58 protein-coding genes, 1 tRNA gene and 1 pseudogene (2 of these 60 cut by a window edge) are annotated in these 55885 nt (G+C 69.6%); 42 read left to right on the top strand and 18 right to left on the bottom strand.

The genetic code is table 11. The features are described 5' to 3' along the window. From scpB to MK786_RS03915, 6 genes are all read left to right on the top strand, one after another. Window positions 1-403: the 3' portion of an SMC-Scp complex subunit ScpB gene (gene scpB, locus MK786_RS03940; RefSeq protein ID WP_241110916.1), read on the top strand. The gene continues 251 nt to the left of window position 1, outside the view; 403 of the gene's 654 nt are visible here — the last part of the coding sequence; the start codon falls outside the window, past its left edge; its stop codon occupies window positions 401-403. Continuing rightward, window positions 400-1221 carry a pseudouridine synthase gene (locus MK786_RS03935; RefSeq protein WP_241110915.1) on the top strand — a complete coding sequence of 274 codons (822 nt, stop codon included), beginning with the start codon at window positions 400-402 and terminating at the stop codon, window positions 1219-1221. The genes scpB and MK786_RS03935 overlap by 4 nt, the downstream gene beginning before the upstream one ends. Beyond that, entirely contained in the window at window positions 1218-2342 is a 1125-nt protein-coding gene (locus tag MK786_RS03930; RefSeq protein WP_241110914.1) for a prephenate dehydrogenase, read from the top strand. The genes MK786_RS03935 and MK786_RS03930 overlap by 4 nt, the downstream gene beginning before the upstream one ends. Further along, entirely contained in the window at window positions 2335-3081 is a 747-nt protein-coding gene (gene cmk / locus MK786_RS03925; protein WP_241110913.1) for a (d)CMP kinase, read from the top strand. The genes MK786_RS03930 and cmk overlap by 8 nt, the downstream gene beginning before the upstream one ends. Continuing rightward, a complete protein-coding gene (gene der, locus MK786_RS03920) occupies window positions 3071-4627 on the top strand; it encodes a ribosome biogenesis GTPase Der (RefSeq protein WP_241110912.1) in 1557 nt (518 codons plus the stop codon). The genes cmk and der overlap by 11 nt, the downstream gene beginning before the upstream one ends. Before the next feature lie 75 nt (window positions 4628-4702). Further along, window positions 4703-5611, top strand: a complete 909-nt coding sequence (locus MK786_RS03915; RefSeq protein ID WP_241110911.1) for an NUDIX domain-containing protein — start codon at window positions 4703-4705, stop codon at window positions 5609-5611. A 29-nt stretch (window positions 5612-5640) separates the two neighbouring features. Here MK786_RS03915 and MK786_RS03910 read toward each other — a convergent pair whose 3' ends face one another. The 3 genes from MK786_RS03910 to MK786_RS03900 form a co-directional block, all read right to left on the bottom strand. After that, window positions 5641-6012: an RNA-binding S4 domain-containing protein gene (locus MK786_RS03910; RefSeq protein ID WP_241110910.1), complete on the bottom strand. Its 372-nt coding sequence runs from the start codon at window positions 6010-6012 to the stop codon at window positions 5641-5643. Then, window positions 6009-6701 (bottom strand): lysoplasmalogenase, encoded by a 693-nt coding sequence (locus MK786_RS03905; RefSeq protein ID WP_241110909.1) that lies wholly within the window; start codon window positions 6699-6701, stop codon window positions 6009-6011. The genes MK786_RS03910 and MK786_RS03905 overlap by 4 nt, the downstream gene beginning before the upstream one ends. 77 nt (window positions 6702-6778) lie before the next feature. Beyond that, the gene (locus MK786_RS03900) at window positions 6779-7363 is read right to left on the bottom strand and encodes a GNAT family N-acetyltransferase (protein ID WP_241110908.1); all 585 of its coding nucleotides are present in this window, start codon (window positions 7361-7363) and stop codon (window positions 6779-6781) included. A gap of 135 nt (window positions 7364-7498) precedes the next feature. Between MK786_RS03900 and MK786_RS03895 the strand changes: the two genes are divergently transcribed. Next, window positions 7499-7572, top strand: a tRNA-Pro gene (locus tag MK786_RS03895). 132 nt (window positions 7573-7704) lie between these two features. Here MK786_RS03895 and MK786_RS03890 read toward each other — a convergent pair. Continuing rightward, complete coding sequence (locus MK786_RS03890) at window positions 7705-7980, bottom strand: hypothetical protein (protein WP_241110907.1); 276 nt, start codon at window positions 7978-7980, stop codon at window positions 7705-7707. A 173-nt stretch (window positions 7981-8153) separates the two neighbouring features. Between MK786_RS03890 and MK786_RS16515 the strand changes: the two are divergent. From MK786_RS16515 to MK786_RS03880, 3 genes and pseudogenes are all read left to right on the top strand, one after another. Further along, window positions 8154-8291, top strand: a pseudogene (locus MK786_RS16515) (hypothetical protein); the annotation flags it as partial. 24 nt (window positions 8292-8315) lie between these two features. Beyond that, window positions 8316-9173, top strand: coding sequence for a DUF308 domain-containing protein (locus MK786_RS03885; RefSeq protein ID WP_374200415.1), 858 nt, complete (start codon window positions 8316-8318; stop codon window positions 9171-9173). Next, window positions 9173-9466 carry a hypothetical protein gene (locus MK786_RS03880; protein ID WP_241110905.1) on the top strand — a complete coding sequence of 98 codons (294 nt, stop codon included), beginning with the start codon at window positions 9173-9175 and terminating at the stop codon, window positions 9464-9466. Before MK786_RS03885 ends, MK786_RS03880 begins: the two co-directional genes overlap by 1 nt. A 464-nt stretch (window positions 9467-9930) precedes the next feature. On the opposite strand, the gene MK786_RS03875 is transcribed toward MK786_RS03880, so the two are convergent. After that, window positions 9931-10827, bottom strand: a complete 897-nt coding sequence (locus tag MK786_RS03875; protein WP_241110904.1) for an SDR family oxidoreductase — start codon at window positions 10825-10827, stop codon at window positions 9931-9933. A gap of 280 nt (window positions 10828-11107) precedes the next feature. On the opposite strand from MK786_RS03875, the gene MK786_RS03870 reads away from it, so the two are divergent. The 4 genes from MK786_RS03870 to MK786_RS03855 all read left to right on the top strand — a co-directional run bounded on the left by MK786_RS03870 (window position 11108) and on the right by MK786_RS03855 (window position 14460). Further along, window positions 11108-11842, top strand: a complete 735-nt coding sequence (locus MK786_RS03870) for an alpha/beta fold hydrolase (protein WP_241110903.1) — start codon at window positions 11108-11110, stop codon at window positions 11840-11842. Window positions 11843-11960: 118 nt separating this feature from the next. Beyond that, window positions 11961-12407, top strand: coding sequence for a DUF2809 domain-containing protein (locus tag MK786_RS03865; protein WP_241110902.1), 447 nt, complete (start codon window positions 11961-11963; stop codon window positions 12405-12407). A gap of 43 nt (window positions 12408-12450) precedes the next feature. Then, window positions 12451-13404, top strand: coding sequence for a L,D-transpeptidase (locus MK786_RS03860; RefSeq protein WP_241110901.1), 954 nt, complete (start codon window positions 12451-12453; stop codon window positions 13402-13404). A 69-nt stretch (window positions 13405-13473) separates the two neighbouring features. Next, complete coding sequence (locus MK786_RS03855) at window positions 13474-14460, top strand: aldo/keto reductase (protein ID WP_241110900.1); 987 nt, start codon at window positions 13474-13476, stop codon at window positions 14458-14460. Window positions 14461-14598: 138 nt separating this feature from the next. On the opposite strand, the gene MK786_RS03850 is transcribed toward MK786_RS03855, so the two are convergent. The 4 genes from MK786_RS03850 to MK786_RS03835 all read right to left on the bottom strand — a co-directional run bounded on the left by MK786_RS03850 (window position 14599) and on the right by MK786_RS03835 (window position 19312). Then, window positions 14599-16479: an adenylyl cyclase gene (locus MK786_RS03850; RefSeq protein WP_241110899.1), complete on the bottom strand. Its 1881-nt coding sequence runs from the start codon at window positions 16477-16479 to the stop codon at window positions 14599-14601. 208 nt (window positions 16480-16687) lie between these two features. Beyond that, entirely contained in the window at window positions 16688-17089 is a 402-nt protein-coding gene (locus MK786_RS03845) for a hypothetical protein (protein WP_241110898.1), read from the bottom strand. Between the two features lie 106 nt (window positions 17090-17195). After that, window positions 17196-17801, bottom strand: coding sequence for a GNAT family N-acetyltransferase (locus MK786_RS03840; protein ID WP_241110897.1), 606 nt, complete (start codon window positions 17799-17801; stop codon window positions 17196-17198). Between the two features lie 47 nt (window positions 17802-17848). After that, window positions 17849-19312, bottom strand: a complete 1464-nt coding sequence (locus MK786_RS03835; protein WP_241110896.1) for an HNH endonuclease signature motif containing protein — start codon at window positions 19310-19312, stop codon at window positions 17849-17851. A 187-nt stretch (window positions 19313-19499) separates the two neighbouring features. Between MK786_RS03835 and MK786_RS03830 the strand changes: the two genes are divergently transcribed. The 5 genes from MK786_RS03830 to MK786_RS03810 all read left to right on the top strand — a co-directional run bounded on the left by MK786_RS03830 (window position 19500) and on the right by MK786_RS03810 (window position 23357). Then, window positions 19500-20312: a glycosyltransferase family 2 protein gene (locus MK786_RS03830; protein WP_241110895.1), complete on the top strand. Its 813-nt coding sequence runs from the start codon at window positions 19500-19502 to the stop codon at window positions 20310-20312. A 169-nt stretch (window positions 20313-20481) separates the two neighbouring features. Continuing rightward, window positions 20482-22167: a PxKF domain-containing protein gene (locus MK786_RS03825; protein ID WP_241110894.1), complete on the top strand. Its 1686-nt coding sequence runs from the start codon at window positions 20482-20484 to the stop codon at window positions 22165-22167. 40 nt (window positions 22168-22207) lie between these two features. Further along, on the top strand, window positions 22208-22633 hold the full coding sequence (locus tag MK786_RS03820; RefSeq protein WP_241110893.1) for an SRPBCC domain-containing protein: 426 nt from the start codon (window positions 22208-22210) through the stop codon (window positions 22631-22633). A 25-nt stretch (window positions 22634-22658) separates the two neighbouring features. Further along, entirely contained in the window at window positions 22659-23048 is a 390-nt protein-coding gene (locus tag MK786_RS03815; protein WP_241110892.1) for a hypothetical protein, read from the top strand. A 9-nt stretch (window positions 23049-23057) separates the two neighbouring features. Further along, on the top strand, window positions 23058-23357 hold the full coding sequence (locus tag MK786_RS03810; protein WP_241110891.1) for a DUF1905 domain-containing protein: 300 nt from the start codon (window positions 23058-23060) through the stop codon (window positions 23355-23357). 66 nt (window positions 23358-23423) lie between these two features. On the opposite strand, the gene MK786_RS03805 is transcribed toward MK786_RS03810, so the two are convergent. Further along, window positions 23424-25091: a GspE/PulE family protein gene (locus MK786_RS03805; protein WP_241110890.1), complete on the bottom strand. Its 1668-nt coding sequence runs from the start codon at window positions 25089-25091 to the stop codon at window positions 23424-23426. Window positions 25092-25352: 261 nt separating this feature from the next. Here MK786_RS03805 and MK786_RS03800 point away from each other — a divergent pair, with 261 nt between their 5' ends. The 13 genes from MK786_RS03800 to MK786_RS03740 all read left to right on the top strand — a co-directional run bounded on the left by MK786_RS03800 (window position 25353) and on the right by MK786_RS03740 (window position 36830). Continuing rightward, window positions 25353-25733: a prepilin-type N-terminal cleavage/methylation domain-containing protein gene (locus MK786_RS03800; RefSeq protein ID WP_241110889.1), complete on the top strand. Its 381-nt coding sequence runs from the start codon at window positions 25353-25355 to the stop codon at window positions 25731-25733. Between the two features lie 70 nt (window positions 25734-25803). Next, a complete protein-coding gene (locus MK786_RS03795; RefSeq protein ID WP_241110888.1) occupies window positions 25804-26211 on the top strand; it encodes a prepilin-type N-terminal cleavage/methylation domain-containing protein in 408 nt (135 codons plus the stop codon). Then, a complete protein-coding gene (locus MK786_RS03790; RefSeq protein WP_241110887.1) occupies window positions 26208-26828 on the top strand; it encodes a hypothetical protein in 621 nt (206 codons plus the stop codon). The genes MK786_RS03795 and MK786_RS03790 overlap by 4 nt, the downstream gene beginning before the upstream one ends. After that, window positions 26825-28384 (top strand): hypothetical protein, encoded by a 1560-nt coding sequence (locus MK786_RS03785; protein WP_241110886.1) that lies wholly within the window; start codon window positions 26825-26827, stop codon window positions 28382-28384. Before MK786_RS03790 ends, MK786_RS03785 begins: the two co-directional genes overlap by 4 nt. Then, window positions 28381-29202 carry an A24 family peptidase gene (locus tag MK786_RS03780; protein ID WP_241110885.1) on the top strand — a complete coding sequence of 274 codons (822 nt, stop codon included), beginning with the start codon at window positions 28381-28383 and terminating at the stop codon, window positions 29200-29202. Before MK786_RS03785 ends, MK786_RS03780 begins: the two co-directional genes overlap by 4 nt. A 31-nt stretch (window positions 29203-29233) precedes the next feature. Next, entirely contained in the window at window positions 29234-30286 is a 1053-nt protein-coding gene (gene pilM / locus MK786_RS03775; RefSeq protein WP_241110884.1) for a type IV pilus biogenesis protein PilM, read from the top strand. Further along, complete coding sequence (locus MK786_RS03770) at window positions 30286-30930, top strand: hypothetical protein (protein WP_241110883.1); 645 nt, start codon at window positions 30286-30288, stop codon at window positions 30928-30930. The genes pilM and MK786_RS03770 overlap by 1 nt, the downstream gene beginning before the upstream one ends. Continuing rightward, entirely contained in the window at window positions 30927-31628 is a 702-nt protein-coding gene (locus MK786_RS03765) for a hypothetical protein (RefSeq protein WP_241110882.1), read from the top strand. Before MK786_RS03770 ends, MK786_RS03765 begins: the two co-directional genes overlap by 4 nt. A 1-nt stretch (window position 31629) precedes the next feature. After that, window positions 31630-32769, top strand: coding sequence for a type IV pilus twitching motility protein PilT (locus MK786_RS03760; protein ID WP_241110881.1), 1140 nt, complete (start codon window positions 31630-31632; stop codon window positions 32767-32769). Continuing rightward, the gene (locus tag MK786_RS03755; protein WP_241110880.1) at window positions 32769-34007 is read left to right on the top strand and encodes a type II secretion system F family protein; all 1239 of its coding nucleotides are present in this window, start codon (window positions 32769-32771) and stop codon (window positions 34005-34007) included. The genes MK786_RS03760 and MK786_RS03755 overlap by 1 nt, the downstream gene beginning before the upstream one ends. A gap of 97 nt (window positions 34008-34104) precedes the next feature. Continuing rightward, window positions 34105-35115 carry a YihY/virulence factor BrkB family protein gene (locus MK786_RS03750; RefSeq protein WP_241110879.1) on the top strand — a complete coding sequence of 337 codons (1011 nt, stop codon included), beginning with the start codon at window positions 34105-34107 and terminating at the stop codon, window positions 35113-35115. Continuing rightward, window positions 35112-35804 carry an NAD(P)H-hydrate epimerase gene (locus tag MK786_RS03745; RefSeq protein WP_241110878.1) on the top strand — a complete coding sequence of 231 codons (693 nt, stop codon included), beginning with the start codon at window positions 35112-35114 and terminating at the stop codon, window positions 35802-35804. Before MK786_RS03750 ends, MK786_RS03745 begins: the two co-directional genes overlap by 4 nt. A 54-nt stretch (window positions 35805-35858) precedes the next feature. Further along, a complete protein-coding gene (locus MK786_RS03740) occupies window positions 35859-36830 on the top strand; it encodes a calcium/sodium antiporter (protein WP_241110877.1) in 972 nt (323 codons plus the stop codon). Window positions 36831-36837: 7 nt separating this feature from the next. Here the strand turns inward: MK786_RS03740 and MK786_RS03735 are convergent, their stop codons facing one another. Continuing rightward, a complete protein-coding gene (locus tag MK786_RS03735) occupies window positions 36838-37569 on the bottom strand; it encodes a glutamine amidotransferase (protein ID WP_241110876.1) in 732 nt (243 codons plus the stop codon). A 166-nt stretch (window positions 37570-37735) separates the two neighbouring features. Then, window positions 37736-40288 carry an alpha-glucan family phosphorylase gene (gene glgP, locus MK786_RS03730; RefSeq protein ID WP_241110875.1) on the bottom strand — a complete coding sequence of 851 codons (2553 nt, stop codon included), beginning with the start codon at window positions 40286-40288 and terminating at the stop codon, window positions 37736-37738. A gap of 117 nt (window positions 40289-40405) precedes the next feature. On the opposite strand from glgP, the gene MK786_RS03725 reads away from it, so the two are divergent. Both MK786_RS03725 and MK786_RS03720 read left to right on the top strand, forming a co-directional pair. Next, a complete protein-coding gene (locus tag MK786_RS03725; RefSeq protein WP_241110874.1) occupies window positions 40406-40639 on the top strand; it encodes a response regulator in 234 nt (77 codons plus the stop codon). Further along, window positions 40626-41273, top strand: coding sequence for a CYTH domain-containing protein (locus tag MK786_RS03720; RefSeq protein ID WP_241110873.1), 648 nt, complete (start codon window positions 40626-40628; stop codon window positions 41271-41273). Before MK786_RS03725 ends, MK786_RS03720 begins: the two co-directional genes overlap by 14 nt. A 100-nt stretch (window positions 41274-41373) precedes the next feature. Here the strand turns inward: MK786_RS03720 and lpdA are convergent, their stop codons facing one another. Then, window positions 41374-42771: a dihydrolipoyl dehydrogenase gene (gene lpdA, locus MK786_RS03715; RefSeq protein ID WP_241110872.1), complete on the bottom strand. Its 1398-nt coding sequence runs from the start codon at window positions 42769-42771 to the stop codon at window positions 41374-41376. 10 nt (window positions 42772-42781) lie between these two features. After that, window positions 42782-43477: a copper resistance CopC family protein gene (locus MK786_RS03710; RefSeq protein ID WP_241110871.1), complete on the bottom strand. Its 696-nt coding sequence runs from the start codon at window positions 43475-43477 to the stop codon at window positions 42782-42784. A gap of 107 nt (window positions 43478-43584) precedes the next feature. On the opposite strand from MK786_RS03710, the gene MK786_RS03705 reads away from it, so the two are divergent. Continuing rightward, the gene (locus MK786_RS03705) at window positions 43585-43986 is read left to right on the top strand and encodes a hypothetical protein (protein WP_241110870.1); all 402 of its coding nucleotides are present in this window, start codon (window positions 43585-43587) and stop codon (window positions 43984-43986) included. Window positions 43987-43995: 9 nt separating this feature from the next. On the opposite strand, the gene MK786_RS03700 is transcribed toward MK786_RS03705, so the two are convergent. Continuing rightward, entirely contained in the window at window positions 43996-44343 is a 348-nt protein-coding gene (locus MK786_RS03700) for a hypothetical protein (protein WP_241110869.1), read from the bottom strand. 168 nt (window positions 44344-44511) lie between these two features. Here MK786_RS03700 and MK786_RS03695 point away from each other — a divergent pair, with 168 nt between their 5' ends. From MK786_RS03695 to MK786_RS03685, 3 genes are all read left to right on the top strand, one after another. After that, complete coding sequence (locus MK786_RS03695; RefSeq protein WP_241110868.1) at window positions 44512-45021, top strand: FHA domain-containing protein; 510 nt, start codon at window positions 44512-44514, stop codon at window positions 45019-45021. Beyond that, window positions 45021-45713, top strand: a complete 693-nt coding sequence (locus tag MK786_RS03690) for a MerR family transcriptional regulator (protein ID WP_241110867.1) — start codon at window positions 45021-45023, stop codon at window positions 45711-45713. The genes MK786_RS03695 and MK786_RS03690 overlap by 1 nt, the downstream gene beginning before the upstream one ends. 113 nt (window positions 45714-45826) lie before the next feature. Next, entirely contained in the window at window positions 45827-46372 is a 546-nt protein-coding gene (locus tag MK786_RS03685; RefSeq protein ID WP_241110866.1) for a MerR family transcriptional regulator, read from the top strand. A gap of 78 nt (window positions 46373-46450) precedes the next feature. On the opposite strand, the gene MK786_RS03680 is transcribed toward MK786_RS03685, so the two are convergent. Continuing rightward, a complete protein-coding gene (locus MK786_RS03680) occupies window positions 46451-47662 on the bottom strand; it encodes a PLP-dependent aspartate aminotransferase family protein (protein ID WP_241110865.1) in 1212 nt (403 codons plus the stop codon). Between the two features lie 102 nt (window positions 47663-47764). Here MK786_RS03680 and MK786_RS03675 point away from each other — a divergent pair, with 102 nt between their 5' ends. Beyond that, the gene (locus tag MK786_RS03675) at window positions 47765-48256 is read left to right on the top strand and encodes an Lrp/AsnC family transcriptional regulator (RefSeq protein WP_241110864.1); all 492 of its coding nucleotides are present in this window, start codon (window positions 47765-47767) and stop codon (window positions 48254-48256) included. 18 nt (window positions 48257-48274) lie between these two features. Here MK786_RS03675 and MK786_RS03670 read toward each other — a convergent pair whose 3' ends face one another. Further along, window positions 48275-49084: a ParA family protein gene (locus tag MK786_RS03670; protein ID WP_056119365.1), complete on the bottom strand. Its 810-nt coding sequence runs from the start codon at window positions 49082-49084 to the stop codon at window positions 48275-48277. A gap of 73 nt (window positions 49085-49157) precedes the next feature. On the opposite strand from MK786_RS03670, the gene MK786_RS03665 reads away from it, so the two are divergent. From MK786_RS03665 to MK786_RS03655, 3 genes are read left to right on the top strand one after another with little or no spacing between them, the layout of a single operon-like run. After that, entirely contained in the window at window positions 49158-52565 is a 3408-nt protein-coding gene (locus MK786_RS03665) for a pyruvate carboxylase (protein ID WP_241110863.1), read from the top strand. A 53-nt stretch (window positions 52566-52618) separates the two neighbouring features. Beyond that, the gene (locus tag MK786_RS03660) at window positions 52619-54157 is read left to right on the top strand and encodes a MinD/ParA family protein (protein ID WP_241110862.1); all 1539 of its coding nucleotides are present in this window, start codon (window positions 52619-52621) and stop codon (window positions 54155-54157) included. An 8-nt stretch (window positions 54158-54165) separates the two neighbouring features. Next, on the top strand, window positions 54166-54657 hold the full coding sequence (locus tag MK786_RS03655; RefSeq protein ID WP_241110861.1) for a peptide deformylase: 492 nt from the start codon (window positions 54166-54168) through the stop codon (window positions 54655-54657). 78 nt (window positions 54658-54735) lie between these two features. Here the strand turns inward: MK786_RS03655 and MK786_RS03650 are convergent, their stop codons facing one another. After that, a protein-coding gene (locus MK786_RS03650; RefSeq protein ID WP_241110860.1) for a long-chain fatty acid--CoA ligase crosses the window boundary here: on the bottom strand, window positions 54736-55885 show its 3' portion. 677 nt of this gene lie beyond the right edge of the window; the window shows 1150 of its 1827 coding nt (coding positions 678-1827); its start codon lies off the right edge, out of view — the gene reads right to left on this strand; it ends in the stop codon at window positions 54736-54738.

Raw genomic sequence — 55885 nt, 5'->3', positions numbered from 1 at the left:
ACCGGTGCGCGGTTTCGAGCTGCGTGAGGTCGGCGGCGGCTGGCGCCTTTACGTGCGCGAGGAGCACGACGACCTGGTGAGCGAGTTCGTCAACGCCCAGGCGCCGTCCCGGCTGTCGCAGGCGGCGCTCGAGACGCTCGCGGTGATCGCGTACAAGCAGCCCGTCACGCGTAGCCAGGTCGCGTCCATCCGCGCGGTGAACGTCGACTCGGTGGTGCGCACGCTGCTGTCGCGCGGCCTCATCACCGAGCTGTTCACGGATGCCGAGACCGGCGCCATCAACTACGGCACGACCGACGCGCTCCTGGTGAACCTCGGGATCAACTCGCTCGACGAGCTGCCGCACATCTCGCCCCTCCTCGACGACGGGGCCGACGGATTCGACGAGGAGGCGCGGCGATGACCGAGCACGATCCCTTCGCATCGCCGGAGGGCGTTCGCCTGCAGAAGGTGCTGGCGAACGCCGGCGTCGCCTCTCGCCGGGTGGCGGAGCAGCTGATCGTCGAAGGCCGGGTGCGCGTGAACGGCACGGTCGTGACCGAGCTCGGGTCACGTATCGACCCCGAGAACGACCTCGTCGACGTCGACGGCACCGCGATCCAGCTCGACCAGTCGAAGCGGTACGTCATGCTCAACAAGCCGACGGGGGTCGTGAGCTCGATGAAGGACGAGCGTGGGCGGCCCGATCTGCGCCGGTTCACCAAGGAGTGGGCGGAGCGGCTGTACAACGTAGGACGATTGGATGCCGAGACCAGCGGCCTGCTCGTTCTGACGAACGACGGCGAACTGGCGCACGTGCTGGCGCATCCCTCGTTCGGTGTGACCAAGGTCTACATCGCGAAGGTCGAGGGACGCGTCACGCCGCAGACGATCCAGCGACTCACGCGCGGGGTCGAGCTCGAGGACGGGCCGATCGCAGCCGACAAGGCGCGGTTGCTGTCGTCGTCGGCCGAAGGCGGCGGCTCGCTCGTCGAGCTCACCCTGCACTCCGGTCGCAATCGCATCGTCCGCCGGATGATGGCCGAGGTCGGGCATCCGGTCGTGGAACTGGTCCGTCGCCAGTTCGGGCCGCTCCACCTGGGAACACTGCCAGCCGGGCGCGCACGCGAGTTGACTAAGGTGGAGCGGGGCGCTCTGCTGACTCTCGCGCGTCGCGCGGCGGGAGACGCCCCCGAGCCCCGCGACAGCTCCGATCCGCGGAGCGACCAGGAGAACCAGTGACCGAGTCCACGCCCTTGTCTGCGCGCGCGCGTGCCCCGCGCGTGCAGGGCACCGTGCGCGTCGTCGGCGCCGGCTTGCTGGGCGCGAGCATCGGCCACGCGCTGAGCGCGCTCGGCATCGATGTCGCCCTGGACGACACGTCGCCGGCGCAGCTGCGTCTGGCCGTCGACTACGGCGCCGGCCGCCGCGCCGCCGCCGACGACGACCCGAAGCTGATCGTCGTGGCGGTGCCGCCCGACGTGACCGCCGATGTCATCGAGCGCGAGCTCACCCGCTACCCGCAGGCGGTGGTGACGGATGTCGCGAGTGTCAAGCTCGAGCCGCTGCACATCCTCCGCGACCGCGGCGTCGATCTGACCCACTACATCGGCTCCCACCCGCTGGCGGGCCGTGAGCGCGGCGGTGCGATCGCCGCCCGCGCCGACATCTTCATCGGCCGCCCGTGGGTCGTGTGCCGCGACGGCGAGACGCCGCCGAGCGACCTCGCCCTCGTCGAAGGGCTGGCGCTCGACCTCGGCGCGATGCCGATCGAGATGAGCCCCGAAGACCACGACCGTGCCGTCGCCCTCGTGTCGCACGTGCCGCAGCTGGTCGCGAGCCTGCTCGCGGGCCGATTCGTCGACGCGCCGGAGGGATCCCTGGGTCTCGCCGGCCAGGGCGTTCGCGACACGACGCGCATCGCGGCATCCGCCCCCGAATTGTGGGTGCAGATCCTCGGCGCGAACGCGACGCCCGTCGTCGATGTGCTCGACGCGCTCTCCGCCGACCTGCGCGACGTGGCCGACGCCCTGCGCGCCCCCGACGCCCCCGGTGCGCGTCGCGCGGTGGCCGACACGATCCGTCGCGGCAACGAGGGCGTCGAGCGGCTACCCGGCAAGCACGGCCAGAATCGGCGCTTCGAGCAGGTCGTGGTGATGGTCGACGACACGCCGGGCCAGCTCGGCCGGCTGTTCGGCGAGCTCGGCGAGCTCGACGTGAACGTGGAAGATCTGCGCCTCGAGCACTCGCCGGGCGCCCAGTTCGGTCTGGCCGAGATCAGCGTCGTGCCCGGCGCCGTCCGACGCGCCGTGGAGGGACTCGAGTCCCGCGGCTGGAAGATTGCGAGCACCACCAATGACTGACCCCGCGACGCACTCCGCCGAGCCGGCGGCCGCGCCCGGTGCCCAGAGCGCGCCCGTCGTGGTGGCGATCGACGGACCGGCCGGCAGCGGCAAGTCCAGCGTGTCGGAGCAGGTCGCTCGCCGCCTCGGCTACGGCTTCCTCGACACCGGCGCCGCCTACCGCGCCCTCGCGTGGCTCGCGCTCGAGCGCGGCACGGACACGTCCGACTCGACGTCCGTCGTCGACGTCATGGGCGACTTCGACTACGCCATCTCGCTCGACCCCGACGAGCACTGGGTGCGCGTCGGCGAGAGCGACGTGACACAGGCGATCCGCGAGCCGCGCGTGTCCGAGGCCGTGAGCGGCGTCGCCCGCGTCCCCGCCGTGCGACAGGCGGTCAACGTGCTGTTCCGTTCGTTGGTGGCGTCGTCGGGACGTCCGGGTGTCGTGGTCGAAGGCCGCGACATCACGACGGTCGTCGCCCCTGATGCGCCGGTGCGCATCCTCCTCACCGCGGCGCCCGAGGTGCGCGCGGCGCGGCGCAGCGCAGAGCTGTCGTCGCAGGATGCTGCGGCCGTCGCCGCCGCCTTGCACAAGCGCGACGCCTCCGACTCGACCGTCGTCGACTTCCTGACTGCCGCACCCGGCGTCGAGGTCGTCGACTCGACCTACCTGGATTTCGACCAGACCGTGGACGCCGTCATCGGCGTCATCCGCACGAATGTGCCTGCACAGACAGGAGCGCACGATGTCCGCTGACAACCGTGAGGCATCCGACGCCCGCGACGCCGAAGAAGAATACGAGGGCGGCGAGGATCACCTCGCCGAGAACCTCGCCGACCTCGACGAGGAGCTCGCCGAGCAGCGGGCGAGCGCGCTGCGCGCCGGACTCGAGGATTACGAGCTCGACGATGAGGACGCGGCGCTGCTCGAGGGGCTCGCGCTGGGCGAGGACGGGATCGAGTACCTTCCGGCGCTGCCCGTCGTGGCGATCGTCGGTCGCCCGAACGTCGGCAAGTCCGCGCTCGTGAACCGCATCCTCGGCCGCCGCGAGGCTGTCGTGGAAGACACGCCCGGTGTCACCCGCGACCGTGTGACGTACAAGGCCGAGTGGATGGATCGCCGGTTCTCGCTCGTCGACACCGGCGGCTGGGAGCCCGACGCCCGCGGCATCGACCGCTCGGTCGCCGCCCAGGCAGAGGTTGCGATCGATCTGTGCGACGTCGTGCTGTTCGTCGTCGACGCGATGGTCGGGGCCACCTCGACGGATGAGCACGTCGTGAAGCTGCTCCGCAAGAGCGGCAAGCCGGTGTTCCTCGTCGCCAACAAGATCGACGACGCCCGCCAGGAGCCCGAGGCCGCCGCGCTGTGGAACCTCGGTCTCGGCGAGCCCTACCCGGTCTCGGCGATCCACGGCCGCGGCGTCGCCGACCTCCTCGACGCGATCATGAAGGTCCTCCCCGAGGTGTCGGCCGTGGCGAAGCATGAGATCGGCGGCCCGCGCCGGGTCGCGATCCTCGGTCGCCCGAACGTCGGCAAGTCGTCGCTGCTGAACAAGGCGGCCGGTGAGGAGCGGGTCGTCGTCAACGACCTCGCGGGCACAACGCGCGATCCGGTGGACGAGGTCGTCGACCTCGGCGGGCGCCTGTGGCGCTTCGTCGACACCGCCGGCATCCGCCGCCGCGTGCACCTGCAGCAGGGCGCGGACTTCTACGCGTCGCTGCGTACGTCGGCCGCCCTCGAGAAGGCGGAGGTCGCGGTCGTCGTCCTCGACGTCAGCGAGCCCATCAGCGAGCAGGACGTGCGCATCATCGACCTCGTGCTGGAGTCGGGTCGTGCCCTCGTCCTCGCGTACAACAAGTGGGATCTGCTCAACACGCCCGCGTTCGAGGACATCGAGCGCCGCCGCTACCTCGAGCGTGAGATCGAGCAGGACCTCGCCCACGTGGCGTGGGCGCCGCGCGTGAACATCTCGGCGCGCACCGGCCGCCACCTCGACAAGCTCGTGCCGGCGCTGGAGACCGCCCTCGAGTCGTGGGATCAGCGCATCCCGACGGGCAAGTTCAACGCGTTCCTGTCGGAGCTCGTCAACGAGCACCCGCACCCGGTGCGCGGCGGCAAGCAGCCCCGCATCCTCTTCGGCACGCAGGCCTCTACGCGTCCGCCGACCTTCGTGCTGTTCACCACCGGCTTCCTCGACCCGGGCTACCGCCGGTTCATTCAGCGTCGCCTGCGTGAGCTGTACGGTTTCGAGGGATCGCCGATCGTCATCAACATGCGGGTGCGCGAGCGCCGCCAGCGCTGAGCGGGAGCGCGCGACGGGGCCGGCGCGGCATCTCATGACCGCGGCGGGCGCGCGCACGTGTGGAAGGGTGGCAGGGTGACGATCGAACCTCCCGCACCCCGTGAGCCGCGGCGCCCGCACGGGCCGCGCGACCCCGGGGACGCGTGGGTGGTCGCCCCGACCGGCGAGCGGTACTGGGGACGCTTCGGCGCTGCCGGCCTGCTCGCCGTCGACGCCGACCGTGGCGTGCTGCTGCAGCACCGGGTGACCTGGAGCCACTTCGGCGACACGTGGGGGCTGCCCGGTGGCGCCCGCCATGACGGCGAATCGGCCGGCGACGGCGCGTTGCGGGAGGCGGCGGAGGAAGCGGGGGTTCCGGATGCCGCGATCCGCCCGCGCCTGCTCTCGGTGCTCGACCTCGGCTATTGGAGTTACACGACGCTGATCGGCGACGTCGTGCGCCCGTTCGAGCCCACCATCAGCGATCCCGAGAGCCATGCACTGGCGTGGGTGGCCATCGACGACGTGTCGCGGCATCCACTCCATCCTGGATTCGCCGCCTCGTGGGACCGCCTGCGTGCCCTCCTCGGTTTGCGCCCCGCGGTGATCGTCGATGCTGCGAACGTGGTCGGCTCTGTGCCAGACGGCTGGTGGCGCGACCGCCCCGGCGCCGCAGGACGACTCGTCGAGCACGTCGCGGGTCTGACGACGACAGGCATCCCGGCGGCATCCCTCGACCTGCCCGAAGACGTCTGGTTCCCTGAATGGGTCATCGTTCTCGAGGGTCACGCCCGGGCTGCGGGTGACGCCCTCGGCGTCGACGTGGTGCGGGCCGAGGCATCCGGTGACGACACGATCGTCGAGGAGACGCGACGGCTGGTCTCGGCAGGGCGCAGGGTCACGGTCGTCACGAGCGATCGCGACCTGGTGACGAGGGTGACGGATGCCGGCGCCGCCGCTCGCGGCGCGCGCTGGCTGCACTCGCTCATCGGCCCGGCTGCCTGACGCTCGGGGCGAATCGGCCGCGGCGGCGGTCAGTCGCGGCCGCGGAGACGGTCGATGTCGCGGCGCTCGCGCTTGGTCGGGCGACCCGCGCCCCGGTCGCGCACCGGCACGAACGCGGTCATCTCGCGCGGCGGGGGAGGAGGCGTGCGATCCTCGACCGCTTCGGTGGCGAGAGCGGCGCCCACGCGTTTGGTGATGGTCTGGCGCACGACCAGGATGCGGTCGAAGCCGCTGATGCGCACACGCAGCTCGTCGCCGGGCCGCACGGGTTGAGCGGCCTTCGCCTTCTCGCCGTTGACCCGCACATGGCCCGCCCGGCATGCGGCGGTCGCGGCAGACCTCGTCTTGTATACACGCACAGCCCACAGCCACGCGTCGACGCGAGCCGAGGCATCCGTCATACGTGCTCTTTCTCGACGACCGCTGCGGCGCCTGCGACAGGTATGCGCAGGCGGCGCGCTGAAACGACCACGCCGGCCGCGATCAGACCCTGGCCGAGGCAGTATGTGGCCATCACCAGTGGGCTCGACCAGTCGGGCAGGACTTCAGGCATGAAGAGGCGGAACGCCAGCACAGAGTCGGAGGCCAGGAAGAACAGGCCGCCCCACGCGATGAGCGGGTGGCAGCGCGCCGCGCCGACCGCCGTCGCCCCGAGGATGAGACCGTAGACGGCAACCGGCACGAGGAGCGCGCCGAGGCTCGGCCACAGCACGGCGAGGAGCGCGACATACCAGACCGCATAGCCGAGCGCCCACAGCGGGACGCGCCGTACCGGGAGCACCCGCCAGAACAGCCAGATGTAGCAGAGGTGGGCGAGGCCGAAGAATAGCAGCATCATCGGCACGGTCGGCAGCCAGTCGAAGAGGGGCCCGGCGCCGTCGCCCAGCCACGACAGCGCGATGGCGGTCACGAGAAGTGCGTGTGCGCGCGTCCACGCCCGGTCCGCGCCCCAGACGACCGCGAGGGCCAGGAACGGCATGAGCATCAGCTTCGTCGGGTCGGCCGCGTCATGTGCGCCGGCGGCGAGGGTGGCCACATGCACCAGCGACATTGCCACGTAGGGGATGAAACCGATCAGCAGCCGCGACATGGTCCTCCTCGTTGAACGTGGCGACGACCATCGTCCCACGTATGAGCGGCCGTCACGCCGCGACCCGGATGGACAGGTCAGGTGCTCAGATCGAGTGCCATGATCGGCCGATCGGGCGATGGCCGGGCCACCTCGCGGAATCCGGCCGACAGGAAAGTCGACACGACGCCGTGGTACAGGTCGTTGGACGACTTCTTGCGGCCGAGAGCAGGGTCGACGGGGTAGGCCTCGACGACTCGGGCGCCGCCGTCGCGGGCGAACGCGAGTGCGGCGTCGAGCAGCCGGGCGTTGAGTCCGACCCCCCGCTGCTCCTTGCGCACGACGAAGCAGGTGACCGCCCACACCGTTTCGTCGTCCCAGGGCTCTTCGGATGCGGCGAACCGCTTCGTGCGTGAGAGTCGGACCTGCGCGGTGCGTGGTCCGACCCTCACCCAGCCTGCGGCCTCGCCGTCGACGTAGGCGATGAGCGCCGGTGGCGGCCCGGACTCGATCTCATCGCGCAGCAGCTCTCGCCGCTCGTCGGTGGACAGGGCGTTGAACTGCGCGTTGGTGATCGTCCACCACTGGCATTGGCAGTGGCGCCCGTCGCCTCCACCGGTGAGGGCGTGCTGGGCATCGTCGAAGCGTGCGGGCGTGGCGGGCTCGATCGTGATCTGTGCCATGCGGCGACGGTACTCCTCGACACGGACACCGGCTGGAGGGATGCGCGAGACGACGCGCCCGGATCGGTGGCTGGTTCGCGACCGGTGCGCGGAGCGGGTAGCATAGGGGAGTTGTCCGCGCTCCGGCTCGGGCATCGGGATGTGGCGCAGCTTGGTAGCGCACTTGACTGGGGGTCAAGGGGTCGCAGGTTCAAATCCTGTCATCCCGACCGGAAAAGGCCCGGAATCACGCGGAAGTCGCGGGTTCCGGGTCTTTGTCGTTTTCAGGCAATCACACGTCTGCCTGAGACTGCGTCGACCAGATGGGTGCGGCTGGGTCGTGCGGCGTTGCCGGCCCGCCGCTAACCCTCGACGAATGTGTTGGGTTCGATCGGAGTGCCCGCCGCCTCGCACGCGCGAGCGGTGCGCTGGTAATGCTGATCGAGCGCGATGCCGCACCACGACGGGACGTCCCGCTGGCAGACGCCGTGCGCCAGGTGAATCGCCGGGTTGCCGCCCTCGATGATCGGCGGCAATGGCTGGTCCGCGGTCTGCTCAGCCGCGGGGCGCGGGTCGCACACGTCGATGCCGTCCGCGGCCCGAGCCTCCTCGAGTGCGTAGGGATTCAGCGTCGTCATCTCGATCACCTCCTCCACCTCTATTGACTCAAATCCCGGTTAGAGGTGCCTGATTGCGGGGAACCGTGGGGCCTTTCCGCTCACTCCGATCGGGGCCTGGCTGAAAACTGAGCCAAAGTCGCGGGTTTGATGAGGGCGTTCTCATAAACTCTCGCTAGCTCGCTCCTTGCTTGGTGAGCACTCGTGTACTGGGGTCACGTCGCTGGACGTGGCCTTTTCCGTGGGAGGGAACAGCTTTGACCGATTCGACCCCTACATCCGCACCCGCAGGATGGTTCCCCGCAGGCGTTGAAGGCCAGGAACGTTACTGGGACGGGACCGCGTGGACCGACCACGTGCGTCCTGTCGGAGGCATCGCCACGGCGACCGACTCCGTGCCTGCCGCCCCACTTTCTCCCGCACCCGAAGAGAAGCCCCGCAATGTTCTGGGCATCGTCGCCCTGGCCATCTCGGCCGTCGGCTTCATCTTCGCCTGCATCCCCGGTGCCCTCATCATCGGCTGGATTCTCCTGCCGATCGGCTTCATCCTCGGCATCGTCGCCCTGTTCATGAAGGACAAGCCGAAGTGGCAGGGTCTGACCGCGATCATCGTCTCGGTGGTCGGCACCATCGTCGGCGTCGCCGTGTTTATCGCCCTCGCCGCCGGTGCCGTCAATGACGCGATCGACGACACCAAGACCGACGTGGGCAACTCGGTCGAGGAGGAGCCCGCCGAAGAGGAGCCCGCCGAGGAGCCCGCCGCCCCCGAGGCCGGATCGCTGGAAAACCCGCACCCGAAGGGCTACGTGGCATCGATCTTCCAGGGCGACGAGGACAATACCCTCGCCGAGGTGTCGGTGGCCATCAAGTCCGCCGACGCCGACGCTGTGATCGCGCAGGCCAACCAGTTCAACGACCCGGCGCAGGAGGGCTACCACTACGTGGCTGTCGACTACACCATCACCGGCGCGAACAAGACTGAGCCCGCCAGCGCGTCGATGCTCCTGTACGACTGGACCCTCGCGCAGGAGGACGGCACCCTCATCGCCGAGAACTCCAGCATGGTGGTCCTGCCCGACGGCTGGAACCAGACCTACGACCTGAACGACCTGTACGAGGGTCAGACGGGCGTGGCCACGGTGATCTACCAGGTGCCCGACTCCTACACCGGCACGCTGTACGCCACCGCGTATGGCTCCTACATCACCCTCTGATGGACCCGCTGAGGCAGGCGCAAGCCAACGCCATCCTACGGATTGACCCGGAGTTCCAGATGCTCTGGCGCCGGTTCAACGCGCTCGGCATCTGGCGGTTCATCGTGTGGGTGATCGCGTTCATCATCGCGATCGTGGCCGGGCTCAACCAGAACTTCGGCCTGGTGATCGTTATCGGCATTGTGGCGTTCGTCGTCTCGATGATCCTGAACTACAACCGGGCGACGACGCGGGCTCGCCAGCAACGGCGGTGCATCGAACTCGGTCTGATCACCGAGGACGACCTGCGCTAACTAACCTCCGTTTGTAGCACGGAGTACGGGCTACACCCCGAGACGGGGAGCGAAACCGACTAGTCACAGTCGCGTCACAGAAGCCCTGGAAAAACATCGGCAACAGCAAGAGATATCCGGCGGAGACCGAGAGAGAACCGGGCCTCTCAGAGAGATTGGAACTACCTGACCGGCCTGGGGGTCAAGGGGTCGCAGGTTCAATTCCTGTCATCCCGACCGGACCGGATCAGATCAGAAAGCAAGTCAGTCGTTTCCGGTCTCGCTGACGGTCGGCTGGCGTCTTCGCATGGTGGAGCAGGGCGATGCGGAATCGACCGGGACGAGGGGAATGTGGAGCGGGGTAGACTCCGCGGCCCGGGTCGCTGCTGTCACCAGACCCTTGGCCAAGGCGAGCCCGCTCCGATAGCGGATCTCCAGCGCGTGATCGGGCGAACCTCCGCTCGTCAGCGTGCGCTGCCCGGAGATCAGGGCACGTTCGCGCCGCCGTTGACGTTGATCACCTCGCCCACCACGAAGCTCGACTCGGGCGAGGCGAGGAACACGTATGCGGGCGCCTGCTCCACCGGCTGGCTCATGCGACCCAGCCACGACGACTCGCCGAATCCGTCGAGCTTCTCGGCGGGCTGCCCGTCGCTCACCTGCAGGGGAGTCCACACCGGTCCCGGCGCGACCGCGTTCACCCGGATGCCGCGCGGCGCCAGGTCGTGCGCGAGCGCCTTCGTGAAGCCGATGATCGCGAACTTCGTCGAGGCGTAGTTGATGATCATGGGCGACGGGTTGTAGCCCTGCACCGAGGTCGAGTTGATGATGGTCGCGCCCGCGGGCAGGTGGGGGAGCGCCTCGCGCGTGATCCAGAACATTGCGTAGATGTTGGTCGTGATGGTGCGGTCGAGATCCGCCTCGTCGAGTTCGTCGAACGTCTGGTGGTACACCTGGTGCGCCGCGTTGTTCACGAGGATGTCGAGTCCGCCGAGTGCCTCGACCGACTGCGCGACGAGGTCGCGGCACCAGCCGCGGTCGCGGATGTCGCCCGGCAGCAGCACGCATGTGCGGCCCTCGGCGCGCACGATCTCGGCGATCGCCTCGGCATCGACCTGTTCCTCGGGCAGGTACGAGAGCGCGACATCCGCGCCCTCTCGCGCGAACGCTATCGCGACGGCGGCCCCGATGCCCGAGTCGCCGCCCGTGATGAGGGCCCTGCGGCCGGGCAGGCGGCCGGTGCCGCGGTAGCTCGTCTCGCCGTGGTCGGCCTTCGGCTCGAGCTTCGCATCGAGGCCGGGCAGCGGCTGCCAGGATGCGAACGGCTTGATGTGGGAATGGCGCTCGACGGGGTTGTCGAAGGTCAGCTGGTTGGTCGTCATCGTCGTCTCCAGCGTATTTGTTGGGCCGCACAACTTTATCGTGCCGACCCCCGGTTTGTCTCAGGGATTCCTCGCTCCCTACGTCGCTCGCACCCACGAGGATGGTTGAGACCGATGTCGAGGAGCCACTCCCGGCGAAGTCGGACTGGGGTCTCATCGTGCGGCGGGGATTGGGGGTCTTCGGCGCGGCCTCTCGGTTTCCGCGGTTCACCGGGTCTTTCCCCGGGACGTATCGGCCCGCTAGGTTGTTCGCCATCGACCCCTCGCCAAGGAGGACCCCGTGACCGAGAGCACGACCGGCGGGGGACTCCCGCCCGCCTCGACGGCCGACAACGTCGTGCTGGTGCACGGCGCGTACGCCGACGGCTCCTCCTGGGCGGGCGTGATCGCGCTCCTGCAACAGGCGGGCATGTCGGTGACCGCGGTGCAGAACCCGCTCACCTCGCTCGACGACGACGCGGCAGCCACGACCCGTGCGCTCGATCTGCAGGGCGGCCCGACCGTGCTCGTCGGACACTCGTGGGCCGGCACGGTGATCAGCCAGACGGGCGGGCATCCGCGCGTTTCGGCACTCGTCTACGTCGCGGCCCGAGCACCGGAAGCGGGCGAAGACTACGGCGCCCTCGCCGCCACGTTCCCGCCGGCGCCCGCCAGCGCCGGGCTCGTCCACTCTCCGGACGGCTTCGCGCAGCTGAGCGAGGAGGCGTTCCTGAGCGACTTCGCCAACGGCGTCGATCCCGGTCAGGCCAAGGTGCTGTACGCCGTGCAGGGGCGGATCTCGGGCACGCTGTTCGCGTCGCGCACCACGGAGGCGGCGTGGCGGACGAAGCCGTGCTGGTACGCCATCTCGCGCGGGGACCGCACGACCGATCCCGACCTCGAGCGCTTCCTGGCGAAGCGGATGAACGCCACGCAGATCGAGCTCGCCAGTGGTCACCTCTCGCTCGTCACCCACCCGCGCGAGATCGCGGACCTCATTCTCGAAGCGGCCGGACGTCTGACCAGACAGCACTGACCGCGGGTTCGCCCTCTCCACGCGGCGCCGCGCGCCGCTCCCGCAGTCCTCCCTTCCGCAGTTGCGACGCCGACTCGTGCATCGCGGTCGGAGCGCGCGATAGGGAAGAATCGACCGGATGGATGCCTCCGCCCCTCGCCGCCCGGGCCGCCGCGTCATTGCGGCTGCGCTCCTCGCCGGCGTCGTCGGCGCCGGCCTCGCTGTCCATGCGCTGCTGCCCGACACGGCGATGACCGACATCGCGGGCGACTCGCTCTATGCCGGCGCGGCCTACCTCGCGGTCGTGATCGTCGCCCCGCGCCTCGCGCCCCTCTCCGTCGGCGCGCTCGCCGCGGCGTGGTGCATCGCGATCGAGCTGTTCCAGCTGACCGGCATTCCGATGCATCTCGGCGCGATCTTCCCTCCGACGATGCTCGTGTTCGGCACGGTCTTCGATGGCCGTGATCTTCTCGTCTACGTTGTGACCCTCGTCGTCCTGGTCGGGGCGGACGCGGTCGTCGCGGTCCTGCGGGGCACTGCGACGACCGGCCAGCGCCGGCCGGAGGAGCCGGCGACACCGCCGTAGCGCTCGGGTTGCGGCATACGTCACCCGCACCGACCATGGAGGCATGGGGGATGCCGCACCACGGGGCGCCGGCCCGGGTGAGCCCGCCGGGCCGACCGCCCGCACGCGCCGCCGGCGCATCGGGTGGCTGCTGCTGGCGGCGATCGTGCTCGTGGCCGCGGGAGTCGTCACGGCCGCGCTGCTGGCGACCCCGGAAGCGCCGTCTGCGGCGGCGCCGTCTCCGACGTCGACTCCGACGGTGACGCCCGCACCGACCCCGACGCCCACCCCGACGCCGACGGGATTCCCCGCGAACACGGCACGGTACGACGTGACGGAACTGCCGCAGGTGAACGTGTTCGCCGTGATCCCGCAGCTTCCGCTCGACGACGATCCGTTCACGCAGGCCACCGGCGAGACCGCGCTCGCCCTCGGGACCGGCGCGCCGGTCTGGGCCGATCCCACTGGGGAGCCGGTGGCCTACGTGCCGCGCGAGTTCCCGTACGACGGCACGACGCTGCCGGTCGTCGAGCGGCAGGACCACTGGGTCAAGGTGCTGCTCACCGGGCGGCAGGCGGTGCCGTCGAAGGGAGACGCCGCCCAGGTGAGCGGCTGGCTGCGGGCACAGGACGTCGAGTTCGGCGCGGCCGACGCCGTGGTCGAGGTGAGCATCGCCGCACGCACCGTCGACATCGTGCGCGACGGCGTGCGCGAGCGCATCGCGGCCGACTTCGGCTGGGGCACCGACATCACGCCGACGCCGCTCGGCCGCACGTTCATCATGACGACCCGCGTCGTACCGGAGCTCTGGTACACGCGCGGGCATCCGATCATCTACCTCGGAGTGCAGTCGCCGACCCTCGACGGATTCGGGGGAGCGGATGCCGCCGTCACGGCCTTCCACTACCACGACGAGCGCTCCGGGCCGATCTCGAACGGGTGCATCAGGCTCGATCCCGACGCGATCGCCCGGCTCGCGGAGCTGCCGCACGGCACTGCGGTCATCATCAACCCCTGACCCTCCGGCAACCTGGCATGCTGGATCGCGGTGCCTCGTCCGAGGAGGCCGTCATCGGAAGGATCCCCCATGAAGCAGCGCCCGCTCGGCCGCACCGCGCGTCAGGTCTCGGCGATCGGCCTCGGCACGTGGCAGCTCGGCGCCGACTGGGGCGCGGTCAGCGAGGAGGACGCGACGGCTGTGCTCGCGGCATCCGCTGATCACGGCGTCACCCTCTTCGACACCGCCGACGTGTACGGCGACGGGCGGAGCGAGTCGATCATCGGGCGCTTCCTCGCAGGGCGCACCGACATCACAGTCGCGACGAAGATGGGCCGGCGGCTCGCACAGGAGCCCGGGAACTACACGCCCGACAACTTCCGTGCGTGGACCGACCGGTCGCGCCGCAACCTCGGCGTCGACACGCTCGACCTGGTGCAGCTGCACTGCCCGCCGTCGGCCGTCATCGAGGACGATGAGACGTACGAGGCACTCGACGCCCTGGTGGCCGACGGCACCATTGCGGCCTACGGCGTCTCGGTCGAGACGTGCGCGCAAGCGCTGGCCGCGATCGCGCGGCCGAATGTGACCAACGTGCAGATCATCTTCAACCCGTTCCGCCTCAAACCACTCGACGAGGTGCTGCCCGCGGCCGAGACGGCCGGCGTCGCGATCTTCGCGCGCGTGCCCCTCGCGTCGGGCCTGCTGTCGGGCAAGTACACCGCGTCGACGACCTTCGCCGAGAACGACCACCGCACCTACAACCGTCACGGCGAGGCGTTCGATCGCGGCGAGACGTTCTCGGGCGTCGACTATCAGGTGGGAGTGGATGCCGCAGCCGAGCTGGCCGTGTCGCTGCCCGAGGGCGTCTCGCTCCCGGCGGCCACCCTGGCGTGGATCGCCTCGCGTCCGGGAGTGACGAGCGTGATCCCCGGTGCGCGCAACGTGCGCCAGGCGACATCGAACGCCGAGGCGGCAGCGCTGCTTGAGGGCGGGTTCGATGTGGAAGCGTTCGATCGGCTCGTGCGCGAGGTCTACGACCGCGACCTCCGCGAGGCCATCCACCCGCTCTGGTAGGTCCATCGAGCGAGGCGATGGAGATGGTCGGTTCTTCCTGATGGCGAACGTGCCGGAGTACCGGCGCGCGGATCGGCGACCGGACATACGGATGCCCCGGCCCCGCGGGGGGAGCCGGGGCCGGGGCATCCGATCCTGCTACGGCGCGGGGTAGTCCACGAGGTACTGCGGCACGCCGGTGTTGGTGTTGTCTGCCTGTCCGCCGACGCCGTCCACGACGTGCTGGATCGTGCCGGCGCTGAGGTTCACCGTCATGATGTGGTGAAGCTGCACGCCGGGCGTCTCCGGCACCGAGAACCCGTTCGCCGTGATGATCGACGGGTTGTTCTGGTTGAAGACGTACACGCCCGCTCCGTCGAGGCGGTGGTGCTTGACCTTCGCGTCGACGACGTAGCCCGGGTAGCCGAGCGTGCCGTCCGGCTGCGTCCAGTCCGCCTGGGTGGGCGGGTCGTACGGCAACTCGTTCTGGTACAGGATCACGCGGCCGCTCTCGCCCTTCCAGAGAGTGTTGTACTTCTGGAAGTGCTCGACGAACAGGCCCGTCGCCGTCACGTTGTCGCCGTTGACGATGACGCCGTTCGTGCCGATGTTGGTGGCCCAGCGCTCGTTGTCGCCGTTGACGCCGTCGGTCGGGTCGAAGCCCTCGATGCCGTGATCGCCGCGCCACACCCAGGTGTGGTCGATGAGCACATTGTCGGAGTTCACCTCGAGCGCGGTCGTCGTCTTGCCGACGTGCGGGCCGCCGACGCGGAAGTACACGTCGCTCAGCGTGATCGGGTTCGCGGCGCCCAGCGGCTTGCCGCCCTTCGCCTTGCCGACGCGGAGCAGTACCGGCGAGAGCTCGGCGCCGGCGTCGATGGTGACTCCGGCGACGACGATGCCCGCGGCATCCTTCACCTCCAGCGGAACCGCACCGCCCACAGCCGTGAGCGTCGCGTGGCCGAGGCCGAGCACCACCGTGTCGGCGCGCTTGACGTCGATCGTCTGGGCGATGTCGTAGACGCCGGGTGTGAGGAGCAGGTGCCGGCCGCGAGCGAGCGCGTTGTTGATGTCCTTCACCGAGTCACCGGGCTTCGCGATGAAGAAGTCGGTGATCGGGATGCTGCGCCCCGCCGTCATGCCGTCGGCCCAGCTCACCCCGCGGGTGTCGGTCTGCGCCTCGGGCACGCGCACGTTGTAGCGACCCTCGTCGTCGACGTAGAGGTACGGCTTCTCGCGGCTGAGCGGTGTCTCGTCGATGGTCGTGTACGGCGGGTTGGGGAAGCCGGCGTCCTCCGGGGCGCCCACGACGCCGGAGAAGACCTGGTTCCAGACGCCGTTCGACCAGCCGGCGACCTCGCTGTTGCGTGTGAGCCACTGCTGCTGCGAGCCGCTCACGACGAACGGCAGGCGGGAGTCGGCGATGAACCCGCCGCTCGCGTACTGCGGGCCCGCGGTGCAGTAGTCCATGAGCGACAGGTTGGCGCCGGAGATGTCGAGTCGGCGCATCGACACCGCCTGCGACACCGCCCAGAAGTTCGCGCTGGCGCGGCATCCGTCGTCACCGAGGCTGTTCACCTGCAGCGAGAGGTTCGAGATCGTCCGCCAGAAGTTGACGAGCGCGATGCAGTTGTCGGCTGTGAGGCAGCGGTTGTAGACCTCGATCGAGCCGTTGATGTCGACGTCGGTGGGGGAGGCACCGAGCCCGGCGACCTCGGTGTAGTAGCCGACGTCGAACTGCAGCGGGTTGTCGGCCGTGCCGTACTGGCCCGGCAGGAAGTAGACCGCGCGGCGCACCGAGCCCATCTCGGCGTCGCGCTGCTGATCGGCAAGCGCGTCGAGCTCGCCTTCGATCTGGTCGACGGGGATGTCGGGGCTGTACACGGTCACGTTCGGCCCGAAGTCGGGGTTGAACGGGTCGACCGCACGCGGCGGTGCGGCTGAGGCCGGGGCTGCCATGAGGGCTCCGGCGACGAGGGTCGCGCCCGTGACGACGGCCGCGATCCGTGTTCTCCGGCGGTGGTGCGTGTGGGTGGTCATGCGAATGTCTCTCTTCGTCGAGGGATGTCGCGCGGCAGGTATGCCGCCTACTTACAGGACAGTAACCAAACTCTGGGAGCGGTTTCAAGGGCGACTTCCTCAGCGAACGCTTGCCCGGCTCGGACGCAGATCGCGGTCGCGGTGACAAGAGAAGGGCGCCGCACCCTGGCCGGGTGCGGCGCCCTCCATGTTCGAGGGGAGGCTGAGATCAGCCCTCCTGGAGCTCCCGGCCGTGCACGGTCAGGGCGTAGATGATGATCACGTCGAGCGCGATCACGATGAGTGCCCACCAGGGCTGCACGCTGAAGAATGCGAGCTGGCTGATGGCGTTGAGGGCGACGAGGATGACCGCGATCACCCGCGCCCAGGTGGCTCCACGGAGCACGAAGATGCCCACGATGAGGATCACGATGCCGAGGATGAGGTGCCACCATCCCCAGATCTCGACGTCGAACAGGAAGGTGCCCGCTTCGGAGGACACCGCCCACTTCTCGACGGGCGACAGAACGGCGTTCAGGCCGTTGAGCGCCGCGAGGGCTCCGGCGATGATCATGAGGATGCCGGCGAAGACTGCCCAGCCCGCCCATCCGGTGCGCTGCGTGTTGGACATGATGTCGATCCCTTCGGAACGGTGAGATCGGCGAGGGTGCGATCTCTGGCGACTACATCGTTCTCCTTGCCGTTGCGGCGGTGCGTCACCCGCCTCGGGTGAAAGGTCAGAAGTCCATTCGCATGACGACTCTGCGCTTGGTGGGGTGCGCGACCTCGCGGAATCCTGCGGCCAGGAACGGGCCTACGGGTCCGACGTTCAGCTCGTCCCAGATCACCTGCGCCCCGCCCGTCACGAGTGGATAGCCCTCGATCGCCGATGCGCCGCGTTCGCGCGCGAACTCGACGGCCGCAGCGACGAGCGGGTAGGTGAGTCCTTCGCCGCGATGGCCCTTGCGCACGATCATGCACGCGATCGCCCAGACGGTCTCGTCGTCCTTGTCTTGGGCGCGACCCTTCCATGGCACGGGCGAGCCGCGCAGCCGGCCGTACACCGCGCGGCGGTCGACCGCACACCAGGCGACGGGCTCATCGCCCTGGTAGGCGACGATGCCGACGGTCTCCGTCGCCCGTGGGTCGCCGCAGTGCGTCTCTTCGCGCAGGATCGCGGCGCGCTCGCTGACGGGCATGTACCACCAGTCATGGTCGCCGAGTCGCTGCCGCTGGCACTGGCAGTGCCCGGCGGCGCCGGTGAGGATCGCCTGCAGGTCGTCCCACGAGACTTCGTTGGCGGGGACGATGCGCAGGCCAGGCGTGGTGCCGGCCGCATCCATGGGGTCAGGGTAGCCCCCGGCAAGGACAGTCGCGCCTGGCCCGCCGATCACGCCGCCCACCCGAATCGCGCCTTGCCCCCGAGTCTCGGAACCCGGCCGGGATTGACATGCGGCGGCGGGATGAACCACACCCGGCCGTCGACGCCGCGACCTTCGATCCGGATCTCCCACCCGTTGTCGTGGATTCGATGGTGGCAGGTCTCGCAGAGCAGGATGCCGTTGTCGAGGTCGGTGGGTCCGGCATCCCGAGCCCACCATCGGATGTGATGAGCCTTGGTCATGCCCGGCGGCAGACCGCACATCGCGCAGCCGCCATCGCGCTCAGCCAGAGCCAGCCGCTGGGTCGGGGTGAAAAGGCGCCTGCGGCGTCCCCAGTCGAGGATCTCGCCGCGGGCTCCGAGAACCCACGGGATCACGCCGCCCGACGCCGCCAGGCGCCGAGCCGTGGCGATCGACACGGGGCGATCGATTCCGTCGATGGTCGCGCTGCCCGTGCCATCGCGGAGGTCGGCGAGAGCGACGCGGACGATGACCGTCGCACCCTCGATCGGGTGATCGGCGGAGTCGCAGCCCAGCAGATGCGCCGCGAGGAGCACGAGGGCATCGGCCTGGCGCTGGGGGAGTGTGCGACGTGGCATATGGGCATCGGCGGATGACACGACCGGGGCCGCTCCTGTACCGGAGCCGTGATCGCCGACGCCGTGCCCACCGGCACCGCGCGCACCATCCTCATTCGCCTCGTCCGTGCCGGCGCCCCCGGCGCCCGCGCGCTCGCTGCGGAACTCCGCCGTCACGATGGCCTCGATCGCGGCCTTCACCGGCGCAGCTGACTCGGGGTCGAGCTTGGCGGTGAGGTGCACCATGCCGCCGCGTTCGAACATCAGCAGGCTGCGCTCGCCGCGGAACTGGTGCTCCTGCGGCTCGAGGCCGTCGGGGTCGAGCCATGCTTCGGCGCGTGCAACGACCTTGCCTACCTGGTCGAGCGCGAGCCCCTCGGCCTGCGCGCACAGCATCCGCTCGGCCTGGTCGCGCTCCTCGAGACCGGCGCGCAGCGCCACCCGGTCGAGCATCGAGATGATGACCGACGCTGCGGGCATGCCGATGCGCCCGTCAGAGAGGGCCTCGGCGACATGAGGGTGGCGGGCCGGGGCATCCGCTCCGCTGAAGGTGCGACGGGGAGCGGTGGCGTCGCCGACGGCGACGAGTCGTGCGGCGTCGCCGATCGTGGTGCCGGTGGTCGCGGCGATGAGCACGGCGGGGCTGCGGTAGCCGTTCTTCTTGGCGAGCCCCTCGGAGCCGAGTTCCGGGCGTGACTGCCGTGCGATCTCGGACGCCACCCGCGCGTGGACAGCCTCGACGCGTCGGCGCAGCGCGCCGATCGTGTTGTTGAGGGACACCAGTTCGGCGTGGCCGAGAGTGTCGACATCGACGTGGAAGCCGCGCGGATCGATGGGCCAGGCATCCGCCACCATGGCCAACCCGTCGGCGAGACCGCCGATGGGATCGTCCATAGATTCGAAGATCAGAGTGCCTTTCACCTGCGCGCGATTGACAACCTGCCGCTATCGGTTCGCTTCTTCGGCGATTGGGCACTCCGACAAGAACAAATATACTAATCTATGCGGGGTGGCGCAAGCATTTGTCGAGAACCTCCGCGCCGAACTCGGGCCCCTCTCCCGGCGAGAGTAGGGTGTGCGTGTGTCTCTCGTCCCACGTGTCACGGTCGTCATACCGTGCCGGAACGATGCCGGTTTCCTCGATCCCTGCCTGACCGCGCTCGAAGAGCAGACCCATCCGGCCGACCGCGTGATCGTCGTCGACAACGGCAGCACGGATGACTCAGCCGACGTCGCGCGGCGACACGGCGCGCTCCTGGTCGAGGAGGCGCGGGTAGGGGTGTGGCCGGCCGCGGCACGCGGCTACGACGAAGCAATGGCCGACGCCGACATCATCGCCCGGCTCGACGCCGACTCTCGGCCGCATCCCGACTGGATCGCCCGGCTCGTTCGCGCGTTCGTGGCGGATCCGGGGCTCGGCGTGCTCACCGGCGGAGCGGAGTTCTACGGCGGAAGTCCGCTCACGAACTACCTCGGCGAGAGGTGGTACATCGGCGGCGGGCACTACTGGGTGCGCAAGTGGTTGGGTGTGCCGCTCGTGTTCGGCTCGAACTTCGCGATGCGCTCGACCGTCTGGGAGCGCGTGCGGGATCGCGTCGATCGCGACAACGGCGCGATCCACGACGATCTCGACCTCTCTATCCGGCTGCGTCCCACCGACGGCGTGCGCTACGACCCGCAGCTGCTCATGCCGGTCTCGGCGCGCCCGCTGCAGACGGTGGGCGGACTCTCGCGCCGCATCTTCAAGGTCGCGACCACCTTCGCCGCGAGCTGGCCCGAAGGCGCGTCGTGGCGCCGCCGTCAAGAGAGCAGGAGCAGAGCGGATGCCGCGGCCGGCGTCACCGACGAGTGGACGCCCGACACCGACGAATGGACGCCTGAGTTCGGACGCTGACCCATCGCCCCGGTGTCGATGCTGGTGCGAAAGCGCCCTCGGCGCTCCGTGCCCGGGCCTGAGCGCGGACACCCTTGACACGCGCATCTCGCGGGTGGATCATGTGCGCCAAGCGACCTGGGGTCGCCGCTCGGAGCGCTGGGGAAGCGCCGAACGCAAGGGGGCCGATATGGCCGTTTCACGTACCCGCGCGCGCACGGCCTCGGCGGTCGTTCTGGCCGCCGCGCTGCTGACCGCCGGGCTGACCGCGGTTCCGGCGATGGCCGAAGATCCGCCGCTCGAATGGTCGACCGTAGCCGGATATCCGAAGTCGGTCAACGAGGTCACGGTGACCTGGCAGACGGCGATGTCGTCGACGACGTCGCCCTTCGGCGGAGCCGAACTGCAGGAGCCGCTTCCGCTGATCCGCGCCGATTTCGTCAACGACTCCGGCGAGACGAAGCACTTCGGTCTGGGGATGGACCTGACCGTGCAGGGCGTGGTCGATCCGCTCTGGGAGCTCGACACGTGGGGTGTCTCCGACGAAGCGGTCGGCGGCTTCATCGACACCTTCTGGCTCAGCCTCGATCCCGGCGAGTCGTTCTCGACCGACGAAGGTCAGGGCAACGTGTGGTCGATGGCCTTGCCGATGTGGACCGGCCACACCCTGCGCATCTTCGAGTTGAGCGAGCCACCTCTCGACGGCGCGACTCCTCTCGTCACGACCCTCGATTCGTTCGTCGTGCCGGGCCGGTTCGTCGGCGCGAACCTCGAGAATCTCGTCGTCGATGACATCTCCGCTCTCATCGGCGAGCGTGCCACGGTCGATGGGGGCGGCGGGTCGCCTGACCTCTTCCCGGGACTGTCGGCGACGGCGACCGCGTCCGGCCTCACTGCCGGGGAACAGCTCGAGCTGTGGATCGCGCCCGACCTGGATTACTTCTACTTCTTCCTGCTCGGCGGGGGTCTGCCCGTGAACGCGACGCACGTCGGCACCGACATCGTCGCGGCAGACGGCAGCCTCACCGCGGACTTCACGCTGCCGGCATCGCTGCCCTTCGGCGCCTATCAGCTCGTCATCGGCGACTCGGCCGAGCGCTACTGGCCGGCGGGCAGCTATGGCGACTTCCTGGTGACCGAGCCGCCGAACGCAGAGTCGGCAGAGACCCAGCCGGGAGCGGACACGGCCGACATCCCACTCGGATCCACTTCGGCGAGCATCACCTACCCCGCCACCGCGTCGGGCGGAACGACGACCGTGACCGTCACCGGCACCGGTCCGGCGCCCGACGGCTTCCAGCTCGCGGGGGGCGACATTCCGCTCTACTTCCACATCTCGACGACGGCGACCTTCACGGAGCCGGTAGAGGTGTGCTTCACCTACAGCACGGCGAATCTGCCCGGCGATCCGCCGTGGCTCCACCATTACGACAGCGTGCAGGGCCGGTGGTTCAACATCACGACGACCCGTGAGCCGGGCAGGGTGTGCGGCAGCACGACGAGCTTCTCGCCCTTCGCCCTGGGCTTCCCCGACACCTTCGACTTCGAAGGGTTCTTCGCCCCGGTGTCGATGGCGGAGCCGAACGTCGCCAAGGCGGGTCAGGCGATCCCCGTGTCGTTCTCGCTCGGCGGCGACCAGGGACTCGAGGTCGTGACGTCGGCGAAGTTCGTGATCGAAGGCACGGACGCCAACCCGGCCGGCGAACTGCTCGACGCCGTGACCGCCGGACGCAGCGGGCTCAGCTACGACGCGAGCGCCGACCGCTACACCTACGTCTGGAAGACCGACAAGGCGTGGGCGAAGAAGACCGGCCAGTTCGTGCTGACGCTGAGCGACGGCACGACTCACACCTTCGACGTGAGCTTCAAGAAGTAGCACTGCCGCGGCGTCGGTGCCCTGCGCTACGGTGACGGGCATGTTCGAGATGACCGAGAGCGCACTCGTGGCGGCATCCGTCGAAGAGGTCTGGAGCGATCTGACGGATGCCTCGCGGCTGGCCGAGTGGTACTGGCCGCCGCGCCTCGAGGCCGAGGTCGTCGTCGAGCCCACCGAACTCGGGCGGTGGGAGGTGCGCTCGCAGGTCGCCGGCCTCGCGGTGCTGGGCCGCGTGCTCGCCGTCGAACCGCCCTCGCGACTGCGGCTGGAGTGGCGGTGGGAGGGTGAGGACCACGCGACCGACGCCGAGCTCACGCTCGAGAGAGCCGCGGATGCCTCGACCCGCGTGATCGTGCGTCACTCCGGGTTCGTGTCGGCCGACGAGCGCGACAACCACATCGAGGGCTGGTCGAACTGCCTGCAGCGGCTCGTCGATCGCCATGGCGGGGTCGCGGCGTTCGGGTAGAGAGCACCCGCGACTATGGGGGCGGGTGCTCTTCGCGCTGATCTGGGTCGTCGGCGTGCTCGGCGCGCTGCTGCTGCTGTGGTGGGGCATCTACCGGCTGCGCCCGGTCGAGATGCAGCCGCAGGTGTGCGTGGTCAACGACGCGATGGTGCTGCTGATCGGCGCGTTGGGACTGGCGCTGGTCGCGGCGATCGGCTGGCTGATCATGGGGTCGGGCGCCTGGTGCACGATGGTCGCGGCCCCAGGCTTCGTCACGACGGCGCTCGTGCTGGCGTTCCCGTGCTCGTTCCTGCCGCAGCTCGTGCTGCCGTTCCTGTCGATGGTCGCGGTCGGTTCGATCGTTCCCATCGTCTGGCTCTACTTCGCGGGCATCGGCGGACCGGCTTCCGGCTCGGCCGACGTCGGCGGTGAGTAGCCTCGGAGCATGATCATCGAGTTCGAGGGCGAGATGTTCCGGTGGGACGCCCGCGACGACTCCGCCTGGTTCTTCACGGCCGTGCCGCCCGAGCTGAGCGAAGACATCCGCGAGATCCCGCGGCCCTACCGCGGTTTCGGGTCGGTGCGGGTGCGGGCGCGGGTGGGCGGGTCGGAATGGTCGACCTCGATCTTCCCGTCGTCGCAGAGCGGCTCGTACGTGCTGCCGCTGAAGAAGGCGGTTCGGGATGCCGAGGGCTTGGTCGACGGCGGCCCGGTGCTCGTTCGGCTCGACGTGCTCGACGGCTGAGGCGGCACGCGAAGCGAGCTCCTCCGGGCGGACTCACCGTTGGGCACAGGGGACGATGTGACTTCGTCACACAGAGACGCGCAGGACCTCTTCGATCGTTGTGAGTCCCTGGGTGACCTTCGACCAGCCGTCCTCACGGAGCGAGACCATGCCCTGCTGCAGAGCGACCTGGCGGATGTCGCTACCCGTCGACCGGGTCACGACGAGTGACTCGATCTCGTCGCTGAGCGTCATCACCTCGTGGAGAGCCACGCGTCCGCGGTAGCCGGTGTTCGAGCACGCGGGGCAGCCCACGGCCCTGTAGAGCTGCGGCACATCGCGCGGGTCGTGCGGGAAGCCGAGCGACGACAGTACCTCGGTGGGCTCCACCATGGGCTCGCGGCACTTCATGCAGAGGCGGCGAGCGAGGCGCTGGGCCACCACCGCCGACAGGGCGGTAGCGACGAGGAACGGCTCGCACCCGATCTCGGTGAGGCGGGTGAGCGCCGACGGGGCATCGTTCGTGTGCAGCGTCGAGAGTACGAGGTGACCAGTAAGGGCCGCCTCGATCGAGATCGTCGCGGTCTCGTTGTCGCGGATCTCACCCACGAGCACCACGTCGGGGTCACTTCGCAGGATCGACCGCAGCGCCGACGAGAAGGTCAGACCGGCGCGATTGTTGACCTGCACCTGATTGATGCCGGCGATGCGGTACTCCACCGGGTCTTCGACGGTGATGACGTTGATGCGCGGGTTCGCCACCGCACGCAGGGCCGTGTACAGCGTCGTCGACTTGCCCGAGCCCGTCGGGCCCGTCACGAGGATCATCCCGTGCGGCTTCATGATCGCCTCGCGGAACCGGCGGTCATTGACCCCGGAGAAGAGCAGATCGCGCATGGTCATCGTCTGACCGCTGTTGTCGAGGATGCGCATGACGATCTTCTCGCCCCACACGGTGGGCAGCGTCGCGACGCGGAGGTCGACCGAACGGCCTTCGTGGGTGACCGAGAGACGGCCGTCCTGAGGCTTGCGCTTCTCGGCGATGTCGATCGCCGACATGATCTTGAGGCGCGAGATGATGCCGTCCTGAATGGCGCGATCGGCTTTCTGCATCTCGTGCAGCACGCCGTCGATGCGGAACCGTACGGTCAGCTGCTTCTCGCCGGGCTCGACGTGGATGTCGCTCGCACGGTCGTTGATCGCCTGGGCGATGAGCAGGTTGACGAACCGGACGACGGGCGCGTCGGTGTCCTGTTCCTCGAGCGACTCGGTGAACGCCGCCTGATTGGTCTCGGCGGACTCCTCGATTGTCATCGACAGCTCGCTGAGCTCTTCGTCGGAGCGGAGGAATCGCTCGAACATCTGCGCCAGCGCGTCCTGCGCGACGACGACCGGCTCGACGAAGAGGTCGGTCACGCTCGCGACATCGTCGAGGGCGACGATGTCGGTGGGGTCGAGGATGCCGACGGTCAGTCGCTCGGCGGTCTTGTCGACCGGGATCAGCTGGTACTTGCGGCAGAGATTGCCCGGGACGAGCGCGACGATATTGGGATCGAGCGGCAGGTTCGCGAGGTCGATGAAGCGATGCCCCGTCTGCAGCGCGATCGCCTCGGCCAGCTGGCTCTCGGTAACGAGTTTCGACCTCACGAGCAGCTGGGGCAGTTCGGGACCCTCGCCCACCTCAGCCATGGCCGCCGACATGTCCGCTGCGCGCACCGCGCCAGTGAGTACGAGCGTCTGGGCGAGTCCTCTCATGGCATTCCCCTTTTCCCCGTCGCCATCCTATGGCGGGGGAGCCGCGATGAACCTTCCTCAGCAAACCCTCAGGAAACTGCTTGCCCAATCTTGGGGAAAACCGACTTTGATTCCGTATGAGAAGTCTCTAATGTAATCGGCGGGGACGGAGACATGCAGATGCATGGATCCAGAAGTTTGCCTCTGAATCGACTGGCCGACTGGGCGAAAACGCGGTCTGATCAGGGATATGTGTATCCACAGATCAAGAAAGCGGTCGCCATGCGCACGTTCATCAGCAACTACATCCAGTCAGAGAAGGCACGCCGTGAGGAGAACGGCGAAGCCGGCTTCTCGCTCATCGAGCTCATCGTCGTCGTCGTGATCCTCGGCGTCCTCGCCGCAGTCGCGATTCCGATTTTCCTCAACATCCAGGCCGAGGCGGAGGAGAACGCGCTCAAGACCGCCGCAGCGAATGGCGCCACTCAGGCGGCTTCCGCGCTCGCACAGGGCACCGCTGCGGCGGACGTGGACTTCACGAACTTCAGTGGCGACGGGATCACCGTGGGCTGGAGCACCGCGAGCGACGGCACGCTGGACGGCTTCTGCGTCCAGGCGGCGAAGACCGGGCAGACGACCCAGACCTCCGGCCCCGGCTGCTAAGCCCCTCAGACTCGCCGGGGCCGGTAATGCCTGGCCGGCCCCGGCGTACATCCGCGTGGAGGGGGAGCAGATGCGTGACTCCGAGGGCTTCAGCATCGTCGAGGTGATCATCGCGATGTTCCTGCTCATGGTGCTCGCGCTCGCGGTGCTGCCGCTCATCATCGGAGCCACCAACACGAGCGTGGTCAACCGCGACCTCGTCGCGGCGACCACGTTCGCCAACGCGCAGCTCGCCCCCATCAAGGCCTCGTTCCCGAACGACCCGTCGACGCCTACCAGCTGCGCGACCCTCAGGGCCCGTGCCGCGACCGACGTCCTCGACACGGCCGGAACCGGGCTGCAGGCCGACCTCACGATCGGCACATGCCCGGCCGCCTACCCCGGCATCGTGCTCGTGACGGTCGCGGTCGAAGACTCAGACGCCCCCGGAACGGCCCTCGTGCGGATTCCGACACGCGTCTCGGTGTCGGCACCGTGAACGCAGACGACGACGGCGTCACGCTCGTCGAGCTGATCATCTACATCGTCGTCACCTCTCTCTTCCTAGGACTGCTGGCCCTCATGTTCGTAAACGGACTCCGTGCGCAGGCGCAGACGACCGATCGCGATTCCGCGACCGGTCAGTCCGTTGTGGTCAGCAATTCCATCCAGACGTCGTTGCGCAATGCCACGGCTTTCACGATCACTTCTGCCAACCGTGCGCTGATCGCGAAGGTCTCGACCCCGGGGGGCGGTCGGGAGTGCCGGGCATGGGTCGTGACGACCGGTGGAGATGTGCGGTACCGGGTCGCAGCATCCGGTCCCATCTCCACCTCGAACACGAGCACGTGGACCGTACTCGTGAACGGCGACGCGGCGAGCGGCGACGGTGCGCACCCGTCGCTGTCTCGCCGCGACGGCAACGACGCGAGCGGCAAGCCCAAGTTCGTGCCGGTCGATGCCGATGGCGACGGGCTCACCGACGCGTTCTCACGCAACGGGCAGACGCTCTCGTACGGCTTGGAGATCACGCGCGGCGACGCCACCGTCGTCGTGTCGAACGGGGTGACCGCGCAGGCGGCGATCGTAGGGACGGACACGCTCACATGCTGGTGAAGCTCTCCGCACGCCGCGTCGCCCTCGGCGATCGCGGATCGTCGCTCGTCTCGGTGCTCGTCATCATGCTGGTGCTCAGCATCGGCGGGCTCGCCCTCGCGGCGATCGTCACCAATACGACTTCCGTGCTCTCCGACAGCCGCAGCACGGCGCAGTCGCGTTCGGCCGCCGACGCCGGTCTCGCCGACGCGGTGACGGCGCTTCGCCGCGGGACCCTCGCGTGCCCCGGCGTGCTCAAGGACGTGAAGGTCGATGCAGCGGATGCCGCGTCCCCGACGTACAGCTACAAGGTCGCGTGCGGTGCAGGCATCGCCACGATCACCGCGACGGGCACGGCGGGTTCGGGCATGACGACGACTCAGGCGATCTACGCCTACACCGAGACGCCCGCCGGCGCCGGCGACATGGTGTTCTTCGGCACCGCCGAGGTGAAATTCACCGAAGAGGTGAAAACCGCCGGAATGGGACGGCTGCTCGACATCATCGTGCCCCAGGCGACGTTCACGTGCCAGAGCTTCATTCCGGCGAACTTCACGGTCGGCGGCGACATCAAGACGAGCGGCGGCTGCACGATCAAGGGAAACGTACGCGCCACCGGAGTCCTCAACGTCTGCTGCGCCGGCGATATCTTCGAGGGCGACGTGTCGACGTCCGGAACCGGCACCGGAAGAGTCGAGGGGACCATCCTCGGCAACCTGCACGCCAACGGTGCGCTGGACTTCGGGTGGGGCAACAAGCGAGTCGGGAAGTCAGTCACGACGACCGGCAACGTCGGCCTGGGGAACGTGCGCATCGACGGAACGCTCACGCTCCCCGCCGCTCGTACGCTGACGATGAACAGCGGGGTCGCCGCTGGCGGCATCTCGAGGCCGCCGTCCGTGTCGGGCCCGACCTCGCCGACGCTGCCGCCGTGGTTCGAGTACAAGTACAAGGCGTCCGACTGGCCGGGCTTCAGCGTCGTGACGCTCGTGAACTCCGGAACCGGACCGGGCACGTGCTCGTACTTCAACAGCTCTCCCGGAACCGGCTGGACGACCTTGCCTTCGTACACCGGAGCGACGATCCTCGACGCTCGCGCGTGCTCGACGCTCTCGTCCAACAACGGCTCGAACCCGAATCTCGCCATTCGCACCAACCTCGTGATCCTCGCCAAGGGCATGGACCTCACCACTCTCAAGGTGAAGGCGGCATCCGGACTGCCGTCGAAGCCGAAGGTGTGGTTCATCACCGAAGACGTGACCCCTGGCGACAGCAAGCCGACGTGCGGCTCAGGCTATGGCCCGATCTACATCAACGGCACCGTCACCGACACGAGCGTCACGGCGATGGCGTACACGCCGTGCAAGATCGACGTCGGCGGCGGCGCCGGCGGCATTGACGATGCGTGGAACGGCGCGTTCTACGGCGGCGGATGGAACTACGGTGGCGGCCTCACCTTCACGGCCGACCCGATCGGCGTGCCCGGCATGTCCTCGGGCGGCGCTGGCGGCAGTGGGTCGGGCACGCTCGGCGCGCTCGTCTCGCAGCGCGACATCCCGCCGCAGGTGATCTCATGAGCCCCGCGCTCTTCGCATTCGCGCTCGTCTTCGCCGGTCTCCTTGGGCTGGTGATCGGCTCGTTCCTCAACGTCGTCATCTACCGCGTGCCCGCCGGCATTCCGCTCACCCGCGAGAGCCGCTGCCCGGCGTGCGACGCTCCTGTGCGGCCGTGGCAGAACGTGCCCGTCGTGTCGTGGGTCGCACTGCGCGGCCGCTGCGCATCGTGCGGGGCGACCATCTCGCCGCGTTACCCGCTTGTCGAGCTCGCGACGGGTCTCGCCTTCGCCGCGATCTCGTGGCTCTTCCTCGCCCAGAGCGCCCTGCCGACGGCAGCGTCGGTGGTCGTGACCATCGCCTACCTCTACTTCGCGGCGATCACGATCGCGCTCGGACTCATCGACATCGATACCCACCGCCTTCCGAACAGCATCGTGCTGCCGAGCTATCTCGTGGTGACCGTGCTCTTCGCGCTCGCCTGCCTGCTCGGCGCGGACTGGGCGGCGCTGCTGCGCGCCGCGATCGGCGCGGCCGCGCTGTACCTCTTCTACTTCGTGCTGCGCGTGGTGCGTCCGGGCGGCATGGGTGGCGGCGATGTCAAGCTCGCCGGAGTGGTCGGCGCGTACCTGGCGTGGCTCGGCTGGGGAGCGCTGGCCGTCGGTGCTTTCGCCGCCTTCCTGGTCGGAGGCGTGTTCGGTGTCGCACTCATCCTGATGCGGCGCGCCGGACGCAAGACCGCCATCCCGTTCGGGCCGTTCATGCTCGCCGGCGCGTGGATCGGCATCCTTTTCGGCGAGACCCTCGCCGGCTGGTACCTGGGGCTGTTCGCGATCGCCTGAGCGATTGCGCGGAACAAGAGAGGAGCGGGGCATGTCGAAGACGGTCATCGGTCTCGAGATAACCGAGGAGGGCGTGCGCGCCGCCGAGGTGACGGCCGGTCGCACCCCGGCCCTCGTCGCGTACGGCGCCGTGCCGCTTCCCGTCGGGGCGGCAAGGGACTCGGAAGTGCTTGATCCGGATGCTGTGGCGCTCGCGCTTCGCCAACTGTGGACCCGCGGGCGGTTCTCGCATCGGCGCGTGGTGCTCGGCATCGGCAGCCGCCGCATCCTCGTGCGCGAATACACGACGCAGGCGCTGCGGCCGGACCTGCTGCGTCAGGCGCTCCCGTTCCAGGTGCAGGACCTCCTGCCCGTGCCCGCCGACCAGGCCGTGCTCGATTTCTACGCGTCCTCGCAGGAGGGCGACCAGATCACCGGACTGCTCGTCGCTGCGGTCGCCGAGACGGTCGAGCAGCTCGTGACGGCCGTCGGAAAGGCCAAGCTCACGGTGGATACCGTCGACCTCGCACCGTTCGGGCTCGCCCGCGGGGTGAGTCGCCTCGCGGCACCCGGGGAGTCGGTCGCAGCACTGCACCTCGGCGACCACACCAGCTACGTCGTCATCGTGCGCGACGGCGTGCCCCGGTTCGTGCGCATCCTGCCGCTCGAGATCCTCACCGATGCCGTACGCGAGCGCGAGGCCGCCGCGGCCCCCGCAGCCGAAGAGACCGAGGCGCCGGTCGAGGAGCTCGTGGGTGTCGGCGCAGGATCGGGCGCCCCGCGTCGTCGTCGGTACTCGTCGTCGCGCGGCGAGCGCGTAGCCGGAATGACCGAGGCCGCGCTGTCCGACCTCGTCGGCCGCATGCGCAGCACGCTCGCGTTCTACGCGGGTCGCACCAACGATGTGCCGGTGAGCCGCGTCATCCTCACCGGTGCCGGCGCATCCGCTCCCGAGGTCGGAGAATCGCTCGCGGCCAGCCTGCCGCTGCCGGTCGCCTACGCCGGCGCAGCCGAGATCATCGCGATGAAGACCGAGGCGCCCCAGGGCACCGTGGGGCTTGATCTGCTCACCACCGTCGGCCTCGCCCTGATCGAGGGGCGCTGATGTCGATCGCGAAGACGACGGCGATGGTCGTCGGCGGGACGCCCTTCGTCAACCTCATCCCGCCGTCCGAGACGGCGCGGCGGCAGAGCGCTCGCCTGCTGCGACGCTGGATCCTGGCGCTGGTCGCTGTGATCCTCGTCGTCGCCGCCGCCACCGCCGGCGCGTTCTGGCTGCAGCTCACCGCCGCCCAGCGCTTCGCGGTCGAGAGTCTCCGCACGCAGACCCTGCTGACGCAGATGGCCGACCTGTCGGACGTGCAGGGGCAGCTCGACCTGCAGTCCGAGCTCACGGCGTTCCGCAGCGACGCGATGGCGACCGACATGCGGTACGGCGGACTCGTCAACGCCATCGGCGGGGTGCTCCCCGGCGGTTCGGTGATCGCAGGCTTCAGCATCGCTCCGGGAGGGATGCTGCAGGGCGACGACCCCGCGATCGAGGTCGGGGCCGCGGGCACCGTGACCGTCGCGAGCCCCGCTCCGCAGCTCGTCGTGCCGATCGTCCGCAATGTGCGAGCCCTGCCGGGTGTGCTCGAGGCCGACGGCTGGGAGGTCGAGGCGACCGAGAGCGGGTACGAGTACGAGCTGCGCGTCGTGTTCGATCAGTCGGTGTACACCGGTGCCTACAACGAGGAGGCGACGGAGTGAACGTCCCCCGTCAGATGATCAACCTGCTCGGCATCGTCGTGGTGGTCGCGCTGCTGGTCGCCGGCCTGACGATGGTCGTGCTGCCGATGTACAGTTCGGCGCGCGCCATCGACGCCGACACTGCGAACGTCGCACAGACGAATCAGCTGTACGACGTGCGGGTCTCGCAGCTCACCGCGGCCCAGGCCGAGATCGAGTCCCTCACCGGCGACGTCACCGCACTGCGGCGCCAGATCGCGGCATCCAGTCAACTCGATGACGTCATGCAGATCGTCGTGGACTCAGCCCGGGCCACCGGCGCCACGATCGAGAGCGTGGTGGCCGCCGACGCCGAGCCGTGGGCGCCGCGAACCGGCCTCGAGGGCGACGACGCCGGCACGGCGCCGGCCGACACCGCCCCGGCCGAGGGTGAAGCCGCCGCGGCCCCGGGTGAAACCGCCCCGGTCGAGGGCGAGACGACCGAAACCGCCGACGCCGCGACCGACGCCGGCGCAGGCGAGACCTCGACCGAGCCCGCCGTCTCACCGCAGCAGCAGATCCCGGTGACGATCACCGTGCAGGTGGCCGACGCCCGGTCGGCTGCGGCGTTCATCGACGCGCTCAGCCGCGGCCCCCGCCTGCTCGCCACCATCGACGGAACCCTCGAGGAGGGCACCCTCACCGTGACCGCCCTCGCCCTCGTACGCACGGAGGACTGACATGACCGCATCTGAAGATCTGACCTCGATGCTCGGCGTCGCCCAGCGGTCGCGGGCCTCGGACGTGCACCTGACGGCTCGCCAGCCAGCGCTCATGCGCGTGGACAGCGACCTCACCGGCATCCCCGGCTGGGCCGAGCCCACTTCGTCGGCCTGGCTCGACGAGGCCGTGGGCGGCCTCATGTCGCGCGAGCAGCTCGAGGAGTTCCGCATCCACGGCGAGGTCGACCTCTCGTACACAGTGCCGCAGGTCGCCCGCTTCCGCGTCAACGTCTTCCGCCAGCTCGGTGACGTCGCCGTGGCGATGCGCTTCATCCCCGACCGGATCCGCCCGCTCGAGGAACTGGGCGTGCCGGCGGCAGCGCGCGATCTCGTGCTGCGCCCCCGGGGGCTCGTGCTCGTGACGGGGCCGACCGGCTCGGGGAAGTCGACGACGCTCGCCTCCATGATCGACGTCGTCAACCGCACGCTCCCCGCGCACATCGTGACGGTCGAGGATCCTGTCGAGTTCCAGCACACGAGCCGCCGCTCTCTCATCCACCAGCGGGAGATCGGGAGCGACACCGCGTCGTTCTCCGAGGCCCTCCGGCGCGTGCTCCGTCAGGACCCCGACGTCATCCTCATCGGTGAGCTCCGGGACCCGGCATCCATCTCCACCGCCCTGTCCGCGGCCGAGACCGGTCACCTCGTGCTCTCGACGCTCCACACGCAGAGTGCGGCGAAGTCGATCAACCGCATCGTCGACGCCTTCCCGCCCGACCAGCAGGCTCAGGTGCGCACCCAGCTCGGCGACACGCTGCAGGGGATCATCAGCCAGACCCTGCTGCCGCGCGCCCAGGAGGACGGCCGTGTGATCGCCACCGAGGTGCTCGTCAATACGCCTGCGATCGCCAATCTGATCCGCGAAGGCCAGGTGAGCCAGATCTACTCGATGCTGCAGGCCGGGGGCAGCCTGGGCATGCACACACTCGATCAGGACCTCAAGCGACTCGTCGAGGACGGATCCATCTCGATGCAGCTCGCGAAGAGCTACGCGGCCGACGCCGCGTCGTTCGACGACGTGCGGGTGCGCCCGCGCGACCTCGACGCCGACGCGTGGTCGGCCCACGCAGACATGCAGTCGGTCGGCTGGACGAACTGATGGCGCTCATCGAGGAGTACTCGTACCGGGCGATCGACGCCACCGGCGGCGGGATCGTCAAGGGCACGCTCGAAGCTTCCGGCGCGAACGGCGTCACGGCGAAGCTGCGCGCGCAGGGCCTCACGCCGCTCGAGGTGACGCTCACCTCGAAGACGGGGCTCAACCGCGACGTCTCGATCCCCGGGTTCGAGCGGCGGGTGAAGGTCGGCACGCTCGCAGTGTTCTCGAAGCAGATGGCCGGGCTGATCAACGCCGGCCTCCCGCTCATGCGCACGCTGGCGATTCTCATCGAGCAGGCCGAGGACAAGAAGCTGCAGAGCTCGCTCGTCGGCGTGCGCGCAGCCGTGGAGTCGGGTTCGTCGTTCTCGGCGGCCCTTGCGGCGTACCCCGACGTGTACCCACCGCTCATGATCAGCATGATCCGGGTGGGCGAGTCGGGCGGATTCCTCGGAGAGGCGCTGGCGACCATCGCCGAGACCTACGCGGGCGAGGCCGAGCTGCAGGGCAAGATCAAGTCGGCGACCACCTACCCGATCATCGTCTTCGTGATCGCGATCCTCGGCGTGGTCGCGATGGTGACCTTCGTCGTGCCGATCTTCGAGGGCATGTTCACGGGCCTGGGTTCGGCGCTGCCGCTGCCGACGCAGATCCTCGTGACGCTGTCGAACAACATGCTGTGGATTCTGCCGATCATGATCGGTGGCGGCATCGCCGGCTGGCTGTGGTGGGTGCGCAACAGGCGCGAGGATAAGGTGCGCCGAGTGGTCGACCCATGGCGGCTGAAGCTGCCCGTCGTCGGTCCGCTGACCACCAAGATCGCTGTCGCGCGGTTCGCCCGCAGCCTGTCGATGATGCTCGACGCCGGTGTGCCACTGGTGCAGGCGCTCTCTATCGTGGGCGCGGCATCGAACAACTGGAAGATCGAGCAGGCGGTGCGCGAGATCCAGGAATCGGTCAAGCAGGGCCGGTCGTTCTCGGGACCGCTCGCCAAAGCCGAGGTCTTCCCGCCGATGGTCGCGCAGATGATCTCGGTCGGTGAGGAGTCGGGCACGCTCGCCGAGATGCTCCGCAGCATCGCCGACTTCTACGAGAACGAGGTCGAGGCGGCGACCTCGCAGCTCACAGCCTCCATCGAGCCGATCCTCATCGTCGGCATCGGCATCATCATCGGCGGCATGGTGATCTCGCTGTACATGCCGATCTTCTCGATCTACGGCGAGCTCGGCCAGACCGGCTGAGCCTGCGGCGCGACGAGGATCATCCAGCCGCGTGCACCGTCTTCGGGCGCCGTGTCAACCGGGTCGAGTGCCGACGGTGCCCGGATAGCCTGGCGACATGGCTGACCTCATCGCGAAACTGACGGCGTGGGCACTGAGTCTCCGGCCGGTGCGGGTCTGGTTCCACTATCTCGAGCGACGCGGCGCGATGCTGGCGGACAGCATCACCTACCGCGCGCTGTTCTCTGTGTTCGCGGGCGTGCTGCTGGGCTTCTCGTTCGCGGCACTGTGGCTGTCGGGGAATCCCGCCGCGTGGCAGGCGCTGGTCGACACGGTGGATTCCGCGATCCCCGGACTGCTCGGCGAGAACGGGCTCATCGAAGTCGACAAGATCCAGGCTCCCGCCGGACTCACGCTGACCGGCATCCTGTCGCTCGTCGCCCTCGTCGGTGCCGCGATCGGCGCGATCGGCTCGCTGAGGGCGGCCTTGCGCAATCTCGCCGATGAGATCCACGACGACGTCTTCTGGGTCTGGGTGATTCTGCGCAACCTGCTGCTCGCCATCGCCATCGGCGGCGGCTTCGTGCTCTCGGCCGTCGTCACGTTCTACGGCTCCACGTTCATCGGATGGGTGGGGGACTGGCTCGGCGTCCAAGGATTCGTCGCGGATGCCGCCACCCGCGCTCTCGCGCTGGTCGTCGTCTTCCTGCTCGACGCGAGCTTGATCGCCCTCGCGTTCGTCGTGCTCAGCGGTGTGAAGGCCCGGCCGCGCACGCTCTTCGCCGGCGCGCTGATCGGCGGCATCGGCCTCACCGTGCTGCAGCAGCTGTCGGGCATGTTCGTCGCCGGAGCCGGATCGAACCCGCTTCTCGCGTCGTTCGCCGCGCTCATCGCGCTGCTGCTGTGGTTCAACCTGTCGGCGCAGGTGATCCTGCTCGCCTCGACGTGGATCATCGTGGGCGTCGCCGAAGACGTCGACCGCGTGCGCGAACGCCACGGTGCCCCGACCTTCGAAGCCCGCCGTATCAAGCGGGCCGAGGACGCGGTGCGCGTCGCGGCCGCCGAGCTGAAGCTGGCGAACGAAGCCGCCGAGAAGTCGCGCCGGGCGGCTGTGGCGAAGCAGGCGTGACCGTGCGCGTACCGGCGTACACCGCCGCGCAGGTGCGCGCGGTGGAGCGACCGCTGCTCGATGCCGGCCAGCCGCTGATGCGACGTGCGGCGACGGCGCTCGCGGGGGTGATCGGAGAGCGACTGACGGATGCCGCGGCCCCGCGCGTGCTCGTGATCGCGGGCAGCGGCGACAACGGCGGCGACGCCCTGTACGCGGCGTCCGAGCTCGGCGAGGGGATCGAGGTCGACGTGCTCGCGGTGGGGAGCCGCGTGCACGAGGACGGACTGGCGGCTGCGCTCGAGGCCGGAGCGCGGCAGGTCTCGGTCGACGAGGCCGTGGCCGCGGCATCCGGATACACCGTCGTCGTGGACGGCATCCTCGGCATCGGCACCTCGCCCGACCCGGCGCTGCGAGGCGCCGCCCGCGAGGCGGTCGCGCGCCTGCTCGCCGCGATGGGCGACGGGATGCGCCGCACCGTCGCCGTCGATCTGCCGAGCGGCCTGCAGCCCGACACGGGGGTCGCCGACGACGTCGTGCTGCCGGCCGCGGTGACGGTGACTTTCGGCGCCGTGAAGGCGGGCCTGGTCATCGGGCGCGGACCCGACCTGTGCGGCGACCTCGTGCTCGTCGACCTCGGGCTGGAGCCCGGCCTCGCCGACGAGGAGCCGGCCGGCGAGGCATCCGTCACCCGCATCCTCGAGGCGTGAGCTCGTGCGCCGGCGCCGGACGGCGAGCGGGCGAGGTGCCGATACGGTGGCCGCATGATCCCGTTGCTCGTCGTCGCGCTGGGGCTCATCGCGCTCGTCGTCGGAGCCGAGCTGGTCGTGCGCTACGGTGCGAAGCTCGCGCGGCGGATGGGCATCCCGCCGATCATCATCGGGCTCACGGTCGTCTCCATCGGCACGAGCGCCCCCGAGCTCGCCGTCGGCATCGACGCGGTCCGGTCGGGGGCGGGCTCCCTCGCCATCGGCAACATCGTCGGCACCAACATGGTGAACCTGCTCCTGATCCTCGGCATGACTGCGGCCATCCGGCCGATCGTGATGCACGCGCAGACGCTCAAGCTCGATCTGCCGGCCATGGCCGTGGCATCCGTCCTCCTCTTCCTGCTGTCGTTCGACGGCGCGCTGTCGGTGCTCGACGGCGTGCTGCTGTTCGTCGCGGCCCTGGTCTACACGGCGCTGCTCGTGCTGCTGACCCGGCGCGAGTCGACGCGAGTCCTCGAGGAGTACGAGCACGAGTATCCGAGGCAGGACGTGCGCGGGAGTCGGCGATGGGCGGCCGTCGAGCCCGGCCTGCTGGTGCTCGGCATCGTCGTCATCGTGTTCGGCGCGGACTGGCTGGTCCGCGGGGCGGTCGAGCTCGCTGCGGCCGCAGGCGTCTCGAATGCGCTGATCGGCCTCACGATCGTCGCGATCGGCACGTCCGCGCCCGAGCTCGCCACGACGATCGTCGCCACGATCCGCGACGATCGCGACATCGCGGTGGGCAACCTGATCGGGTCGAGCATCCTCAACCTCACGTTCATCCTCGGTGCCTCGCTCTTCTTCGCGCCGGGACAGGTCGCCGTCGAGCCGAGCCTCGCCTACATCGACATGCCGATCATGGTGCTCGTGTCGCTGCTGTGCGTCCCGGTGTTCCTGACCGGCAGGCGGGTGACCCGCGTCGAGGGTTTCCTCTTCGTCGTCGCCTACGCGGTGTACCTGACGTACCTGATCGTCGCGCGCACATAGGCGCGGTTCAGCGCGCGTAGCGCTCGACGAACGTGCGCAGGATTCGGCTCGGGTGCGATACCGCCGCGCGGCGCACCGCGGCGAGGGTGAGCTCGAGCTCCTCGGCGGCGAAGTAGCCATAGCCGGCGTATGCGTGGATGCGCGTCGTGATGCCGTCGACGTCGAGCTCGGGGTGGAACTGCGTGGCGTAAACGTTCTCGCCCACCTTGAACATCTGCACGGGGCATTCGGGCGACGAGGCGAGCAGCGCGGCCGTGGCCGGGAGCGTCGTGATCGCCTCCTTGTGACCGACGAAGGCCTCGAACTGCGGCGGCATGTCGCGCAGGAGGGGGTCGGATGCCCCGGCCTCGGTGAGCGAGACGGGAACCACGCTGATCGGCTCGGGGTGGGTGCGGTCGATGACGGCGCCCTGGTGCGTGCCGAGGGTGCCGATGCCGTAGCAAGCTCCGAGGAACGGGAAGTCTCGGGCGACGACCTCGTCGAGGAGCGTCTGGAACTCGGCCTCGACCCGGTGCTGCACCGCCGACTTCGTCTCGGCGGGGTCGGAGGCGTTGAACGGCCCGCCGCCGACGAAGATGCCCGAGAGGGCGTCGAGGTCGAGGCGCGGCATGGGCTCGGCCTCGAGCCGTACGCGCACGAGGTCGCGCTCGTCGAGCCCGGAGTACCGCAGGAAGAGCTGGTACTCCTCGTCGGCGGGGACGTCTTCGGCCCGCGTGGCGAGGAGGACGAACGGCTTCACCCCCCAAGCCTACGGCCCGCCCGCCGGTGGCCCGGCGGCGTCGCAGCGTCGGAGATCCCGGCCGACACGCCGCCGCCTGTTCGCAGTGGACGGCGTGTCGCCGACGATCTCCGATTCTGCGCCGTCGGGATCCCCCGGCGCAGGGGCCAGGGGCAGGGGCCGGGGGTCAGGCGGGGTAGGTCACCAGGCCGAGCTCGACCGGGGACACCAGCTGCGGGTGCGAGGGCACCACGCGCACGGTGTAGCCGAACGTGCCCGTCACCGTCAGGGGGAGCGCGCCCGTGAACGTCGTCACGCCGTCGACGGCCGGGCCGGCCGGTGCGAGCCGGTGGACGGAGTGGTCGCGCGCGAGCGCGTCGTCCTCGTTCGTGCCGCCATAGGCCAGCTCGACGGCGACGTCGTCGGGCTGGAGCGCGTCGAGCCGCACCTCGGCGCGCACCTCGAGCGTGTCGCCCGCCTGCGCCTGGGCCGGGATGCCCGAGGAGTCGACACCGGCGATCGAGACGCGGGGCCAGGCATCCTTCACCCGCTGCACGAAGTCCGCGAGGGCACGGGCCTCGGCGAAGCCGTCGGCACGCAGGGCGCCGTCATGCTCGGCGGCCGGCACGTACAGGCGCGTGACGTAGTCGCGCACCATGCGGTCGCTCGTCGCCTTCTTGCCCAGCTCGGTCATCGTGTGGCGCACCATCGAGAGCCAGCGCAGCGGGATGCCGCCCTCGCGCTCGTAGAACCGCGGCACGAGCTGATGCTCGATGAGGTCGTAGAGAGCGGATGCCTCGGCATCGTCGCGCTCCTCGTCGTTCGACGCGGTGTCAGCGGTCGGGATGGCCCAGCCGTTCTCGCCGTCGTACCACTCGTCCCACCAGCCGTCGAGGATCGAGAGGTTCAGCACGCCGTTGAGCGCGGCCTTCATGCCGCTGGTGCCGCACGCCTCCAGCGGACGCAGCGGGTTGTTGAGCCAGACGTCGCAGCCGGGGTAGAGGCCCTTGGCGAGGGAAATGTCATAGTCGGGCAGGAAGACGATCCGCCCGCGCACCTTCGGGTCGCGACTGAAGCGCACGAGCTGCTGGATGAGGATCTTGCCGGAGTCGTCGGCCGGGTGAGACTTGCCGCCGATCACGATCTGCACCGGGCGCTCGGGGTCGGTGAGGAGCTTCGTCAGCCGCTCGGGGTCGCGCAGCATGAGCGTGAGCCGCTTGTAGGTCGGCACGCGCCGCGCGAAGCCGATCGTGAGCACCTCGGGGTCGAGCAGATCCGCGATCCACGACGGGGTGTGCCCGTTGGAGAGGGATGCCGCTACCCGCCGCCGAGCCTCGGCGACGAGCTCGCCCTTCATCTGCTGGCGCACGCCCCACAGCTCGGCGTCGGTGACGGCCTCGCGGTTCGTCCAGTCATGGGCGTCGGTGTGGGCGTCGCCGAACGCGCGCTCGCTGACCGCCTTGAGGGCGGCGTGCACCCAGGTCGGAGCGTGCACGCCGTTGGTGATCGAGGTGATGGGCACTTCGTCGGTGTCGACGCCGGGCCACAGCATCCCGAACATCCCGCGGCTGACCTCGCCGTGCAGCTCGGACACGCCGTTGGCGTGCTGGCCGAGGTGCAGGCCGAGCACCGCCATGTTGAAGACGCCCTGGTCGCCGCCGTCCCATGTCTCGAGACCGAGGGAGATCGCGCGACCGGCGTCGAGATTCTGGAACAACCGGCTCGCGAGGAAGTCGGCGATGAGGTCGCGGGGGAAGCGGTCGATGCCGGCGGGGACGGGAGTGTGCGTCGTGAAGACCGTGGATGCCCGCACCTGCGCCAGCGCCGCGTCGAAGGCGAGACCGTCGTGGGTGATGAGCTCGGACATCCGCTCGAGTCCCTGGAACCCGGCGTGCCCCTCGTTCGTGTGGTAGACGTCCGGCGTGGGCCGGCCGGTGATGCGGCAGAACGCGCGCACCGCGCGCACCCCGCCGACACCGAGGAGGAGCTCCTGCAGCAGGCGGTGCTCACCGCCGCCGCCGTAGAGGCGATCGGTGACCCGTCGCATCTCGTCGGAGTTGGAGGGCGTCTCGGAGTCGAGCAGCAGCAGCGGGATGCGGCCGATGTCGGCCACCCACACGCGTGCGTGCAGGCGACGGTCGGCGGGGAGGTCGAGCGCGAGCTCGACGGGCGAGCCGTCGGATTCGCGCAGCAGCGTGAGGCCGAGGCCGTACGGGTCGAGCAGCGGGTAGCTCTCGCGCTGCCAGCCGTCGTCGCCGATGGACTGGCGGAAGTAGCCCGCGCGGTAGAACAGTCCGACGCCCGTGAGCGGCACGCCCAGGTCTGACGCGCTCTTGAGGTGGTCGCCGGCCAGGATGCCGAGTCCACCCGAGTACTGGGGGAGCGATCCGTCGACGCCGAACTCGGGGGAGAAGTAGGCGATGTGCGCAGGCTTGGGCCCGTCGAGGTGCTGGAACCAGCGGTCGCCCTCGAGGTAGGCGGTAAGGCGCTCGTCCTCGGCGTGCACGCGCTGAACGAAGGCATCGTCGCGTGCGAGCTCGTCCAGGCGCTCCTGGCCCAGGGCGCCGAGCATGCGCGCGGGGTTGGCGCCGATCTCGTCCCACAGAGCTGGATCCATCGAGGCGAAGAGGGCGTGCGTCGCGCGGCTCCATGACCAGCGCCAGTTCGACGCGAGGCGGTCGAGTGGGGCGAGGTTTTCGGAGAGGACAGGGCGGACGGTGAACGTTCGGATGGCCTTCACGCGAGTGATTCTAGGGCGAGAAGATGAAAACGCTTGCACTCGTGGGGTGACCGCATCGCGGGAAACGCCCGCGTCAAGGGCGGGTCTCGCGCCTCGGCGCGGGTCTAGGCTCGGCACATGGCTATCGCACGACTTCACGGAGGTCCGCTCGACGGGCAGCTCCTGCCGCTCGAGAACCCCGACCTCGACCGCCTCATCGTCCCGTACAGCGAGACGCAGGTCGTCTACGCCCGCAAGGGCGAGCTCGAGCGCACCGGGGAGGCTGACGGCCCGACCGAGGCCGAGTTCTGGTTCGTCGAGGCGCAGGACGACATCGACCCCTACACCGACTCGGCGAGTGAGCGGCGCTGACCCCCGCCCCGAGGCCGCGCCCTCGCGATCGGTCGAGATCGAGCTGAAGTTCGACGTCGACGACGGCGTGGCCCTGCCGGACTGGTCGGCGCTGCCGGGCGTCGCGGCCGTGAGCGCAGGCGAGCCGCGGTCGCTCGACGCGACCTACCTCGACACCGCCGATGTCGCACTGGCTCGTGCCGGCTACGCCCTGCGCCGTCGCACCGGCGGGCCCGACGCCGGCTGGCACATCAAAGGCCCGCGCGGGGCGGACGGCGGACGCGTCGAGCTGCACTGGCCGCTCGGCGAGGAAGACGAGGTGCCCGCCGGCGCGCGCGCGGAGGTCGAGGCCGTCGTCGGTGATGCGGCACTCACACCGCTCGCCCGCATCCGCAACGAGCGCGTCGCCTACTTCCTGCTCTCGCCTGCGGGCGAGGTCGTGGCGGAGGTGGCGGACGACCACGTGCGCACGCGCGACGAGCGCTCGGGCATCGAGCATGAGTGGCACGAGTGGGAGATCGAGCTCGGGCCTGCCGGGGCCGCCGATCCCGAGGAGCGCCGGGTGTTCTTCACCGCGGTCGCGGACGCGGCGCACGCCGCCGGCGCGCGGGCTGCGGCATCCGACTCGAAACTCGCGCGAGCGCTGGGGCACTGACGGCCCGGCGCGGCCCCTTCCGTCTCGCAGCGCCCGCTCGGCGAGCGGTGACCACGAAGGCCCCGGCGGAACGCCGGGGCCTTCGTGTCGATCGGGTGATCTAGAGGTTGATCATGTGGCCGGCGAGGCCGTGGAACGCCTCCTGCACGGCTTCCGACAGGGTCGGGTGCGTGTGGACGTTGCGGGCCGCCTCGAGGGCCGTGAGGTCCCACTTCTGCGCGAGGGTCAGCTCGGGCAGGAGCTCGGAGACGTCGGGTCCGATCAGGTGGCCGCCGAGCAGCTCGAGGTGCTCGCCGTCGGCGATGAGCTTGACGAAGCCGACGGGCTCGCCGAGGCCGTTGGCCTTGCCGTTGGCCGAGAACGGGAACTTCGCGACCTTGACGTCGTAGCCGGCATCGCGCGCCTGCTGCTCGGTGAGGCCGAACGAGGCCACCTGCGGCGAGCAGAACGTCGCGCGCGGCATCATGCGGTAGTCGCCCAGCGTCATCGTCTCGGCCTTGCCGATGGTCTCGGCGGCGACCACGCCCTGCGCCTCGGCCACGTGGGCCAGCTGCAGCTTGGCGGTCACATCGCCGATCGCGTAGATGTGCGGCACGTTGGTGCGCATGTGGTCGTCGATGTCGATCGCACCGCGGTCGGTGAGCTTCACGCCGGTCTTGTCGAGGCCGAAGCCCTCGACGTTGGCGGCGAAGCCGATCGACATCATGACCTTGTCGGCGTCGATCGAGCCGGCGGTGCCGTCCTTGGCGGTGTAGGTCACGGTGACCTTGTCGCCCTGGTCGGTGACGGTCTCCACCTTGGTGGAGGTGAGGATGTCGACGCCGTACTTCTTGTACTGACGCGCGATCTCCTTCGAGACGTCGGCGTCTTCGTTGGGCAGCGCACGGTCGAGGAACTCGATGATCGTGACCTTGACGCCGTAGTTCACCATCACGAAGGCGAACTCCATGCCGATGGCGCCGGCGCCGACGATGACGATCGACTCGGGCAGGTCGCGGGCGAGGATCTGCTCCTCGTACGTGACGATGTTGCCGCCGAGCTCGACGCCGGGCAGCAGGCGCACCTTGGAGCCGGTCGAGATGATCGCGTTGTCGAAGGTCACCTCGTCGGTGGAGCCGTCGGCCTTGGTCACCGTGATGGCGTTGGGTCCGGTGAAGGAACCGCGCCCCTCGTACTCGGTGACCTTGTTCTTCTTCATCAGGTAGTGGATGCCCTTGACGTGCGTCTCGGCCACTGTGCGGCTGCGGTCCCACGCGACGCCGAAGTCGAACTTCACGTCACCGGAGATGCCGAACAGATCGGCCTTGTGGGTGAACTGATGCGCGAGGTCGGCGTTCTTCAGGAGGGCCTTCGAGGGGATGCAGCCGACGTTGAGGCAGACACCGCCCCAGTACTTCTCTTCGATGATGGCGACGGAGAGGCCGAGCTGTGCGCTGCGGACAGCCGCGACGTACCCGCCGGGGCCCGCGCCGAGGATAGCGACGTCGTAATGGGGCATGACTGCAAGCCTATCGCTCGGCGGAGGCGTCGGAGTCGAGCCGGGGACCCCCTCCGAGCGCCCGCGCCCGGTTGTCGGCGAGGGCCTTCTGGCGGCGTGCGCGCGACACCAGCAGGTACGTGATGCCGCCGCCGAGGGCGATCACCACGATGCCGATGAGCACCCAAGGCCACACGTCGGAGCCGGTCGTGCCGGAGTCCGCCGGCACGGTGGCCGACGGCGTCGCGGAGGGCTCCTGCGTGGGCTCGGACGTCTCGGTCGGCGTCGGCGTCGGGGTGGCGGTGTCCGTCGGAGTCGGCGTGGGCCCGGACGTCACTGTGAACGCGAACTGGCCCGAGATGGGGTGGCCGTCGCTCGAGACGACCTTCCACAGAACGGTGATCTCACCGGATGCCTCTCCCGTGAGCGGCTGGGTCAGCACGTTGTCCTGCGCGGTCGGGGCGCCGTCGATGAGCGACGTGCCCGCGGCATCCGTCACCGCCACGTCCGAGGCCCCTGCATCGGTCGCGATCGCACCGCTGAACGTCAGCGTCAGCTGCGCCGGAACGCCCTCGACGGTCGAGCCGACGGAGGGAGTGCTGCCGATGAGCTCGTCGTGCGCGTGAGCGGGGGATGCCGGCACCAGCAGCAGCGCGAAGGCCACGAGCAGGGCCGCCGCGAGGGCGAGGACGCGGGCGGGGAGGGCCGTGTGAATTCCTTGTGACATCACGTGATTCACCCTAGCCAAGACCTTCTCAGCCGCCGGACGCGCGAGTAGCCTGACCGCAGGCGGGCACCCCTGCCCGCGGACGAACACGGAAGCGAGGTGGGCAGATGGACTCCATGATGATGGACGCCATGTCGAAGGACATGATGTCGATGCCCGGCATGGCGACGATGGACATGTCGGTGCTGCAGGCGTGTATGGACGCCTGCTCGGCCTGCGAGCAGGCGTGCACGGTGTGCTCCACGCAGATGATGTCGTGCGCCCCGGCGTGCATGAACTGCGCGGACATGTGCAACACGATGATGCGGTCCATGCTGCGGATGCAGGGCATGACCCCTGCGACGATGATGGCCATGCTCGACGCGTGCATCGCGATGTGCCAGCAGTGCATGGACGAGTGCATGGAGCACGCCGACCACAGCGAGGTCTGCAAGATGTGCGCTCAGGCGTGCAAGGCCTGCATGGACGCCTGCAGGGCCGTCAAGGACATGATGATGAAGGCGGCCTGAGCCGCCGCATCACCGCGCGATGTTGAAGTGCTCGCGACCCACCGCGAGCACGTTGTAGCGGCCGTGGACCGCCACCGGCGTGCCGGGCGTGAGCACGAGTGCCGCGCCCGCGCCGTTCCACACCGTGATCGGGGCGGCGCTCGCCAGGTCCCGCACGACGATCGTGCCCGTCGCGGCATCCGCCGACTCGACGATCGCGTCGCTCCAGTCCGAGGGCGTCGCCGACGCCAGCCGCGACTGGATGAGATGCAGCGCGTGCCCGGGCGCATAGGAGGAGCATGCGTCGCCCCGGTCGCACATGCACGCCGCACGCTCACGCACCTGGAGGGGCGGGATGTGGCGGTGCGTGCTCGACACGGTGGGGCTCCTTCTCGTAGCTTCGGTGTTCACCACGTTAGGTCGGCGGCACGCCCGAAGCACGCGGCCCGACATGAGGCGAAACAAAGCGGATCCACGCGTCGCGCCGATTCCCGCACTTTCGCCGGCGAGGTGATCGGATAGGCTTGCACGCAGAGGAGGACCACCGTGGAGGAACACCGCCGACCCGACGAGGGCGACATCCGCCGGGCATCCGGTGCACACCCCGAGTCGGCGGAGTCCGATCGCGGGACCGACACGACGCAGACCTTCGGACATGATTCCGACCTCTCGTTCGTGCCGTTCGGAAGCGAACTGGCGGACGCCGAGCTGGAGGCGATCGACGCACTCCCCACCGGCGCCGCGCTGCTCCTCGTGCGGTCCGGTCCGACGGCCGGGGCTCGCTATCTGCTCGACACCGATGTGACGACGGTCGGCCGGCATCCCGAAGCCGACATCTTCTTCGACGACGTCACGGTCTCGCGCCGTCATGCCGAGATCACGCGCACCGGCACCTCGTTCGAGCTCGTAGATCAGCGCTCGCTCAACGGCACGTACGTCAACGGCGAGCGGGTCGACCGTGCCGTCCTGCGCAACGGCGCCGAGCTGCGCATCGGAAAGTTCCGCCTCAACTTCTTCGTCTCGCCCGCCGATCTCGCTCAGGCCGCGGACGGGTGATGCCGGCTGCATCCGCCCGCGAACGATCGTCGTCCGCGGGGCTTCTCAGCATCGGCCAGGTCCTCGCGCGCCTGTCGCCCGAGTTCCCGTCGCTGACGTCGAGCAAGCTCCGCTTCCTCGAGGTGCAGGGCATCGTCACGCCCGTGCGCACCGAGTCCGGCTACCGCAAGTTCTCACAGTCCGACCTCGAGCGGCTGCGCCTGGCGCTCACGCTCCAGCGCGACCATTACCTGCCGCTCGTCGTCATCCGCGAGTACCTCGAGGACGTCGACGCCGGGCGCGAGCCGGCTACGCCGACAGCGGTCTCGCCGCCGTCGATCGTTCCCGCGCCGCGCCGGTACCGCCGTGACGAGATGCTCGCCGCCGCGGGCGCCGCGCCCCAGCTGCTCAACGACGCCATCAGCACCGGTGTGATCGTCGGCTCCGACTCGTACACCGAGCAGACCGTCGCGCTGCTCCGGGCGCTGGTGGCCCTCGACCGCCACGGCATCGAGCCGCGCCACGTGCGCGCGCTGAGGCAGAACGCCGAGCGCGACGTCGCCCTGGTCGAGCAGGCGCTCTCGCCTCTGCTGCGGCGGACGGATGCCTCTTCCCGGGGCCGCGCCGGAGAACTCGCGCCGGAGCTGGCCAAGCGGCTCGATGAGGTGCGCGCGATCTTCGTCCGCTCGGCGCTCGACCGGCTGCTCACCTGAGCGATCCCCGCCACCGAGACGCGCGACACGCCGAGGCCGTAGGAGCCGATGTCGTAGACGGAGCGGGGTGGCTCATCTAGCGTAGAAGTATCCGAGTCCGGAGGGGGGCGAGCATGACTGCTCGAGAAGCGGCCGACAATGAGCCGTTCGTGGCGGAGCTCCTCTTCACCGACGGACTCCCCGCCATGGACGACGAGGTCGGCTACCGCGGTGCGGTGGCAGCGCGCGCCGCCGGCATCACCTATCGCCAGCTCGACTACTGGGCACGCACCGAGCTCGTCGAGCCGACGGTGCGCGGCGCGAGCGGGTCCGGATCCCAGCGGCTCTATGGGTTCCGCGACATCCTCGTGCTCAAGCTCGTGAAGCGCCTGCTCGACACCGGCATCTCGCTGCAGCAGATCCGCACCGCCGTCGATCAGCTCCGTGCCGCCGGCATCCGCGATCTCGCCGGCACGACGCTGATGAGCGACGGTGCCTCCGTGTACCTGTGCACCTCGAATGACGAGGTCATCGACCTCGTGAGCCGCGGTCAGGGCGTCTTCGGCATCGCCGTGGGCAAGGTGCTGCGCGAGGTCGAGACCGAGCTCGTGGCCTTCGAGGCGCAGGCGCCCGACGCGCTCGACGAGCTCGCGGTGCGTCGCGCCGCACGCTCGGCGTAGCAGCTCGACGCACCGACGAAGAAAGCGGGCCCCCGTGTGGGGAGCCCGCCCTTTCCGTCTCCGGATGCCGCTTCGGCGTCAGACGCCCTCGGCCAACGAGTGCTCGAGGACCCGTGAGCGCGCGAACGCCTGCTCGAGGTCGGCGATGAGGTCGTCGGGATTCTCGAGCCCGATCGACAGGCGCACCAGCGCGTCGGACGGCTTGGCCTCCGACTGCACCGGGCGGTGGGTGAGCGCCGCGGGGTGCTGGATGAGTGAGTCGACGCTGCCGAGCGACACGGCATGCGTGAAGAGCTCCACGGCGGCGGTCAGCTCGCTCGCGGCGTCGAAGCCGCCGGCGAGCTCGATCGCGATCATCGCGCCGGGACCCGACTGCTGCGTGCCGATGAGGCCCTGGGGGTCGCACTCGGCGAACTCCGGGAAGTGGACGCGGGCCACCTCGGGACGCGTCGTCAGCCAGGTCGCCACCGCGCGGGCGCCCTCCTGCTGCGCGCGCATCCGCACGGGCAGCGTCGTCAGGCCGCGATGCAGCAGGTAAGCCGCGAGCGGGTGCATGATCGCGCCCGTGATGGCGCGCGTGCGGCGCAGAGCAGCCGCGGTCGATGCGTCGCACGCGATGACGCCGCCGACGACGTCCCCATGACCGCCGAGGTACTTGGTCGCGCTGTGCAACGAGATGGCTGCGCCGAGATCGAGCGGATGCTGCAGCACGGGCGTCGCGAACGTGTTGTCGACGAGCACCGGAACGTCACCCGCGGCGGCGGCGACCGCGCGGATGTCCACGAGCTCGAGGGACGGGTTCGCGGGGGACTCGAGGATGACCAGGGCGGTGTCGGGGCGCACGGCGGCGGCCACAGCATCCGGAGTGCAGTAGGTGGCCTCGACGCCCAGCAGGCCCGATGCGAGCAGGTGGTCGGTGCCGCCGTACAGCGGGCGCACCGCGACGACATGACGCTTGCCCTGCTCGTGCGACAGCGCGAGGAGCACCGCGGTGACGGCGGCCATGCCCGAGGAGAACGCGACGGCCTCCTCGGCGTGCTCGAGCCGGGCGAGCGCCTGCTCGAACCGCGCGACGGTGGGGTTCCACAGCCGGGCGTAGACGTTCGACCCGCCCTCGAACGGGTGGCCGCCGGTGGCCAGCACCTCGTACGAGAGACCGCCGACGTCGATGTCGGGGAGCGGATTCGTCGACGAAAGGTCGAGGGGGAGCGCGTGCACTCCGAGCTCAGCGAGGTCTTCGCGGCCGGCGTGCACCGCAAGGCTGTCAGGGTGCAGCGAGTTCGGTGTCATGCCCTGATCGTCGGCGATTTCGCAGTCCCAGGCAAGTGGAATCGCGACTGTGATGCCGTATCGTCATCGGTGATTGCAGAATCCGCAGAGTGGAGGCATCCGATGGTCTCGTCTTCGAAGAATCCGCAAGAGGTCTCGCTCGACGCGTTCGACCGCGCGATCCTCGCCGCACTCGTCGAGGACGGGCGCATGACCAATGCGGCGCTGGCGGCGCGCGTCGGACTCGCGGAGTCGACGTGCGCCTACCGGGTGCGCGCTCTGCGCGAGAGCGGCGTCATCTCGAGCATCAGCGCCCGCATCGACCTCGCGGCGATCGGGCGCCCGATCCAGGCGGTGGTGCAGGTGCACCTCTCGAGTCACAGCCGCGTCCACATCGACGAGCTCTTCGACCGGCTGGTCGAGATCCCGGGGGCGCTGTCGGTGGTGCACGTCGCCGGCGACAACGACTTCCATCTGCACCTGGCGGTGGCGAGTCCCGAGCGGCTGCGCGATCTGATCCTCGAGCACATCACCAGCCACCCGGCGGTCACCAAGACCGAGACGCAGCTGGTCTTCGAGGTGCGGCGGGGCGCAGGCGCCCTCGGGCCGCTCTGACGCGGTCGGGCCGCCGGATCAGGCCCGCGCTTCGCCCGGCACGGGGATGCGCCCGGTGCGCATCACGCGGTCGAGCAGCGAGTCGAAGTCGGCCGCGAGCTCCTGCGCCGAGTCGCCCGGCCAGATGTGCAGCGGCTTGGCCGCGCCCTGCGCCTGCTGGAGCGAGGTGCGCTCGGGCAGCTGCGGGCTGAGCACGAGCGGACCGAACATGTCGCGCAGCTCCTTGATGCGGAACTGGTGCTCGATCGACTGCGGGCGGACGCGATTGACGACGATGCCCAGCGGCTGGAGGCGGGGGGAGAGGCCGCGGCGGATCTCCTCGATCGCGCGGAGGGCGCGGTCGGCGGCGGCGACCGAGAACAGGCCGGGTTCGGTGATGACGATCACGCGGTCACTGGCCGCCCACGCGGTGCGCGTGAGGGCGTTGAGCGACGGAGCGCAGTCGATGAGGACCAGGTCGTAGTCGGCCTCGATCGTCGCAAGCGCCTCTTCGAGCTTCCACACGTCGCGGACGCTCGGGTGCGGCCCATCGAAGTTGATCGCCGAGGGGCTGCCGATCATGACGTCGATGGTGCCCGGGTGCACCTTGGCCCACCCGCTGGAGGTGATGGCCTGGCGGACCGTCTTCTCCTTGGGGTTCGCGAGGACATCGGCGACATTCAGGCGGCCTGCCACCTGGATGTCCATGCCCGTCGAGACGTCGGACTGCGGGTCGAGGTCGACGACGAGCGTGCGGACACCGCGGGCGAAGGCCGCCGACGCGAGTCCGAGGGTCACGGTCGTCTTGCCGACGCCTCCCTTGAGCGAGCTGACGGAAAGGACGTGCACAAGGCACCACGTTACCGTCCCCTAGGCTGAGAACACACTCAGGCCCGCACGCACTGCCGCACCCGGAGGTCGAATGTTCCGCAAGATCCTCGTCGCGAACCGAGGCGAGATCGCCATCCGAGCCTTCCGCGCCGCCTACGAACTCGGTGCGCGCACGGTTGCGGTGTTCCCGTTCGAGGATCGTGGTTCGCTCCACCGGCAGAAGGCCGACGAGTCCTACGAGATCGGCGAGAAGGGGCGTCCGGTCCGCGCCTACCTCGACGTCGACGAGATCATCCGCGTCGCGAAGGAGTCCGGCGCTGACGCGATCTACCCCGGCTACGGCTTCCTCTCCGAGAACCCCGAGCTCGCCGAGAGGGCCGCCGCGAACGGCATCGCCTTCATCGGCCCGCCCGCCCAGGTGCTCGAGATGGCAGGCAACAAGGTCACCGCGAAGCACCACGCGGTCTCCGCCGGCGTTCCGGTGCTGCGCTCGACCGAGGCATCCGACGACGTCGACACGCTCCTCGCGCAGGCCGACGACATCGGCTTCCCGATCTTCGTGAAGGCGGTCGCGGGCGGAGGCGGCCGCGGCATGCGCCGCGTCGAGCAGCCCGGCGAACTCGCCCCCGCCCTCGCCGAGGCCATGCGCGAGGCGGGCAGCGCGTTCGGCGACGCCCGCGTCTTCCTCGAGCAGGCGGTGCAGCGCCCGCGGCACATCGAGGTGCAGATCCTCGCCGACACATCCGGCGAGACGGTGCACCTCTTCGAGCGCGACTGCTCGGTGCAGCGCCGCCACCAGAAGGTGATCGAGATCGCCCCGGCCCCGAACCTCGACCCCGAGGTCCGTGACGCGCTGCACGGGTACGCCGTCGCGTTCGCGCGGTCGATCGGCTACCAGAACGCCGGCACGGTCGAGTTCCTGCTCGAGACGACCGGCCCTCGCGCGGGCGAGGTCGTCTTCATCGAGATGAACCCGCGCATCCAGGTCGAGCACACCGTCACCGAAGAGGTGACCGACGTCGACCTCGTGCAGTCGCAGATGCTCATCGCCGCCGGCAAGACGCTGGCCGATCTGGGCCTGACGCAGGACCGCATTCAGCTGCGGGGCGCCGCGCTGCAGTGCCGTATCACGACCGAGGACCCGTCACAGGGCTTCCGCCCCGACACCGGACGCATCACGACGTACCGGTCGCCGGGTGGCGCCGGCATCCGCCTCGACGGCGGCACCACGGCCGCGGGTTCGCAGATCAGCCCGCACTTCGACTCGATGCTCACGAAGCTGACGTGCCGCGGCCGCGACTTCCCGGCCGCCGTGGCCCGCGCCCGCCGCGCTCTCGCCGAGTTCCGCATCCGCGGCGTCGCGACGAACATCCCGTTCCTGCGTGCCGTGCTCGACGATGCCGCCTTCGTGGCCGGCGACGTGAGCACGTCGTTCATCGACGAGCGCCCCCAGCTGCTCTCGAGCAACCCGTCGCGCGACCGTGCGACGAAGCTCCTGGCGTGGCTCGGCGACGTGACCGTCAATCGGCCGTACGGCGAGAAGCCGGTGTCGGTCTCGCCCGGCAGCAAGCTGCCCGCGATCGATCTGGCGGCCGCACCGCCGGCGGGAACGCTCGACCGGCTGCGCGAGCTCGGGCCCGAGGGATTCGCCCGTGCGCTGCGCGAGCAGAGCGCCCTCGCCGTCACCGAGACGACGTTCCGTGACGCGCACCAGTCGCTGCTCGCGACGCGGGTGCGCACGCGCGACCTCGTGCGCGTCGGTCCCCACGTCGCGCGCATGACGCCGCAGCTGCTCTCGGTCGAGGCCTGGGGCGGTGCGACATACGACGTCGCGCTGCGCTTCCTCGCCGAAGATCCGTGGGAGCGCCTCGAGGCGCTGCGGACCGCGATGCCCAACATCCCGATCCAGATGCTCCTGCGCGGACGCAACACGGTGGGCTACACGCCGCGCCCGGTCGAGGTGACCCAGGCCTTCGTGCAGGAGGCAGCGACCACCGGCGTCGACATCTTCCGCATCTTCGACGCGCTCAACGACGTGTCGCAGATGCGCCCGGCGATCGACGCCGTGCGTGCAACAGGGACCGCGATCGCCGAGGTCGCACTGTGCTACACGTCCGACCTGCTCGACCCCTCGGAGAAGCTCTACACCCTCGACTACTACCTCCGGCTCGCGGAGCAGATCGTCGAGTCGGGCGCACACATCCTCGCGATCAAGGACATGGCGGGCCTCATCCGTCCCGCCGCCGCCGCGAAGCTCGTCACGGCGCTGCGCGAGAGGTTCGACCTGCCGGTGCACCTGCACACGCACGACACCGCCGGAGGACAGCTCGCGACGCTGCTCGCGGCAAGTGCCGCGGGAGTGGATGCCGTGGATGCCGCGGCCGCACCCATGTCGGGCACCACCAGCCAGCCGTCGCTCTCTGCCCTGGTCGCCGCGCTGGCGCACACCGACCGGGACACCGGGCTCAGCCTGCAGGCGGTGAGCGACCTCGAGCCGTACTGGGAGGGCGTCCGTCACCTGTACCGGCCGTTCGAGTCGGGCCTGGCTTCGCCCACCGGTCGCGTGTACCACCACGAGATCCCCGGCGGGCAGCTGTCGAACCTCCGCCAGCAGGCGATCGCGCTCGGCCTGGCGGACGACTTCGAGCTCATCGAGGACATGTACGCCGCCGCCGACCGCATCCTCGGTCGCATCCCGAAGGTCACGCCGTCGTCGAAGGTCGTCGGCGACTTGGCCCTCGCCCTGGTCGCGGCGAAGGCCGACCCTGCCGACTTCGAGCAGAACCCGCGCAACTACGACATACCCGACTCGGTCGTCGGGTTCATGGCCGGGGAGCTGGGCGATCTGCCGGGCGGATGGCCCGAACCCTTCCGCACCAAGGTGCTGGAAGGCCGCGAGGTGTCCATCGGCGTGCCGCCGCTCACCGATGAGGAGCGCGCCGGGCTGGCCGGCGACGGCGCCGACCGCCGCCGCACGCTGAACCGGCTGCTGTTCCCGGCGCCCGCCCGCGAGTTCGAGAAGAACCGTGCGACGTACGGCGACCTGTCCGCACTCGGCACTCCCGACTACCTCTACGGCCTCAAGCCGGGGGAGGAGCACGTCGCCGAGATCGACCCGGGCGTGCAGCTCTATGTCGGTCTCGAGGCGATCGGCGAAGCCGACGCGAAGGGCATCCGCACCGTCATGACCACGCTCAACGGCCAGCTCCGGCCGGTGTTCGTGCGCGACCGCAGCATCAAGGTCGATGTCGTGCAGGCGGAGCGCGCCGACACCTCGAAGCCCGGTCAGGTGGCCGCGCCGTTCGCGGGCGTCGTCACGCTCAAGACCACGGTCGGCGCCACCGTCAAAGCGGGTCAGCCGATCGCGTCGATCGAGGCGATGAAGATGGAAGCGGCCATCACCGCTCCCGTCGACGGCGTCGTCGAGCGTCTCGCGATCGCCGAGACCAAGCAGGTCGACGCCGGCGACCTTTTGGTCGTCATACGTCCTGCGCAGTAATCTGGAGGGTGGCACCCGCCCGAAATCGCCTCCCCTGTCTTGGAGACTCCGCAGTGACGCCTGATCGACCCGACCACACGCCCGAAGAATCCGAGAACGGCGTGCTGTCCGACACGGGCAGCCTCGAGACCGCGGGCTTCGGCATCCTGAGCGGGTCGACCGCGCAGGTGAGCGTCGAGATGCCGTCCGAGTCGGATGACGACCTGGTCGACGACGACGTCATCGGCGACGAGGTTCCGTTCGTGGTCGAGATCCCGGCAGACACGGCCGAGGCCGAGATCGTCGAGACCGCCGCAGGTGCGGAGGACTGGACGGTCGAGGACGAAGCCGAGGACTGGGAGCCCATCGAAGACATCGCCGACGCCGACGAGGTGTTCGAAGAGACCGGGGTGATCGCCGCCTCCGCCGGAACGCCGGCATCCGCGGCATCCGCTCCCGCATCGTCGTTCGACGACATCAGCGCGCCCGCCGCCGCGCCCGTCGCCGCCGCCGCGCCCGCTGCGGCTGCCCCGGCGCCCGCCGCCCGCCCGGCCGTGCAGAGCGAGGCGGCCGACCGCCCGCAGGCCGTCGAGCGCGCGGGGTACCCGCGCCCCGACGTCACCCTGACGTCGAAGCGCCTGGGGGAGTTCGAGGCCGACCGCGAGACCGCCGACCTGCTGACCGCCGACCGCCTGCTCGACCCGCACCACATCGTGCGCTCCGAGCCCGAGGGCTACTGGCAGCACCTCGTGTACTCGATCTCCGGCCGTCGCATCAACCTCGGCGACGGCAAGCGCGCCCGCGCTCGCAAGGAGCTCGACCGCCGCATCGCCGCACCGCTCGCCGGCGGCGCCCGGTTCGTTCCGGTGGTCTCGCGCAAGGGCGGCGTCGGCAAGACCACCGTCACGACGCTCCTCGGCATGGCGCTGGCCGACGCACGTGACGACCGGGTCATCGCCGTCGACGCGAACCCCGACCGCGGTACGCTCGCCGAGCGCATCGCCCGCTCCAGCGGCAAGACCGTCCGCGATCTCGTGCGCATCCGCGGCGATGTGGTGGGCTTCAACGACCTGTCGGGCATCGTCGCGCGCGACGAGACCCGCCTCGACGTCGTGGCGTCGGACTCCGACCCGCGCGTGTCCGAGGCCTTCAGCGACTCCGACTACCGCGACGTGGCCGGGCTCGCCGCGCACTACTACTCGATCGTCCTCACCGACACCGGCACCGGCATCGTCCACTCCGTCATGGAGGCGACCCTCGAGCTCGCCGACCAGCTCGTGATCGTCGCCGGCCTGAGCGTCGATGAGGCCCGGCTGGCATCCGAGACGCTCACGTGGCTCGAGACGAACGGCCACGCGGCCAAGGTGCGCAATGCGATCGTGGTGCTGAACAACTCGCGCCCGGGCACTCCGCTGGTGCAGCTGGAAGAGCTCGAGTCGCACTTCCGCACGCGCGTGCGCGGAGTCGTGCGCATGCCGTACGACGCCCACATCGCCGCGGGCAGCGCGATCGTGTTCCGCGACCTGCACCCCGAGACGCGTCTCGCGGCCCGTGAGCTCGCCGCCTCGGTGGTCGAGGGCCTGCGCTCCGTCCCGTCGGCATCGGCCGCCTGAGGCCCGGCGTGTCGGTCCGTCCGATCCGGGTCTTCGGCGACCCGGTCCTCACCTCCGTGTGCGCGCCCATCGACGAGGTCGATGAGGGCGTGCGCGCGCTCGTGCGTGACCTGCTCGACACTGTCGAGCTGCCCGGTCGTGCGGGTGTCGCTGCGCCCCAGATCGGCGTCGGCGTCCGCGCCTTCAGCTACAACGTCGACGGCGTGATCGGCTACGTGCTCAACCCGGTGCTCGTCGAGGTCTCGGGCGAGCCCGAGGCGATCGGCGAGGGATGCCTCTCCGTGCCCGGGCTGTGGCACGACGCCGTGCGCTATCCGCATGCGAAGGTCGTCGGCACAGACCTCGACGGGAACGAGGTCGTCCTCGAGGGGGACGGGCTGATGGCCCAGGCGCTCCAGCACGAGACCGACCACCTCGACGGCATGCTCTACCTGCGGCGGCTCACGCCCGAGGAGCGCAAGATCGCGATGCGCGAGATCCGAGAGTCGGACTGGTTCTGACACCCCGCTGACGTTCTTCGTCGGGCGCGGAACGACAAAGCCCCGGACCTCGTGGAGGTCCGGGGCATCGTCATGGCGTCACTTGAGCGAGACGTTGCTCGTGTTCACTGGCGCGCTGTAGAGCTCGACGATCTCGTCGGCGAAGTCGTCCATGATCACGTTGCGCTTGATGCTCATCTTCGGCGTCAGATGCCCGCTCGCCTCGGTCCACTCGGTGTCGAGGATCGTGAACTTGCGGATGGACTCGGCGCGCGAGACGGACTTGTTGGCGTGGTCGATCGCCCGCTGCACCTCGGCGCGCACGTCGGGGTTCTTCGCGGCGTCGGCGAGCGACATGTCGCCCGGCAGGTTGTTGTTCGCGAGCCACGTCGGCAGCATCTCGGGGTCGAGCGTGATGAGCGCCGAGATGAACGGCTTCTGGTCGCCGACGACGACCACCTGTCCGACGATCGGGTTGGCGCGGATCGGGTCTTCGAGCGCGGCGGGCGCGACGTTCTTGCCGCCGGCCGTCACGATGATCTCCTTCTTCCGGCCGGTGATCTTGAGGAAGCCCTCCTCGTCGAACGAGCCGATGTCGCCCGTCTTGAACCAGTCGCCGTCGAACGCAGCGGCCGTGGCCTCGGGATTGCGCCAGTACTCCTTGAAGACGTTGATGCCGCGCACCTGGATCTCGTCGTCCTCCCCGAGGCGGATGCCGACGCCCGGAAGAACCGGGCCGACGGTGCCGATCTTCGACTTGGTCGCGAGGTTGACCGTCGCGGGGGCGGTGGTCTCGGTGAGGCCGTAGCCCTCGAGGATCGTCACGCCGAGGCTGTGGAAGAAGTGGCCGAGGCGCGGACCGAGCGGAGCAGAGCCCGAGACGGCGTACTCGACGTTGCCGCCCATCGCGGCACGCAGCTTGCTGTAGACGAGCTTGTCGAAGAGCGCGAACTTGATCTTCGTCATGAACGGCACCTTCTTGCCGTCCTGCAGCAGCGTCGAGTGCTCGACGGCGGTGTGGGCGGCGGCGCGGAAGATCTTGCCCTTGCCGCCGGCCTCGGCCTTCTGCTCGGCCGAGTTGTAGACCTTCTCGAAGACGCGCGGCACGGCGAGGAGGTACGTCGGCTTGAACGAGCCGAGCGCGGGAAGGAGCTGCTTCGTGTCGGGCTGGTGCCCGGTCTTCACGCCGGCGTGGATGTTCAGCACCGAGATGAAGCGCGCGAAGATGTGCGCCGTCGTGATGAAAAGC

The sequence above is a fragment of the Microbacterium sp. CFH 31415 genome (assembly GCF_022538185.1).
GTDB lineage: Bacteria > Actinomycetota > Actinomycetes > Actinomycetales > Microbacteriaceae > Microbacterium.
This window is presented reverse-complemented; position numbering and strand designations above follow the sequence as displayed.

Coding starts and splice junctions, on each gene's coding strand:
- MK786_RS03880 (WP_241110905.1), top strand. CDS start 9,173: ATGGACCCGCTGAGGCAGGCGCAAGCCAACGCCATCCTACGGATTGAC.
- MK786_RS03675 (WP_241110864.1), top strand. CDS start 47,765: ATGGTCTCGTCTTCGAAGAATCCGCAAGAGGTCTCGCTCGACGCGTTC.
- MK786_RS03690 (WP_241110867.1), top strand. CDS start 45,021: ATGCCGGCTGCATCCGCCCGCGAACGATCGTCGTCCGCGGGGCTTCTC.
- MK786_RS03665 (WP_241110863.1), top strand. CDS start 49,158: ATGTTCCGCAAGATCCTCGTCGCGAACCGAGGCGAGATCGCCATCCGA.
- MK786_RS03935 (WP_241110915.1), top strand. CDS start 400: ATGACCGAGCACGATCCCTTCGCATCGCCGGAGGGCGTTCGCCTGCAG.
- MK786_RS03685 (WP_241110866.1), top strand. CDS start 45,827: ATGACTGCTCGAGAAGCGGCCGACAATGAGCCGTTCGTGGCGGAGCTC.
- MK786_RS03865 (WP_241110902.1), top strand. CDS start 11,961: ATGGATGCCTCCGCCCCTCGCCGCCCGGGCCGCCGCGTCATTGCGGCT.
- MK786_RS03755 (WP_241110880.1), top strand. CDS start 32,769: ATGGCGCTCATCGAGGAGTACTCGTACCGGGCGATCGACGCCACCGGC.
- MK786_RS03850 (WP_241110899.1), bottom strand. CDS start 16,479: ATGACCACCCACACGCACCACCGCCGGAGAACACGGATCGCGGCCGTC.
- MK786_RS03800 (WP_241110889.1), top strand. CDS start 25,353: ATGCGCACGTTCATCAGCAACTACATCCAGTCAGAGAAGGCACGCCGT.
- MK786_RS03795 (WP_241110888.1), top strand. CDS start 25,804: ATGCGTGACTCCGAGGGCTTCAGCATCGTCGAGGTGATCATCGCGATG.
- MK786_RS03780 (WP_241110885.1), top strand. CDS start 28,381: ATGAGCCCCGCGCTCTTCGCATTCGCGCTCGTCTTCGCCGGTCTCCTT.
- MK786_RS03740 (WP_241110877.1), top strand. CDS start 35,859: ATGATCCCGTTGCTCGTCGTCGCGCTGGGGCTCATCGCGCTCGTCGTC.
- cmk (WP_241110913.1), top strand. CDS start 2,335: ATGACTGACCCCGCGACGCACTCCGCCGAGCCGGCGGCCGCGCCCGGT.
- MK786_RS03860 (WP_241110901.1), top strand. CDS start 12,451: ATGGGGGATGCCGCACCACGGGGCGCCGGCCCGGGTGAGCCCGCCGGG.
- MK786_RS03705 (WP_241110870.1), top strand. CDS start 43,585: ATGGACTCCATGATGATGGACGCCATGTCGAAGGACATGATGTCGATG.
- MK786_RS03890 (WP_241110907.1), bottom strand. CDS start 7,980: ATGACGACGCTGAATCCCTACGCACTCGAGGAGGCTCGGGCCGCGGAC.
- MK786_RS03875 (WP_241110904.1), bottom strand. CDS start 10,827: ATGACGACCAACCAGCTGACCTTCGACAACCCCGTCGAGCGCCATTCC.
- MK786_RS03840 (WP_241110897.1), bottom strand. CDS start 17,801: ATGGATGCGGCCGGCACCACGCCTGGCCTGCGCATCGTCCCCGCCAAC.
- MK786_RS03810 (WP_241110891.1), top strand. CDS start 23,058: ATGATCATCGAGTTCGAGGGCGAGATGTTCCGGTGGGACGCCCGCGAC.
- MK786_RS03725 (WP_241110874.1), top strand. CDS start 40,406: ATGGCTATCGCACGACTTCACGGAGGTCCGCTCGACGGGCAGCTCCTG.
- MK786_RS03805 (WP_241110890.1), bottom strand. CDS start 25,091: ATGAGAGGACTCGCCCAGACGCTCGTACTCACTGGCGCGGTGCGCGCA.
- pilM (WP_241110884.1), top strand. CDS start 29,234: ATGTCGAAGACGGTCATCGGTCTCGAGATAACCGAGGAGGGCGTGCGC.
- MK786_RS03820 (WP_241110893.1), top strand. CDS start 22,208: ATGTTCGAGATGACCGAGAGCGCACTCGTGGCGGCATCCGTCGAAGAG.
- MK786_RS03770 (WP_241110883.1), top strand. CDS start 30,286: ATGTCGATCGCGAAGACGACGGCGATGGTCGTCGGCGGGACGCCCTTC.
- MK786_RS03855 (WP_241110900.1), top strand. CDS start 13,474: ATGAAGCAGCGCCCGCTCGGCCGCACCGCGCGTCAGGTCTCGGCGATC.
- MK786_RS03905 (WP_241110909.1), bottom strand. CDS start 6,701: ATGTCGCGGCTGCTGATCGGTTTCATCCCCTACGTGGCAATGTCGCTG.
- lpdA (WP_241110872.1), bottom strand. CDS start 42,771: ATGCCCCATTACGACGTCGCTATCCTCGGCGCGGGCCCCGGCGGGTAC.
- MK786_RS03900 (WP_241110908.1), bottom strand. CDS start 7,363: ATGGCACAGATCACGATCGAGCCCGCCACGCCCGCACGCTTCGACGAT.
- MK786_RS03760 (WP_241110881.1), top strand. CDS start 31,630: ATGACCGCATCTGAAGATCTGACCTCGATGCTCGGCGTCGCCCAGCGG.
- MK786_RS03845 (WP_241110898.1), bottom strand. CDS start 17,089: ATGTCCAACACGCAGCGCACCGGATGGGCGGGCTGGGCAGTCTTCGCC.
- MK786_RS03825 (WP_241110894.1), top strand. CDS start 20,482: ATGGCCGTTTCACGTACCCGCGCGCGCACGGCCTCGGCGGTCGTTCTG.
- MK786_RS03835 (WP_241110896.1), bottom strand. CDS start 19,312: ATGGACGATCCCATCGGCGGTCTCGCCGACGGGTTGGCCATGGTGGCG.
- MK786_RS03910 (WP_241110910.1), bottom strand. CDS start 6,012: ATGACGGATGCCTCGGCTCGCGTCGACGCGTGGCTGTGGGCTGTGCGT.
- MK786_RS03710 (WP_241110871.1), bottom strand. CDS start 43,477: ATGTCACAAGGAATTCACACGGCCCTCCCCGCCCGCGTCCTCGCCCTC.
- der (WP_241110912.1), top strand. CDS start 3,071: ATGTCCGCTGACAACCGTGAGGCATCCGACGCCCGCGACGCCGAAGAA.
- MK786_RS03680 (WP_241110865.1), bottom strand. CDS start 47,662: ATGACACCGAACTCGCTGCACCCTGACAGCCTTGCGGTGCACGCCGGC.
- MK786_RS03750 (WP_241110879.1), top strand. CDS start 34,105: ATGGCTGACCTCATCGCGAAACTGACGGCGTGGGCACTGAGTCTCCGG.